Annotated in this window: 48 protein-coding genes (2 of these 48 cut by a window edge); 29 read left to right on the top strand and 19 right to left on the bottom strand. The window is 50.1% G+C overall.

Annotated features, from left to right (window positions below; translation table 11 throughout):
* Positions 1–192, bottom strand: partial view of a YciI family protein gene (locus ACTJJJ_RS17060; protein ID WP_188933088.1) — the 5' portion only. 150 nt of this gene lie to the left of the window's left edge; only the first 192 of its 342 coding nucleotides appear in the window; it begins with the start codon at positions 190–192; the stop codon falls past the left edge of the window.
* A gap of 178 nt (positions 193–370) precedes the next feature.
* Between ACTJJJ_RS17060 and ACTJJJ_RS17055 the strand changes: the two genes are divergently transcribed.
* Positions 371–1,552 (top strand): DUF748 domain-containing protein, encoded by a 1,182-nt coding sequence (locus ACTJJJ_RS17055; protein ID WP_440702448.1) that lies wholly within the window; start codon positions 371–373, stop codon positions 1,550–1,552.
* Here ACTJJJ_RS17055 and ACTJJJ_RS17050 read toward each other — a convergent pair whose 3' ends face one another.
* From ACTJJJ_RS17050 to ACTJJJ_RS17040, 3 genes are all read right to left on the bottom strand, one after another.
* Complete coding sequence (locus ACTJJJ_RS17050; protein WP_188933092.1) at positions 1,553–2,035, bottom strand: low affinity iron permease family protein; 483 nt, start codon at positions 2,033–2,035, stop codon at positions 1,553–1,555.
* A 47-nt stretch (positions 2,036–2,082) separates the two neighbouring features.
* Positions 2,083–3,255: an FG-GAP repeat domain-containing protein gene (locus ACTJJJ_RS17045; RefSeq protein WP_440702447.1), complete on the bottom strand. Its 1,173-nt coding sequence runs from the start codon at positions 3,253–3,255 to the stop codon at positions 2,083–2,085.
* 163 nt (positions 3,256–3,418) lie between these two features.
* A complete protein-coding gene (locus ACTJJJ_RS17040) occupies positions 3,419–6,274 on the bottom strand; it encodes a PVC-type heme-binding CxxCH protein (RefSeq protein WP_440702446.1) in 2,856 nt (951 codons plus the stop codon).
* 205 nt (positions 6,275–6,479) lie between these two features.
* Here ACTJJJ_RS17040 and ACTJJJ_RS17035 point away from each other — a divergent pair, with 205 nt between their 5' ends.
* Positions 6,480–6,854 carry an antitoxin Xre-like helix-turn-helix domain-containing protein gene (locus tag ACTJJJ_RS17035; protein WP_426293414.1) on the top strand — a complete coding sequence of 125 codons (375 nt, stop codon included), beginning with the start codon at positions 6,480–6,482 and terminating at the stop codon, positions 6,852–6,854.
* Positions 6,855–6,857: 3 nt separating this feature from the next.
* Complete coding sequence (locus tag ACTJJJ_RS17030) at positions 6,858–7,340, top strand: RES family NAD+ phosphorylase (RefSeq protein ID WP_440702445.1); 483 nt, start codon at positions 6,858–6,860, stop codon at positions 7,338–7,340.
* A gap of 2 nt (positions 7,341–7,342) precedes the next feature.
* Here the strand turns inward: ACTJJJ_RS17030 and ACTJJJ_RS17025 are convergent, their stop codons facing one another.
* From ACTJJJ_RS17025 to ACTJJJ_RS17010, 4 genes are all read right to left on the bottom strand, one after another.
* Positions 7,343–7,711, bottom strand: a complete 369-nt coding sequence (locus ACTJJJ_RS17025) for an iron chaperone (RefSeq protein ID WP_440702444.1) — start codon at positions 7,709–7,711, stop codon at positions 7,343–7,345.
* A 91-nt stretch (positions 7,712–7,802) separates the two neighbouring features.
* Positions 7,803–8,477 (bottom strand): response regulator transcription factor, encoded by a 675-nt coding sequence (locus ACTJJJ_RS17020; RefSeq protein WP_440702443.1) that lies wholly within the window; start codon positions 8,475–8,477, stop codon positions 7,803–7,805.
* A gap of 3 nt (positions 8,478–8,480) precedes the next feature.
* Positions 8,481–9,971 carry a sensor histidine kinase gene (locus ACTJJJ_RS17015; protein ID WP_440702442.1) on the bottom strand — a complete coding sequence of 497 codons (1,491 nt, stop codon included), beginning with the start codon at positions 9,969–9,971 and terminating at the stop codon, positions 8,481–8,483.
* A gap of 84 nt (positions 9,972–10,055) precedes the next feature.
* The gene (locus ACTJJJ_RS17010; RefSeq protein WP_440702441.1) at positions 10,056–11,576 is read right to left on the bottom strand and encodes a hypothetical protein; all 1,521 of its coding nucleotides are present in this window, start codon (positions 11,574–11,576) and stop codon (positions 10,056–10,058) included.
* A gap of 357 nt (positions 11,577–11,933) precedes the next feature.
* Between ACTJJJ_RS17010 and ACTJJJ_RS17005 the strand changes: the two genes are divergently transcribed.
* The 3 genes from ACTJJJ_RS17005 (at position 11,934) to ACTJJJ_RS16995 (ending at position 16,274) form a co-directional block, all read left to right on the top strand.
* Positions 11,934–12,710, top strand: a complete 777-nt coding sequence (locus ACTJJJ_RS17005; RefSeq protein ID WP_426293408.1) for a GLPGLI family protein — start codon at positions 11,934–11,936, stop codon at positions 12,708–12,710.
* Positions 12,697–15,471, top strand: a complete 2,775-nt coding sequence (locus tag ACTJJJ_RS17000; protein ID WP_440702440.1) for a TonB-dependent receptor — start codon at positions 12,697–12,699, stop codon at positions 15,469–15,471. The genes ACTJJJ_RS17005 and ACTJJJ_RS17000 overlap by 14 nt, the downstream gene beginning before the upstream one ends.
* 458 nt (positions 15,472–15,929) lie before the next feature.
* Positions 15,930–16,274, top strand: coding sequence for a winged helix-turn-helix domain-containing protein (locus ACTJJJ_RS16995; protein ID WP_188933113.1), 345 nt, complete (start codon positions 15,930–15,932; stop codon positions 16,272–16,274).
* Between the two features lie 119 nt (positions 16,275–16,393).
* On the opposite strand, the gene ACTJJJ_RS16990 is transcribed toward ACTJJJ_RS16995, so the two are convergent.
* A complete protein-coding gene (locus ACTJJJ_RS16990) occupies positions 16,394–17,932 on the bottom strand; it encodes an alkaline phosphatase family protein (protein WP_440702439.1) in 1,539 nt (512 codons plus the stop codon).
* 13 nt (positions 17,933–17,945) lie between these two features.
* Positions 17,946–18,752: a hypothetical protein gene (locus ACTJJJ_RS16985; RefSeq protein ID WP_440702438.1), complete on the bottom strand. Its 807-nt coding sequence runs from the start codon at positions 18,750–18,752 to the stop codon at positions 17,946–17,948.
* A 335-nt stretch (positions 18,753–19,087) separates the two neighbouring features.
* Between ACTJJJ_RS16985 and ACTJJJ_RS16980 the strand changes: the two genes are divergently transcribed.
* Positions 19,088–21,325: a hypothetical protein gene (locus ACTJJJ_RS16980; protein WP_440702653.1), complete on the top strand. Its 2,238-nt coding sequence runs from the start codon at positions 19,088–19,090 to the stop codon at positions 21,323–21,325.
* Between the two features lie 135 nt (positions 21,326–21,460).
* Here the strand turns inward: ACTJJJ_RS16980 and ACTJJJ_RS16975 are convergent, their stop codons facing one another.
* A complete protein-coding gene (locus ACTJJJ_RS16975; RefSeq protein ID WP_440702437.1) occupies positions 21,461–24,175 on the bottom strand; it encodes a PQQ-dependent sugar dehydrogenase in 2,715 nt (904 codons plus the stop codon).
* 220 nt (positions 24,176–24,395) lie between these two features.
* Between ACTJJJ_RS16975 and ACTJJJ_RS16970 the strand changes: the two genes are divergently transcribed.
* The 13 genes from ACTJJJ_RS16970 to ACTJJJ_RS16910 all read left to right on the top strand — a co-directional run bounded on the left by ACTJJJ_RS16970 (position 24,396) and on the right by ACTJJJ_RS16910 (position 38,061).
* Entirely contained in the window at positions 24,396–24,857 is a 462-nt protein-coding gene (locus ACTJJJ_RS16970; RefSeq protein ID WP_440702436.1) for a Panacea domain-containing protein, read from the top strand.
* Positions 24,858–24,946: 89 nt separating this feature from the next.
* Positions 24,947–27,409: a heavy metal translocating P-type ATPase gene (locus ACTJJJ_RS16965; RefSeq protein ID WP_440702435.1), complete on the top strand. Its 2,463-nt coding sequence runs from the start codon at positions 24,947–24,949 to the stop codon at positions 27,407–27,409.
* Positions 27,410–27,486: 77 nt separating this feature from the next.
* The gene (ccoS, locus tag ACTJJJ_RS16960) at positions 27,487–27,636 is read left to right on the top strand and encodes a cbb3-type cytochrome oxidase assembly protein CcoS (protein WP_106596734.1); all 150 of its coding nucleotides are present in this window, start codon (positions 27,487–27,489) and stop codon (positions 27,634–27,636) included.
* A 45-nt stretch (positions 27,637–27,681) separates the two neighbouring features.
* Entirely contained in the window at positions 27,682–29,826 is a 2,145-nt protein-coding gene (ccoN, locus tag ACTJJJ_RS16955; RefSeq protein ID WP_440702434.1) for a cytochrome-c oxidase, cbb3-type subunit I, read from the top strand.
* Positions 29,827–29,831: 5 nt separating this feature from the next.
* A complete protein-coding gene (locus ACTJJJ_RS16950; protein WP_440702433.1) occupies positions 29,832–30,854 on the top strand; it encodes a cbb3-type cytochrome c oxidase N-terminal domain-containing protein in 1,023 nt (340 codons plus the stop codon).
* A 7-nt stretch (positions 30,855–30,861) separates the two neighbouring features.
* The gene (ccoG, locus tag ACTJJJ_RS16945) at positions 30,862–32,211 is read left to right on the top strand and encodes a cytochrome c oxidase accessory protein CcoG (RefSeq protein ID WP_440702432.1); all 1,350 of its coding nucleotides are present in this window, start codon (positions 30,862–30,864) and stop codon (positions 32,209–32,211) included.
* A gap of 24 nt (positions 32,212–32,235) precedes the next feature.
* Entirely contained in the window at positions 32,236–32,688 is a 453-nt protein-coding gene (locus ACTJJJ_RS16940; RefSeq protein ID WP_440702431.1) for a FixH family protein, read from the top strand.
* A 3-nt stretch (positions 32,689–32,691) separates the two neighbouring features.
* Positions 32,692–33,390 carry a sulfite exporter TauE/SafE family protein gene (locus tag ACTJJJ_RS16935; protein WP_440702430.1) on the top strand — a complete coding sequence of 233 codons (699 nt, stop codon included), beginning with the start codon at positions 32,692–32,694 and terminating at the stop codon, positions 33,388–33,390.
* A 97-nt stretch (positions 33,391–33,487) separates the two neighbouring features.
* Positions 33,488–34,852, top strand: coding sequence for an oxygen-independent coproporphyrinogen III oxidase (hemN, locus tag ACTJJJ_RS16930; protein WP_440702429.1), 1,365 nt, complete (start codon positions 33,488–33,490; stop codon positions 34,850–34,852).
* Positions 34,853–34,930: 78 nt separating this feature from the next.
* Positions 34,931–36,160 carry a PAS domain-containing sensor histidine kinase gene (locus ACTJJJ_RS16925; protein WP_229222305.1) on the top strand — a complete coding sequence of 410 codons (1,230 nt, stop codon included), beginning with the start codon at positions 34,931–34,933 and terminating at the stop codon, positions 36,158–36,160.
* Between the two features lie 23 nt (positions 36,161–36,183).
* Positions 36,184–37,248: a response regulator gene (locus ACTJJJ_RS16920; RefSeq protein WP_440702428.1), complete on the top strand. Its 1,065-nt coding sequence runs from the start codon at positions 36,184–36,186 to the stop codon at positions 37,246–37,248.
* A gap of 122 nt (positions 37,249–37,370) precedes the next feature.
* Complete coding sequence (locus tag ACTJJJ_RS16915; RefSeq protein ID WP_440702427.1) at positions 37,371–37,559, top strand: hypothetical protein; 189 nt, start codon at positions 37,371–37,373, stop codon at positions 37,557–37,559.
* Positions 37,540–38,061, top strand: coding sequence for a DUF6169 family protein (locus ACTJJJ_RS16910; RefSeq protein ID WP_440702426.1), 522 nt, complete (start codon positions 37,540–37,542; stop codon positions 38,059–38,061). The genes ACTJJJ_RS16915 and ACTJJJ_RS16910 overlap by 20 nt, the downstream gene beginning before the upstream one ends.
* Here ACTJJJ_RS16910 and ACTJJJ_RS16905 read toward each other — a convergent pair.
* The 6 genes from ACTJJJ_RS16905 to ACTJJJ_RS16880 form a co-directional block, all read right to left on the bottom strand.
* Complete coding sequence (locus tag ACTJJJ_RS16905; RefSeq protein WP_440702425.1) at positions 38,056–39,855, bottom strand: hypothetical protein; 1,800 nt, start codon at positions 39,853–39,855, stop codon at positions 38,056–38,058. The genes ACTJJJ_RS16910 and ACTJJJ_RS16905 overlap by 6 nt on opposite strands.
* Before the next feature lie 82 nt (positions 39,856–39,937).
* Positions 39,938–40,333 (bottom strand): iron chaperone, encoded by a 396-nt coding sequence (locus ACTJJJ_RS16900; protein WP_188933142.1) that lies wholly within the window; start codon positions 40,331–40,333, stop codon positions 39,938–39,940.
* Between the two features lie 34 nt (positions 40,334–40,367).
* Complete coding sequence (locus tag ACTJJJ_RS16895) at positions 40,368–42,494, bottom strand: ATP-binding protein (RefSeq protein WP_440702424.1); 2,127 nt, start codon at positions 42,492–42,494, stop codon at positions 40,368–40,370.
* A 129-nt stretch (positions 42,495–42,623) separates the two neighbouring features.
* Positions 42,624–43,391 carry a LytR/AlgR family response regulator transcription factor gene (locus ACTJJJ_RS16890; RefSeq protein ID WP_188933147.1) on the bottom strand — a complete coding sequence of 256 codons (768 nt, stop codon included), beginning with the start codon at positions 43,389–43,391 and terminating at the stop codon, positions 42,624–42,626.
* Between the two features lie 34 nt (positions 43,392–43,425).
* Positions 43,426–44,454, bottom strand: coding sequence for a sensor histidine kinase (locus ACTJJJ_RS16885; protein ID WP_440702423.1), 1,029 nt, complete (start codon positions 44,452–44,454; stop codon positions 43,426–43,428).
* 50 nt (positions 44,455–44,504) lie between these two features.
* Positions 44,505–46,880, bottom strand: coding sequence for a TonB-dependent receptor (locus ACTJJJ_RS16880; protein ID WP_440702422.1), 2,376 nt, complete (start codon positions 46,878–46,880; stop codon positions 44,505–44,507).
* 211 nt (positions 46,881–47,091) lie between these two features.
* Here ACTJJJ_RS16880 and ACTJJJ_RS16875 point away from each other — a divergent pair, with 211 nt between their 5' ends.
* From ACTJJJ_RS16875 to ACTJJJ_RS16855, 5 genes are all read left to right on the top strand, one after another.
* Positions 47,092–47,631, top strand: a complete 540-nt coding sequence (locus tag ACTJJJ_RS16875) for an RNA polymerase sigma-70 factor (protein ID WP_426293386.1) — start codon at positions 47,092–47,094, stop codon at positions 47,629–47,631.
* Between the two features lie 86 nt (positions 47,632–47,717).
* Positions 47,718–48,395 carry a hypothetical protein gene (locus ACTJJJ_RS16870; protein WP_440702421.1) on the top strand — a complete coding sequence of 226 codons (678 nt, stop codon included), beginning with the start codon at positions 47,718–47,720 and terminating at the stop codon, positions 48,393–48,395.
* 8 nt (positions 48,396–48,403) lie between these two features.
* Entirely contained in the window at positions 48,404–49,627 is a 1,224-nt protein-coding gene (locus ACTJJJ_RS16865) for a DUF4374 domain-containing protein (RefSeq protein WP_440702420.1), read from the top strand.
* 298 nt (positions 49,628–49,925) lie between these two features.
* Positions 49,926–51,077 (top strand): PepSY-associated TM helix domain-containing protein, encoded by a 1,152-nt coding sequence (locus ACTJJJ_RS16860; RefSeq protein WP_440702419.1) that lies wholly within the window; start codon positions 49,926–49,928, stop codon positions 51,075–51,077.
* On the top strand, positions 51,074–53,518 hold the full coding sequence (locus tag ACTJJJ_RS16855; protein WP_440702418.1) for a TonB-dependent receptor domain-containing protein: 2,445 nt from the start codon (positions 51,074–51,076) through the stop codon (positions 53,516–53,518). The genes ACTJJJ_RS16860 and ACTJJJ_RS16855 overlap by 4 nt, the downstream gene beginning before the upstream one ends.
* A 315-nt stretch (positions 53,519–53,833) precedes the next feature.
* Here ACTJJJ_RS16855 and ACTJJJ_RS16850 read toward each other — a convergent pair whose 3' ends face one another.
* A complete protein-coding gene (locus tag ACTJJJ_RS16850) occupies positions 53,834–54,016 on the bottom strand; it encodes a hypothetical protein (RefSeq protein WP_188933162.1) in 183 nt (60 codons plus the stop codon).
* A gap of 211 nt (positions 54,017–54,227) precedes the next feature.
* Here ACTJJJ_RS16850 and ACTJJJ_RS16845 point away from each other — a divergent pair, with 211 nt between their 5' ends.
* The 3 genes from ACTJJJ_RS16845 to ACTJJJ_RS16835 all read left to right on the top strand — a co-directional run bounded on the left by ACTJJJ_RS16845 (position 54,228) and on the right by ACTJJJ_RS16835 (position 56,989).
* Positions 54,228–54,947, top strand: coding sequence for a LytR/AlgR family response regulator transcription factor (locus tag ACTJJJ_RS16845; protein ID WP_229222307.1), 720 nt, complete (start codon positions 54,228–54,230; stop codon positions 54,945–54,947).
* Between the two features lie 6 nt (positions 54,948–54,953).
* Entirely contained in the window at positions 54,954–56,174 is a 1,221-nt protein-coding gene (locus ACTJJJ_RS16840) for a sensor histidine kinase (RefSeq protein WP_426293381.1), read from the top strand.
* Between the two features lie 176 nt (positions 56,175–56,350).
* Positions 56,351–56,989, top strand: coding sequence for a response regulator (locus tag ACTJJJ_RS16835; protein ID WP_440702417.1), 639 nt, complete (start codon positions 56,351–56,353; stop codon positions 56,987–56,989).
* Here the strand turns inward: ACTJJJ_RS16835 and ACTJJJ_RS16830 are convergent.
* Positions 56,971–57,354, bottom strand: coding sequence for a winged helix-turn-helix transcriptional regulator (locus ACTJJJ_RS16830; RefSeq protein ID WP_229222318.1), 384 nt, complete (start codon positions 57,352–57,354; stop codon positions 56,971–56,973). The genes ACTJJJ_RS16835 and ACTJJJ_RS16830 overlap by 19 nt on opposite strands.
* Before the next feature lie 98 nt (positions 57,355–57,452).
* Here ACTJJJ_RS16830 and ACTJJJ_RS16825 point away from each other — a divergent pair, with 98 nt between their 5' ends.
* Positions 57,453–57,671: the 5' end (the start) of an NAD(P)-dependent oxidoreductase gene (locus tag ACTJJJ_RS16825; RefSeq protein WP_440702416.1), read on the top strand. It continues 675 nt past the right edge of the window; the window shows 219 of its 894 coding nt (coding positions 1–219); it begins with the start codon at positions 57,453–57,455; its stop codon lies off the right edge, out of view.

Raw genomic sequence — 57,671 nt, 5'->3', positions numbered from 1 at the left:
TGTAACGACCTGTGAGGGCCTTACCACGTTACCTTCGTTGGCAAGCCGGTTGCCGCGATCGACCAGTTTACCCTGTGCAGCGATTCCGCCGATCCAGTCCATCCATTTCTGCATACTGTTTTGCAATGCTTCTGGCGACATGCCCGGCATTACCGCGGGATCATTTCTGAAAACAAACAAGAAGTCATTCATTTTGATATAAGTTTTAAGTTTTAAAGCCTGTTGACGAACAGCCTACGCGGGACTGGACAGAAGTCTGGTTTTTTTTCTGAAAAATACGAAAGCTGCGAAAGCGCGCAGTTGCTTTGGTACGATTGTTTAAATGAGCCGCATGAAAAATCAAACTGGTTCATCGCAAAATATACCCCAAATGACCGACACACGCACCCATTCAAAAAAAAGGCGCACCGTCAAAATCCTGATCGGGATACTTGTCGCCATTGTGGTGATCCGGCTGATACTGCCCTATGTTATCCTTCATTTTGCAAACCGGAGCCTGGCGAATATGAACGGTTATTACGGGCATATCAACGACATTGATCTCGCTATTATCCGCGGCGCCTACAAAATCGACAGTATTTACATTAATAAAAAAGATACTGTTACCAGCAAGCAAACGCCTTTTTTTGCTTCAAAAGTAATCGATCTGTCGATAGAATGGAAGGCGTTGCTCAAAGGATCCATTGCCGGTGAGCTGGTGTTCCAAGGGCCTTTTTTGTTGTTTACCAAAGATATCGTCGAACCGAAGGAGGTCGTGAAAGACTCGGCTGATTTCCGGAAGGTACTCGACAAGTTTATGCCGCTGAATATCAACCGGTGCGAGTTGCGTGACGGCAAAATCCAGTACAAGGACTTCGGATCGACGCCCAAAGTGGATATCGCCATGACCAACCTGCATTTGCTCGCCCAGAACTTGCGGAATAGTTACGATTCGACGGCCGTCCTTCCCGCAAGCATTCACGCTACCGCAGACGTGTATGAGGGCAAGCTGCGGTTCGACGCAAAGCTCAATCCGCTCGCCGACGCTCCGACCTTCGATATGAGCGCCGAACTAAACAATACGAACCTCGTCAAACTGAATGATTTCTTCCAGGCCTATGCCAAAGTGGATGTCAACGACGGCCGCTTCGGGCTGTATACGGAAGTGGCGGCAAAGGATATGGAATTTAAAGGCTACGTGAAGCCGGTGATCAAAAACCTGGATGTTTTGGGAAAGGAAGACCGGAAAGATAATTTGCTCCAAAAACTATGGGAAGCGGTTGCCGGCGGGGCAGGTAAACTGTTTGAAAATAAAAATAACGACCAGGTTGCCACCAAAGTACCATTCCAGGGCCGGCTCGACGACCCCAGGACGAATATTTGGGCGGCAATTACCAACATTCTTCAAAATGCGTTCATCCACGCTATCCAGCCCTCCATCGACAATGAGATTAGCATCGCGTCGGTGAAGGAGGATAAGAAAGAGAAGAAGACCTTTTTTCAAAAGATCTTCTCCAAGGATGATGATAAGGACAGGAAGGATAAAAAAAAGGATCAGAAAAAAGACAAATAGCTATTCCTGAGAGCCGGTATCGCCTTGTGTCAGTCCGGAAATTCCGCTGGTTTTGTGCCTGTGCAACCTCTGGGCTGCATCAATGGAATGTGACTTGTGGATATCGCTATCCTCCTCAGACATTTCGGCCAGTTTACGATAGAATTTACGCAGCACATCGAGTTCCGCTTCGCTAAGGTCTTCGATATCGACCATCCTGTTACTCGCGAATCGGCTGGCGGCAATCAGCTCGTTGAGCTTCAATTGAATGGCCTTCGAATCTTTGTTCTGTGATTTCTGGATGAGAAAAACCATCAGGAAGGTAACGATCGTAGTGCCGGTGTTGATCACCAGCTGCCAGGTATCGGAATATTTAAAGACCGGCCCGGTTACACTCCAAACCAGTATGATACCCAATGCTACGCCAAAAGCCATTGAACTACCTGTCCAGGCAGTGATGCGGGTAGCCATTCTTTCGAATAAATTGATTTTCCCTCTTTCCATAAAAAACAGTGTTGAAAAAGCAATCTCCGACCTTTGAAACTGAAAAGCTACTTCTTTATCTGATTTTCAAATAAAAAAACGCCGTTCTTGTTCGCTATGACGATATCCGGTTTACGGTCGCCATTCATATCGTGTACGGTAATGTTGAGTCCCGCGCCCGAGTCGTTGTCGATCAGGTGTTCCTTGAAATAGGGTTCTTTCTTTGATATGATTTCAAAATACAATAGCATGGCTGGATCGCTGTCGCCCGGGTCGCGGCCGTGGTGTGCGAGAAAACGCTTGCCCGTGATATATTCCTTTTTGCCGTCGCCGTTCAGGTCTGCCATGGCCGACGAATGCGTTTGCGCAGTGGTGTTGCTAATGAGGTGTGTTTTGAAGTCAATCTTGCCTTCGGCCGTTTGGAGTTGCTCGTGCCACCAGATCCCTAATGCGTGCGCGGACGCGCTTAAAACGTCATTTTTACCATCCGCATTGATATCCAGCACCTGCATATGCGAGCAGGGCTCGCCCAGGTTGGCGGGGTAAAAATCCCAGTTGCCCGATTTGTTGTCTTTCCGGCCTTTGAACCAACCCTCCCTCACCACGACGTCGGCAATGCCGTCTTTGTCGATATCGCCGTAACCGATGCCGTGGGAGAAGTTCTCAGTACCCGGCACATTCTCTTTGCTTAATGCGAAGCGCTGCCAACGTGTTTCGCCCTTTTTGACGGGTGCTCTTAGCCAGATGATCTGCTTTTTAGCCGGGTCGCCGCAAAGAATATCCAACCGTCCGTCACCGTCGATATCTATAAATCCGGGCGATTCATTGGAAACGCCCACCGAATCGGCGATGTAATGCTTGGACCAAACGCCTGGTTTGTTGTGCGGATTCTCGAACCAGAAAGCAGCCTTGCCGGGAAAATCGATGATAATAACGTCATCCCAGCCATCTAAATCCACATCCATTCCCAGGTTCAGGAATGAGTTGCTATATTCTTTCCTTGGATCGAACACGCGCGATGGAGCAAGTTCGTGCCTGGCCCAGGATGGGGCCTCAAACCAATAATAGCCGGCAATGATATCAACTTTCCCGTCTTTGTTCAGATCTGCAACGGCGGCTCCTTCGGAAATAAAGTCGCCCGTCAGTTTTGTCCGCTTAAAACTCCCCTCGGGTTGTGCGGCGGCAGGCACACCTGCTGTAAACAGAAGTATCAAGCAAGCATAAATACCTGAATTTGTCATGACTATCTGCTATTTAGGAGTAAAACATCATGTTTTTACAAAGCCTTACAAAACATGACTTCCGTCATATTTTCAAGTAAACTAATTCGCTTTATTTGTAGAAATATTTCATTTATTTTACTCAACGTTATTAACAAAAGGGCTTCAATATGAAGCCCTTTTGTTAATGGCTCATGGCCGTTCCGGTGGCGTGGTTTTCGTGCTGACCTTCAACTTTACCTACCTTGTTATAGTCTTTCAACACCTTTTTCGATTCCTCTGTCCCGATCGCTTCAACGCGCTGGATCATGTAAGGCAGCATTTTGGGGAACTGGGACTTCCCGGCCAGTTGCAAAGCACGTTTCGCATCGAGCGGTGCCAATGGTTCGGCGGCATACCACTCCAAAAGCGGCAGGTTGTGGTCGTCTTTGTCTTCCGCCTTTTGCACGAGTGCATCGAGCACATCCCAACGCTGGGCAGGATCGAGACGAAGCATTCCGGAAGTGAGATAGAGCCGCACCAGCTTCGAGTTATCCTTTTGCGCCAGGTCAACAAACTTTTTCAACGTTTCGGGCGAAACTGATTTGTTCTCGGTCAGCAGCTGTACCGACCAGCTCCGAATGTATTCACTGTCACTTGAAAGCAAATCCGCAAGTTCTTTCTCCGAGAGTCCCCTGGTAACGTGAAGTGTCCATAATGCACGGAGCTTGCGGGTTTCGTCGGGGTTTTTCGCCAGAATTTCTTTCAATGCCTTGTGTACTTTCTTATTAGGGCCACGTTCCTGTAAAATTGTACGCGCCTGACGTACGTACCACTCGTTGGGATTCAACTGGTAATTGACCAGCTCCATATCTGAGGCTTTGGACAAGTCTACCTGCACCCATTTGTCGTTGTCGTGGGTTATTTTAAATATCCGGCCCATGGTTTTGTTGTGCACATCGGGATTGGGGCTGTGGCACTGGTTTTTGTCGTACCAGTCGATCGCCCAAACTGATCCGCTTGCGTCGTATTTAAAGTTCAGCCACTGCGACCACGAATCGTTCATTGCCATGAAGTCGTTTTTATGGGTGGCTTCGTAACCGGATCCCGAGCGGGTCAAATGGTCTACATTGAGGCGTGCGCCGTTGATATTGTTCATAAAAATATCGTTGCGGTATTCCTTTGGCCAGCTGTTGCCGAGGTAAATCATCGCTCCCGCATGCGCATGCCCGCCGCCTGCCGAGGCCGAGCGGAAGTTACCCGCGTGCGGCCCGCGCTCGCCTACCCAATGCACGTGGTCGGCAATGGTTTTGATGTCGTCGTAAGTATAGGGGTTGAAATGCTTACCTGCCTGCCGCTGATAGCGCGCGCCCTGAATGATATGGTACATGTGGGGGATCACGCACACAGTAATAAACGGGTGTCCGTAATCATTAAAATCGATGCCCCACGGGTTGCTCGATCCTTCGGCAAATACCTCAAATTTGTGCGAAGTCGGGTGGTACCGCCATACGCCCGCATTGATTTTGGTCCGCTCCGAATCCGGGGCACCGGGCTTGCCTACATTCGAATGGGTAAATACACCATGTGTGCCATAAAGCCAACCATCCGGGCCCCAACGAAGGTTATTGAGTACTTCATGCGTGTCTTCCAATCCCCATCCGTCGAGCAGAATCTGCGGCGGCCCGGTGGGTTTGTCGTTTTTGAAATCGGCAGGGATAAACAGCAGGTTGGGCGCCGAACCCAGCCAGACACCTCCTATTCCCACTTCGATACCGCTGATCAGGTTCAGGTTTTCAGCAAATACCTTGCGTTTGTCCAGCGTTCCGTCGCCATTCGTGTCTTCAAAAATCAGGATCTTGTCCCTTCCCTGGCCTTCCGGGGCGCGCACCGGGTAAGTATGGCCTTCTACGACCCAAAGCCTGCCGCGTGAATCCAAAGTGAAGCTGATCGGCCTGATAATGTCAGGTTCTGCGGCGGCAAGCGTGATTTTGAAGCCCGTCGGCGGGGTCATTGCCTTCGCCGCTTCTGTACCCGATAAACCTGCATTTAAAACAGGGTCCAGAGGGGGAAGGATAATGATATCTTTCTGTTTCAGCTCATTGGGAAAATCGGGCCGGGTTGCGTAAAAACGGAAATCATCAAAGTTGATATGGGCCCATTTGTCGTTGGCAATGTAGGGAATTTGCGAAATGCCGGTCTCATTATCGACGATCCGTATAAAAATCTCCTTGTTTAGGTAAGGTTGAAGGTCCACTACCGCTGGCTGCAATGTAGCCCTGCCCTGGCCGGTAATATGATAGATAACCTTGTTATCACCCGCCGTCACGATCTCGACACGGGTATCCTGCAATGCACCTCCCGACACGCGAAATGCGGCGAAAGGCTGTATTACCTGGAAAGGCACGGATGTCAGCGTACCTGTTTGTTTGTAATTGAGCGTGCCGCCACTGCTCAGGAAATATTTTCCTTCGTATCCGATATTCATTTCTTTTTCATGAACCGGAGAAGGATCTGAACTGAAAAGCGCATTCGCGAATGCGTCGCCCGTTGCTGTCCAGTTTTTGAGGTCACCCGTTTCAAAACCCAGGTTTAGCTGCTGGCCGTCCTTCACCGGCAACTGACCAGCCACGGTTTCATTTGAAATAACCCCTTCTACAACCTCAAAACTACCCACCATCCCCGCAGCGCGATGCCCTGGTACGGAGCAGAAATAAGTGTCGCTCTGCTCGGCCTTGAAAGTAACGCTCGTGCTGGTACCTTTTTCGATGATCACTTTGCTTTTGATTCCGAGCTTTTCCAGCGCGATATCGTGCGTCATCAGTTCGCCATTCGTGATCGTAATCCGCACCCGATCGCCTTTATTGGCCTTCAACGTGGGGTTTCGGGAACCGTCTTTGGCAAAGAAACCCAGCATAGTCGCTTCCAGCGCGTAATCCCGATCGAATTTTTCGGCGGTCTGTGCGGTATTCGTTTTCTGCGCAAAGGTATCCTGCGCGGGGACGGTCACCATGGCCAATGCCAGTGGGACGAGCATGTGTGTCAACCTTATCATACTCATTTGTTTAGGAATTTCGGTTTCAAAAGTTGAGGAGTAAAGGAAGGCTACACTATGTTTATACTTATTGGGGTCCGGCTCGCTGTTGAAGAAAAAATTCGTCTTTCTTTTTGAAAAAATTCATATATTTGAGTACTCAATCTCCCTCGTTATGAAAACCGTTGCTCAACCCGGTTCAAATTTGAAATCCAAATTCAATCACATTGAGATGGACAGCAATTTTGCTATTGTGCTTTCTGCCCGGAAAGGCCTGCACACCAAAGTTTTCTACGATTTCGCGGAGGCCATCAAGATGCCTGAGAGGAGGTTGGCGGCGATCATGAACGTCTCCGCGCGTACGATCAGCAACTATAAAGAGGCGCAAAAGACTTTGGAGCCGCTTTATGGTGAGCATCTTCTGAAACTGATCGCGTTATTTGAAAAAGGCGAAGAGGTATTCGGCACCATCGACGAATTCAATTACTGGCTGCAAAAGCCTTTCTGGAATTCTGCTGAAAAGCCTGCTGACTGGCTGACGACCGGCGGCGGTGTGGACTTTTTGAGTGAAGAGCTCGATAAAATGGCAGAGGGTTATCCGGCGTAAAAGATGTTGGTATTCCGGATCGTCCACAAGCTCTATGCCAATACTTTGTTCGCTTCCGGAATACGCGGGAGATGGAACAGCGCGGGCAACAAAGTGATCTACACTTCCGAAACGATCCCGCTCGCATTGCTTGAAAACCTCGTAAGACGGCAGGGCGTCGGGTTCAATACGGACTTTAAAATCATGTTCATTGAAATACCCGACGACGCTATTATCGAGTCGGTCTCTGAAAGCGATCTCGAAGCCGGCTGGCGCGATCCCAACGACTATTCGCAATGTCAGCCGCCGGGAGACCGGTGGTTTACTGCATGCAAAGCGCTCGCTCTCAAAGTACCCTCCGCGGTAATGCCCCTTGCATTCAATTTTGTGATCAATACCAACCATCCCGACTACCCACGCGTGGAGCTTGTAGAGGTCACCGACCTCGTACCTGACAGCCGGATCGACGATCTTTTGACGAAATATGCCTTCACAAAAGGCACTTAAACTTAGCTCCCCACCGCTTGACGTTCCACAATCAGCTGTTCGACGATCTTCCTGATCAGCTCCACCGGTATAGGCTTGTTTAAAGGAAAATGTACCGAGCCTTTTGTCCCTTTGTAACCTGAAAGTTCACCTGGGAACAGCTGAAAGATCTTTTCCGTAACCGGGTAAAGTGCAATATGCTTTTTCCATCCGGCGAAATAAACAAGGTATTTCCCGTCTAAATTAAAAGTCGGCATATCATAGGAAATCGTCTCCACGGCCTCCGGCGCGGTGTTCCTGATCACCATGCGGACTTCCTGCAATATCTTTTGCACATTTTCCGGAAAACCGGCAATGTATTCGTCTATTGAACTGGGTTTTACGGCAGCCATGTTCTGGAATTTAGTGTCATGAAATGGATTTTATTGCTCTCTGCTTTGCTTGCCTGGCTGGCAACCGTCGTTGTGAATGCGCTGAGTTATCTCAAAGCACCAGCTTATACCCTCTTCCCCTGATATTAATAATCTGAATCTTAGGATCCTCCCGTAGGTACCGCCGCAGTTTGGTGATGAAAACATCGAGGCTCCTGCCATTGAAGAAGGAATCGTCGCCCCAGAGTTCATTGAGGACTTCGCTGCGACCGAGGACTTCGTTGCGTTGCTGGTAGAGCCGGCGGAGGAGCTCGGCTTCGCGATGAGACAACGTTACCTCCCGATCGTCAACCGAGAGTTTTTGTTTGGCAGGGTCGAACATGTAGCGGCCAATTTTCAACGTTCCATTGGCTACTGCGCGGGAAGCGCCTACGCGCAGAAGCGCATTGATGCGCGCTATGAGTTCATCCAGACTGAATGGTTTTTTAAGATAATCGTTTCCTCCTAACTCAAAGCCACGTACCACATCGGCCGTTTGGGAACGTGCCGTCAGGAATATAATCGGCGTATGCGGGTCGTCGCGGCGGATGTGCTCGGCCATCGTAAAACCGTCCATGTCAGGCATCATGATATCGGCCACGACAATATCAGGCTGGTGTTGCCGGAATTGTTCGAGCCCTTCGATCCCATTCGCGGCATAAAGCACGTCGAACCCTCTGTAAACCAGGCTATCTTTCACAATCATGCCCAGCGCGGGTTCGTCCTCTATGAATAGTACCTTGGCCATTTCTCAGAATTTTAAAACAAAAGCACTTCCTTTTCCCGGTTCACTTGCCAGGCTGATACTACCTCCGTGCTTCTCCACCACTTGCCGGACATAGGCCAGCCCGAGGCCGAAACCTTTTATCTGATGCAGGTCGCCGGTCGGGACACGGAAGAACCGGTCGAAAACCGAGGCCTGGTAAGCTTTGGGGATGCCGATCCCGTTGTCGGTGACCGTAAGCTGCCAGCCATGCGGCTCCTGTTCGTAATTGAACGATATCGTTACGCGCTCATAGGAATACTTGATCGCATTGTCGATCAGGTTGTTAATCACATTTCCAAAATGCATCCGGTCCACCTGCACCGTCGTTCCGAATGGGATATGCATGTTAAATATCACTGTTTTTGCAGCCTTGATCCTGTGGTTGGCAGCCAGTTCGCATAACATTTCGGCCAGGCTCACCGGTTCTGTCTGGAATTCAAACTCCTGCGTCTCTTCTACCGCCAGGTTCAATACTTTCTCGACGAGCTCCGACAGTCTTTGGAGGTTGTTTTGAGAAATATGCAGGTATTCTTCCGTTTTGTGGGGATCGTTCAATGCTCCAAAATGCAACAATGCTTCCACGGCGGCCGTCACCGTCGCGATGGGCGTTTTAAGCTCGTGGGTCATGTTGTTGATGAAATCGTTTTTAATGTCGGAGAGCTTTTTCTGCCGGAGTATAGTGCGCAGCATAAACACGAAGCACCCCGATGTAAGCAGCAAAAGCAGCAGCGAACAGCCCACCAACCATCCCATTCGCATCAGCAAATAGGGAACGGGCATTTCAAAAGTAGCCTGCACAAAAATATGCCGGACAGGATTGACCGGTAGCGGTAATGTCCTGAAACGGCCGTCATTTTCCGAATTCAGACCAGTTCCGTTATAAATGATCAGATTATTGCCTCCTGCGTTCGGAAGGATGGACAGGGTATCGATGGTAAAAGCTACGTCGATATTCCTCCTTAACAATTCGGCATGATAGGCTGAATAGATTTTCCGTAAATCCACTCTTCCGCCTTCCGTCCATTCCTGCACCACAAACCTCGAAATGCGCCGCGCGAGCGTGTCGGCCGGCGCGAGGGTTGCGCTGTCGTTATTGAATTGATAGTAGAAACGCGAGCCCGCCCCGGCGCCCAGCCGCCTGACCAATACACGGGTATCTTTGGAGGTACTTCCGGAAGATTTCCTGGAAACATCTACTGGCGGCTTATCGGGAACACCCCCGGGAGGGGTACCGGGGACGTCCTTGGGGGGGGTACCGGGAATATCCCGGTCCGGACGGTGCTTGCCGAGCAGTGTGCGCGCATTATCGACCTGATGCCCTTCGATAACCTGGAACAAGGCATCCTGAACGACGTTACCGAATTGCTGCCGGTTGAGCTGATACGTCGTAAAAAGCCAATATCCCTGAAAGGCATTGATTGCGACAATGCAGGCGGTCATGAGCCAGAAAATCGAGCGGATACGGCGGTTCGTCATACCGCAAAGCTAAACTTTACCGGCGGATGATTTCCTGCTCCTTAACACTATTTAACACAAAATAGTATTGATTAATAAGGCATTCTATCGAAGTTGGGAAACGATTGGTGTTTCTTTCCGGTGGAAGATCCTGACCCCATCCAGTTCCCTCACAAACCGGTAACGCCGCCGCACATATTCCCGCACCACCGGCACTTTGTCGTGGGGCAGAAAAAGGTGGCCGCGCTCCGAGTATTCGGGGATCATCGCCTCGACGAAGATTTTGGGCTTGTTCTCCTCCATATCTTCCAGAAAATCACGTGTCCAGTTCGGAACAAGCGGCGATTTCATCGAAAAGTGAAAGGTGTGTACATCCCGGTAACCCATCGGACGCTGCGCACGCACGAGCAACCCGTCGCGCCAGCCCCAAACAACCACCGGGTCCGACGAGCGGGTGTGTTTAACTATATGTCCCGCTACTTTTCTATCAATATCCGTCCGCTTATCGTACGCAATCTCGCCATCGAGGTATTTAAGGCTGACGGCTGTTTGCAGGATGCCTCCGAGCAACAGTATGCCTACTGCGTATTTCCGTACCAGTGGCTGGCTCATCGACAGGAATAGTGCATTGAAGAGCAGTAACGGCACGAAAAGAAAGAGTTTGTAATGCTCAAAATTATTGCCCGACTGCAATACGGCGTAAATGCTCAAAAGCAGGAACAAGAAGGTAAAAACAAATGGTATCCAGTTGATTTTAAACTCGGAAATCCATCTTTTGAAGGACAAAACCGGTAATGCAATGGCCAATGTAACGAGTGTGGTAACATAAATACCGGAGCTCGTAGCATAGAAAATAAACCGAATGGCCCGGGCCGGGCTGAACCGCTCCGCAATGGGCATGGAGGAGAACTGCGTCGTGAAAGAGTAATAGAAGTAGTTCCAGAAATAGTTATTCCAAAATACATCCAACTTCCCCCTCAACCCATAAAAAACATTGACAAAAATGGTCGGAAAAAGGCAGCCTGCAAGCAATGCAACTACATTCCGCCAGTCTTTCCGCTGTGCCATGGCCAATAGCAGAAATGCTCCTGTGAGCAAACCCATGGGGGCATTCTGAAATTTGGCGTAAATGAGGCTACCCAGCAATGTGCCCGTAGCTGCCGCAACTGCCGGGCTCGCCCACCGGCGGTAGAGGTACAAAAAGAACAACGCAACCCCCGCGGTGACCATGAAAATGCTGTTGTGCTCGGAATTGTATGCGGCGAAAATATGGCAAATTGTTGCGAGAAAAAGAGCTAGGCTCCAAGAAAGTGCTAAACTGATGCTTTCCCCGGCAAATAGCTTACATACCTGATACAGAAGCAATACAGTACCTGTCCAAAGAAGCAGCCCGATAATTTCGGCGCTACTGTAATCGACCGGCATACCAACCAACGAACCGACCAGCAGCGGGAATACGGTCAATGGTCGGGCATCGGTGTAGTTAAGCAATGTCCAAAGCTTATCCGGGTAGTGATTGATGGCAATGACGGAACTTAGCCAGGTACTTGTGTCGATATCATATTCTCTGCCCCGTAAAAATGGCATCCTCACGGCCCATACCAGCAGCAGCATGGCGGCGATCATGAATGCAGCGTCTTTGCCGGAAACCTTACGGTAGGGATCAGTTATACAAACCCTATAAATCCATAAAGTCGATAGGAAAAAGACAATAAACAGAAATAATTTAAAGTAGAGGCTATAAATCATTAGTTAATAGAGGGTTACTAGATTGAGTTTGCAAAACCAATATACGACCGGCCCCGCCGCAATACAATACGGAATGTGATTTTTTTTAGTTTGCGGCCCCGAAATAGCGCTTAAAAAGCCTTTTATAGAACTCTAACAGGATTTGAGGTTAACACTACTTAACATTAAATAGCAGAACCTTACAAACCGTCGCCTGACCTTTGATCCATCAAAAATCAAAACCAAGGTGACATTATGAAAAAGCTTCTTTCAATCATCCTGCTGTTCGTCGCAGCGGCCCCGGACATTCTCGCACAAGCCTCCGGACAAATCAGCTACGAAGTTGTACGCAAGATCGACCAGTCACGATTACGCTTCATGGTCAATGGCGAGGAGGTGAAGCAAGGCGACCCCAACTTCCCGACGGACGTGCCGGACACCCGCACAATCGGGCAGAAGGTGCTCTTTGCAGGAAATTTTGTCCGGGAAAACCGCGATGAGGAGAACATGATGATAAGGGTCACACAAGAACCCGGCGGCATCCCGCAAACGACCAATGCGGGGCGTCCGTTTGAAGAATATGCGGTCATCGACATTGCCAGCCAGAAAATCCTGACGTTTGTAACTGTCGGCAAAGATAAAGAGGCCCGTACCTACAAAAGCGAGGCGCCGATTGAAGCAGCCGGAGGTTGGCAGCTAACACAGCAAACGAAGAAAATTGCAGGCTATTTGTGCCAAAAGGCGGTAGTCAACTATCATAAGGAACCTTACTCCGTATGGTTTACGACCGAATTGCCGTTCCGATACTCGCCAGTACCTGCTCTTACCCCCGAAAAAGGCGTCGTATTACTGGTAGAGGGAAGTCGCGAACAGTTCAGGGCCACCAAAGTGAGCCTGGGGAAAGTCGAAGACAAATCCGTTGTGCCCGACAGCCGGGCGGAAAGCGTGAGTGCGGAACAACTGACCGACATTCGTCAGAAAGCAATGGCAGATTTTCACCAAAAAATGGGACCCGGCGGTGGAGGCATTTAAATTTGTAATATGCCTGCTGCTGCTTTGGCTTCCTCCCCTGTATGCACAAAAAATTACCCCGGCAGGCGAAATAAGCGGTACCGTGCTCGACTCGGCGTCGCGAAAACCATTGAGGATGGCTTCTGTGTCCCTCTTGCATGCACGCGACTCTGCATACGTAAGCGCAACGACCACCGGCGGAGAAGGCAATTTCCACTTCCGAAAGGTAGCGCCCGGCTCCTACCGGCTGCTGATCACTTTTGTGGGGTACAAAAACCTGTCTTTGTCCATTAATGTAAACCGCGATGTGCCTGCGAACCTGGGGACACTGCTTATGGCCGAGCAGGGTACGCAGCTGAACGAGGTGGTGATCAAGCAGGAACGCGCGCCGGTGACGATCAAACAGGATACCATCGAATTCAATGCAGGCTCATTCAAAACGCAGCCGAATGCGCAGGTGGAGGAATTGCTGCGCAAGTTGCCGGGGGTCGAAGTAGGTCGGGACGGCTCCATTAAGGCCAACGGCCAGGCGGTAAACAAGGTTCTGGTAGATGGTAAACCGTTTTTTGGCAATGACCCTAAAATGGCAACCCGCAACCTCCCCGCGGATATCGTCGATAAAGTTCAAATGTATGACCAGTCCTCGGACCAGTCGCAGTTTTCGGGGGTGGACGACGGCGACCGCGAGCGGACGATTAACATTACCATCAAGAAGGATAAAGGAAAGGGGTATTTCGGGCAAAATTCGCTGGGCGCTGGGCCCTCCAATGGTGACCAATCGGCACGGTACGAAGCCAGGCTGAATGTGAACCGTTTCAACAACCACAATGGCGGGCCTAACAGGCAGCTTTCGGTGATCGGGCAGGCCAACAACCTGAACCAGCAGAATTTCAGCATGACCGACGGGGGTGGCGGACCGCAATTGGTGGGCCAGCCTGGCGGCGGCGGTGAAGGCCAGATGGCACCTTCCAACGTTACCGAAGTAGCGGCGTTGGGGGTCAACTACCGGACAGAAAGCAAGGCGGTGAAATGGGGCAAACGCGCCGAAATGGCGGCCAGCTATTTCGCCAATCGGGCCGTAACCACCACCGACCAGCAAAGCCGGCGCGAAAATATCCTGCCCGGCCAGTCGTTCCTCACCGACCAAAGCAATTATTCCAAAAACAGCCTGCTCACGCACCGCATCAACGGCCGCTTCGACCTGCCGATCGATTCGCTGACCAGCCTGCGGTTTACACCAAACATTAGTTTTCAAACGAAAGACCTGCTTAGCAAAAACAGCAGTTACTCGTATCGGTCACTGGCTGACTCCCTCAACAAGGGCCTGAACCAATACGACCTGAATGGTACCGGCGTGAATGGCTACAACAATCTGCTGTTAATGCGGAAATTCAAAAAGGAAGGCAGGTCTCTGTCAGCCAACCTCAACACATTGCTGACCACAGGAAATACAACAGCCTACAACCGGTCGGCCAATACGTTCTTCGATACTTTGACGACGATTCCCGGACGGGAAAGGATCGACCAGCGGAATGCGCAGGACCAGCTTGCATTGCAAAACACAGTGACTGTTTCTTTTACGGAACCCATTTTTTTTACCAAGAAACTGGAATTCAGGTATGCTTACGGCAACAATTTTGGCAAACTGCTTCGGAATATCGCCGACAAAAGCGAAGAAACGGGTCAATATGACAAACCTGATGCCTTGCTAAGCAGAAATTTCGCAAATACCTTTGAAACAAACCGCCTGGGTGCCACTTTTCAGACCCGAAGGTTGCGCTACACGTTCGCATTAGGGGCGGATGCCCAGCTGGCCTCCCTGCGGCCAATCGATAGATCGACAGACGCAGGCTACCGCTCTCAATACGCTTACTTGATGCCTAATGCACTTTTTTCCTACACATTTCGGGGGAATAAAAATCTGCGGCTCCAATACCGGACACGCGTCGTATCGCCCGGCATTACCCAGCTCATACCTGTTGCCGACAATTCCAATCCGCTCAATATCAACATCGGAAACCCGGCATTGCGGCCGGAGTACTATCATAATGTAACGCTTACATTCAGCGCGTCGCGCCGGGGTGGAAACGATAACCTGTTTGTATTCGGCAGTTTCAATCAGAGCAACAACCGTATCGGAGTCTCCACGCGTACCGACGAATCGGGGGTACAGGTTACTACGCCGATCAATACAAGGGGGTTTATGTCGGGAACCGGGTTTGTTTCACTTAGCAACAAAATCGAGCCCTTGCATTTATCCGTCAACCTGAGCACGCAGGGAAGCCTTGCCCGCAACACCAACATGATCAATACGTCAGACAACGTTACGACATCGACCTCTCTCGGCCAGGGTATCCGACTACAATCCGATTACAATGGACGGATCGACTACGGCCTGAGTGCCCGCGTTACCTACCAGCAAGCCCGGTATTCCCTTTTATCCCAACAAAATATGCAGTACTGGTCGCAGTACGCAACTGCCGATGTACATGTACAACTGCCCGGAAATGTGGCCGTTACAACCGACCTTACCTACACCGGCAATACCGGCCGGGCCGAGGGGTACAATCAGCGTTTCCTACTCTGGAATGCCTCTCTCTCCAAGCAGTTCCTGCGAACCCGGCAAGCCGAGGTCCGGTTGCAGGTATTCGACCTCCTCAACCAGAACCGTAGCCTGGTCCGGAATACGGGCGACGCCTATATCGAGGACGTCCGCAGCCGCGTTTTGAAGCGTTATTTCCTGATCAGCCTTGTGTATAATCTCAGGAAATTCGGCGTATGACGCTAGGGTTTTCCCATTACCAGCCGAGCGCTTTTCTGGCCTGTACCGCCGCTTGTACACAATGGCCGAGGAAATGGTTTGCAGGGGTTGAGTGAACGGTAGAAGTTGTTGCATTTGAAACAACAAAAAGCGTGTCATAGCAGCCCATGGCACGCTTCTACACTACTGTTCGTTTATCGGCTTATTATTCTTGTTTTAAATCTGCGGGATTGATACTGTTGGAGAACACCAAGCGATTTCCCTAACCATTGGGAATCTGAGAGTGCCACGTGCTTCGCAATAAGTAAAATTAATTCTATAATACTAACAACAAATATTTCGAGGCATATTTTTTAATAAAAGCGGACAGAAATTCTTATTGTCGGTATCGCAAATTAAAGTGCCTGTTTTCGGGTGCAGAGTGGTGATTTAATCCTAGTTTGCAGCGCGAAGAAATAAACCATTTTAAAAATTGCTGCATGGAAAGACACGTCGAGATACGGCTCCGGCATTGGGTGTTTGTGGATGAGGTCAAATTTTTCGGTCCCGGGCGATACGAATTGCTGGAACGCATCGCCGAAACAGGCTCGATATCCCAGGCTGCCAAAGATATGGGATTGTCGTACAAAAAGGCCTGGGCGATGATCGACGCGCTCAATACGACGGGTAAAGGACCGTACGTGGTAACGCAAAAAGGCGGTACCAAAGGCGGCGGCACCGTGCTCACCGACACCGCCCGGAACGTAATGGCCGCCTACAAACGCCTGAACGACAAGCTGCTCGCCGCCTTGGCCGAAGAACAAGAGCTTTTGTCACTCGTTTGACGCAGCGCTTTCTGGTGGGAAAGCCTTCGATACTGCTGCGTGAATGATCGCGAGGTAAGGGTCAAGATTGGTTTTACCAAATAGCCAATCCACATGCATAATCACGTACACCGATCCTTTCAGCGGGCTGGTGTTCGTTCTGTTTTAGCATAATTGAAATATTGGTAACCGCCCAGAACAGACAGTTCTGCCGATAATTTGTAGGTCCCCCAGGGATAAGTCGCTTCGGTTTTAACGAGCTGTTTTTGGGAAGTACCATTCGCTTTCTGAGACTTTTTCAAAAGCTCGGCCACTGCCCTGCCATCCATTGCGGCCGGTTTTGGCAGATTATAAATACTAAGAATAGTTGGAACAATATCGACGTTGGAAGTCGGCATATCGATAGATGTTCCATTCTTAAAATCTGGCCCCGCAGCGAGCAATGCAATATTGATTTCATACGGACTCGAACCGCCGTGCCCTGCTACTCCACCCGAAAAACCCGTCCCGGCATAACCCTTATCATTTTTGGCATCATTCCAATTCGGAGCTACCAGAATATCCCCCAAGCGGTTAGGGTGGTCATAATGGATCAGGTCAAAGGAAAGCGTTCCTTTTACCCTGCCGCGCGCATCTCCCCTCTTTGCCGCCTTTGTAAAAACCGCCCCTGCCCACTCCTGCTTATGCAATGCAACCACAATAGATTGAATGGTTTTTACATCATGGTTTTTGACATAAATCGCTCCCTCGGCAACGACGACATCATCCGATTCCTTGTCCTTCTTGAAACCTTCCTTAATCAGAAAATCCGCCAGTCCCGGCTTTTCCGTGTGCGTCACAAAGCCGTGATCTGTGGAAATGATTACATTATATTGCTCCTCGGCACCCTTCGCCTGCAATGCCGCCATGATCCTGCCAAACTGTGCGTCGACGTATTTGATCGCTGCCACAGCCTGCTCCGATCCGATCCCGTGCTCGTGCGCCGCACCGTCGGGGTCCGAAAACCAGACGGCGCTCACCAGCGGGCCATTTTTGATTAAACCGTATTTTAATAATGCATCGGTGATCCACTTGTGCCTGCCCATTTCTTCCGGCTCCACTTCGGAAACCACGCCTATTTCGCCGAGCACTTTCGCTTTAAGTGATTCGGGCAAAATAAGGTCTGGATTTACAACTGCTCCGTTCACCGTGTGGTTTTGCAAAAAAGCCTGCCCAGTCGTCCCCGAGCTGAAAACCATCATCTTCTGGTCGGCATCCGCCAATACTTCGCCGAGCGACCGGGCTGTCAGCAACGGACCGGAGGTAGCCGCCGGAACTTTGATCAGATCGTCGTAAGTAGTCCCGATAGGCTTCCTGGGATTGACTTCGGGAATGTAAATTGAATTACCCAGCAGACCGTGCGTTTGCGGATAGGAACCTGTCGCATAGGAAGCCGAATTTACCCGGGTAACCGTAGGAAAAACGCTGTGGTGATGCTTTCCACGGGCCGCTTTCTTACTAAATTCAAACAAATTGGGCATTTGCTCCGCTGTAATGTAATCCGGGCGCAAACCGTCAAAAAAGACGATCAGCGTTTTGACTGCGAAACGGCGATCGCCCTTGCTTGCACTCTGTGCATGAGCAGATTGCAGGCAAATCAGCAGAGAAAGGCAAAGCAGGCAGCTAAAAAGTAACTTCATTAATACAACAATTTTATCTGATTTCTGAAACGGTCACTATGTGCTTGCTCCGCTGAATTCCATAGAGCAACGTTTTCCCAGCCACCGAGCGGTCCATAGCGATGCCCTGTCCCTCGATCGGCGCCGGCAATGTGCCCGTATGGCTGAGTGTATAGCCCGATTTGGGCAGTTTCAAAACATACACCTCGCCGCGGTCGTGGCCGGTACAATAAAGCAGTCCGTCGGCGCCCCATGCGCCTCCCGAATTGCTTTTGGGCGTAAACAAATCGACCAGGTTCTTTGGAAAAACCCAGGCCTCTACCTGCCGCCATTCCATATCGTATTTCACCAGCGACGTCCACCGTACATCCCTGCCCTCGCTCGATTCCTTACCCGCATAATGCGCGAAACCGATGAACCAGTGGCCATCCTTTTGGTCCAGCCACGTAAGCGAGCCGTGCTGCGCGATCCCGAAACTGTGGGTATCGACGTGGTTCAACGTCTTAACGTCAAAAATCTCTACCGAACTCGTCATCGGGATTTCGGGATAATTGGAATTGGCGCAATACAGCTTCCCTTTAATTACGACCCCGCTATTCAAATGGACTATCCCTTCCTTCGTTCCGTCCCAGGTCGCGACGAGCTTGCCATCGTCCTTGGCATGCTTCGTGATCGTGCTGTTGTTGATCACATAAAAATGTTGCGCGTCCACAGCCACGGCCTGTTTGGCCTCCTTCACGTCAAACTCCTTCAGGGGCGTGAGCGTCTGCGACGATGCAGGTGAAAGTACCAGTAAAAGCAGTGAAAAAGTGCAGAAAGACAGGGATTTGAAAAGATGCATAGGGGTTACAAATGTTTTCCATCCTAAAAGTAGCGAAAGGGGGAGTTTTCTACTTTACGCGAATGTTACCAGCACAAAATCGTTCGAACGTAAACGTTCGGACGCTCTATTCACCGAATCATGGCCTGAAACGCCGCAATCCTAGTAATGCAAATACAACACATCGATTTGTATTTGTTATGCATCCTCAAACCCGCTTCAAAGCATCGCTTACCGGCCGACTAGTGCCATTGTTTACAATCCTGCTCTTCTCGGCAACCTATTTCCCATGCGCCGCGCAGGTGATCGGCCTGAAAAACGCAGCCTGGATCATCTCTCCGAGTGTCCCTTCGCCTATGAAAGAAACAGCTCCGGCTGTACTGACGGAGGAAATCGCGAAACGGACAGGAATAACGCTCAAAAATGCTTCGGCTTGGCCGAAAGGCAACACGCCTGTCATCGCATTGGCATTATCATCCGATAAAACGCTGCTCTCCCGCGCATTGCCTGCATCGGCGGGGACAAACGGCCCCGAGTTCAAAGCGGAGGGTTACCGGATCGTGACGGAAACTGCCGCCGGAAATACGACCGTCTGGGTCATCGGTGCCGACACACGCGGTGTCCTGTTCGGAACGGGTTGGTTATTAAGGCATTTAAAAATGAGCAAGGCATTTATGGGCAAGCCGCTTTTGGAACTGCCGGGACCGGTGAACGTGGCTTCTTCCCCTGCCTACCCGATCCGCGGGCATCAGTTGGGCTATCGCTCCACCGCAAACACCTACGACGCCTGGACGGTCGGCCAATTTGATCAGTACATCCGCGAACTGGCCGTTTTTGGAAGTAATGCCGTGGAAGGTATTCCTTTTCACGAAGACGACAATCCCAGCCCCCATTTCAAAATTCCGGCAAGGGAAATGCGGATTAAAATGAGCGAGATTTGCCAGAAATACGATATGGATTACTGGGTATGGACACCGGCGACTTTTGAGCTGACGGACAAGGGCAAACGACAAGCTGAACTGGATTTACACGAGCAGTTTTACAAAGAATGCCCCCGCATCGACCACATATTCTTTCCCGGCGGCGACCCGGGCGACAATCATCCCACTGAAGTGCTGCCTTTCCTGAAAGAATTGCAGGCAAAACTGGTTAAGTACCACCCGAACGCGAAAATGTGGATTTCCCTGCAAGGTTTTAACACCGAACAGATCGATTATTTTTACAAATTCCTCGAATCCGAAAAACCCGCCTGGTTGCAAGGCGTGGTGTCCGGGCCGGGGAGTCCGCCGATGGCCGAAACGCGCTACCGGCTTCCGAAACAATACCAGCACCGCCAGTACCCCGACATTACCCATTCCGTACGCTGCGAATTCCCGGTTGAGAAGTTCGATCAGGCATTTGCATTGACGCTTGGCAGGGAGTCGGTGAACCCACGGCCGTTTGCATTTGCCAAAATCCACGCGAAATATGCGCCTTTTACGGATGGGTTTGTTTCTTACTCCGATGGCAGCCACGACGATGTGAACAAGGTACTGTGGAGTATGCGCGCCTGGGATCCGCAAATGGATGTGCACGGCATTATGGAAGAATACACCGCTTTTTTCTTCAATCATACCGTCGCCTCGGCAGCTGCAAGTGCGATCGAGGGACTGGAACAGAATTGGAAAGGGCCATTAGCAGAAAACGGTGGAGTGGAGATGACCTACATCAACTGGCGGATTCTTGAAAAGACGGAAGAAACGCTCGTAAATAACTGGCGTTGGCAAATGCTTTTGTTGAGGGCATACTATGACCAATACACGCGCCTGCGCCTGATTCGCGAACAAGAACTTGAAAAGCAGGCCAATGCGGTCCTGTCGTCGGCGAGCCTGAATACCATTACAAAGTCCATGGATGCGGCGTTGGCGATCGTCAACAAGGCCGATGAGGAACCCATCAGTCGCGATATTTACAAGCATATCGTCGATTTAAGCGATGCGCTGTACGCTTCAATTGGCCTGCAAACAAGCACGGAAAAGCACAAGCCGCGCAATCCGGAACGCGGCGTCGTAATGGATTTTGTTAACTATCCCCTTAATAACCGCTGGTGGCTGGCCGATGAATTTGAAAAGATTAAAAAAATGACGGATCCCGAACAGCAGCTCGCCAGATTGAAAACCATTGCATTCTGGGAAAATCCAGGGCAGGGAAGCTATTATGATGGCATTTCAAGTGTAGCCAAAGGACCTCGCGTAAAAACGATCTCCGAAGATGCCACCGACGTGGCGTGGTGGGACAGCGGAAAAAGCCGCAAACGTCTTTCGTCGCAGCTATTCCAGCGGGAGCCTGCACTGGATTACGACAACCTCGACCCACGTGCGCGCTACACCATACGCGTAGTGGGCGAAGGCGACGCACTCCTGCGCGTAGACGGGCGAAGGCTCTCGCCGGTCATTTACAACAAGGAACCTGAAACGTTCAAAGAATGGATTGTGCCGCTAAGCCTTACACAGGATGGCAAAATTTCAGTCACATTCGATGGCCCCGAGGAATCGCAGCTCAACTGGCGTAAGCAGTCGAAGATTTCGGATATATGGCTATTGAAACAGCCATAATGCCGAAATGACGATGCTCCTGGGGAACGCCCTAATTGCAGAAGTCATCCATTGGTTTGCGATCCCGGCTCCGCAGGAAATCCCTGCGGAGCCGGGATCGCTTGGTTAAAACCCAAATGATTGAGCAGGGCGAGCTCAGGGTCCTGGATTGAAATCGTTTTCGAAATACATCCAGTCAATATGGAACATCGGTCCTTTGAGCTTCTCATTTCTGAAAACCAAATACAGATTGTGGACGCCTGTACCGCCATTTACCGGCAACAGCACTTCTATCCAACCAGTTTTGAGATCGTCCAGATGTCCACCCGGCACGTCGATTTTGCTCAGCAGCTGACCTTCCCGACCATCCTGCCGGAGCTCGATAGTCCCGCCGGCGCCGTGTTCCTGAATGCGCAAACGAATATTCTTAATGTGTGAAAGGTCTATCTGATCGAACCTCGTGTATTTTCCAGTGGTAATATTTGCGATGTAAGAAACATACCCCGTGTTTTGCGTAGCGATAACTACTCCTACATTACCCTCCTGATAATCCTCCATCTGGATTAGTGGATTGCGCAGGACAATATGGCTGGCCGTTTTCTGGGGCTCGATGCCGTTTGCACCGTTGTCGGTGTAGGAGGCCTGCAGAACATAAGCGCCGTCGTTGCCTTTGCCGATATGTTCCGTCAGTTTCATCCGGGCAGAAAGCGGCGTTTGCCCGGCTTTCCGGCTCAGTGAAAGAATGTACCCCGCCAATTCCTTCGCATCCTTTTCGGGCAGGTCTGCGTGTGGAGGCATTGGGTAAGAACCCCAGTTACCGCTTCCGCCGGTAACGATCTTCCGGGCAAGCATATCCCCTGCGCCTGCATTACCCGCGTATTTTTTTGAAATATCCTTCAACGCCGGGCCTATCGACTTGGTTTCCATGGTGTGGCAGGCCTTGCAGTCCAGCGATGCATACAATTTAGCAGTCGCCGCATATGTGATACTCTCTCCTTCCGAGCCCGACAAAGCCCCGGCCAGGTCCTTCCCAAATGCCAGGTAGTTGAACCCCGCATGAATCTTTTCCCGGGGAATTTGCCTGTCTTCTTTGTCCGTAACCTGAATATTGTAGTCAAAAGATGCATTATCCCAATAGAAACTGCGGTTTGCTTTGGTCGTGATCCTGACATCCGGTGGGGTGTTCCCGATCTTGAATTCGGTTGTAGCCGTCCCCTTTCCGCCATTCTGGTCTGTAACAGTCAATACCACATTATAAACGCCTGGTTTGGTAAAAGTATGCTTGATTTCCTCGCCCGGTATCTTTTTCGTCCCGATCTTCCATTCATAACTGAGCTTATCGCCGGCATCGTAGTCCTTCGAACCCTTAGCCGAAAGCACGGCGGTAAATGGCGCGGCAGCAATGGTCTTGCCCGTAGAAACGGCGGCTACCGGATTGCGGTTACCCTCGGCATACTCGATGCGGATAATGCCCGAATCGGTATTGCGGGCAAACCAGTTGGTACCGTAGGCGAGCAGGTAAACGGCTCCGTCGGGAGCGATCTGCATGTCCATCGGTGCAACGACTTTCAGCTGCGGCAGGAACGGCTCCATACTCACGTAATTGCCATTGGCATCCATCGTCACAGCCATGATCCACTTCCTGATCCATTCAAAAATAAACAGCTTGCCATTGTAATACGCGGGAAGCTTGTAGGGTGCATTGGGATACAAATCGCTGTAATATACCGGTCCGGCCATTGCACTCGCGCCGCCCTTGCCTACCAAAGGGTATTTCCGGGAAGGCCACTTCCCGTACCAGATGAAAGCAGGCTGCGCGGCAGGCAACTCGCGAATACCCGTATTGTTCGGTGAGTCGTTGACCGGCTTTTGTGGGTCTTTACCCGGCCCCTCTTTTTTTGTAGCGAAATCATAATCAGGGAATACCTCGTTATCCCCCAGAAAATAGGGATACCCGAAGAAACCCGGCTTACGGGCCTGATTGATCTCGTCATAACTCATTTTGCCTTCACTTCCGGGCACCTCGGTGTCCGGGCCCACATCCCCCCAGTACACATATTTCGTCTTCGGATCGACGGAGATGCGAAACGGGTTTCGCACACCCATGGCATAGATTTCCGGCTTTCCCTGTGAGCCGTCTTTCGGGAAAAGATTACCGTCGGGGATGGTGTACGTGCCGTCCGCTTCCGGCTTAATGCGCAGGATTTTACCCCGGTAATCATTGCTGTTGGCAGTGGCAGCCTGGTCATCCGAGAGCGCGCGGCCGGGACGTTCGTCAATCGGCGTGTGCCCCTCGATTTCCTCGGCATTGGTATTATCACCGATTGAGAGATGTAGTAATCCGCCCGAAAACGTGAGGTAACCCGCCGAATGGCAGCAATATTTACGCTGGGTAGGAACTTCCAAAAGTACTTTTTTCGAGTCCTGAATCAACTTTTGCCCTTTTAGTTCAAAACGGGCCAACTGACTGACGCTCTTCTCGCCGCCTACGCCATAATAGAAGTAAATCCAATTATTATTCTTGAAGTCCGGATCGGCCGCCACGCCGAGCAGCCCATCCTCAATCCCGCTGAATACATTGAACTGCGCGATGGTAGACAGCTCTTTGGTCGTATTGTTGAAATAGCGTACCGCACCTTTCCGCTCGGCGATCACCATATCGTAATTCGGAAGGATCGCCATTTCCATCGGCTCGTCGAGGCCGGAAACGAGCTTGGTGTAAGTAAATCGACTTGAATCGGGGCCGTCGGAAATGCTCGCCATATGCATTGGCACCGGATGCTCGACCTGTCTGAACAAGGGCTTGTCGTGACGTGTAACCGATGCCAGGCAAAGGCCACCGCCCATCAGTAAGCCGATTATAGATTTCAATTTTTTCACAGAAAAAGGGGAATAGGGATTAATGCTTTATTAAAAGGCCGTGAGGTGACTTTTTTAATATTACGCCTTTGAAGAGAATTCATGCAGCCGGTCTGATTATCGAGTGGTCGAATATCTGCCGTTAATTCGGAACGGGCAATTCGTGGCGGAAAAAGTGTTCCCATCCAGGCTCAATGGCTACCGTCAACCTGATTTCGGCAAAATCGGAAACATGATCGCATTCTTTCAGGTATTAAAGAAGATTTCACTGTTCAAGACCAAGTTAAACAAACTTCTCTTTTACGCCGACTTCAATGCATACCGACTGACAGGATATTCCATCACGGGACTGGAATACAGGGCAATACAGTTTGGCCCGGTTCCCTCGCAGTTTCAGAAAATTTATGTAGATCTTTCGGAACAAGGGCATATCAGCATTGAGGAACAATATTTCGGCAATGGCGCTTATGGTGACGAAATCAAGGCAAATATTCCGTTTGATGAAACGCTGTTTTCGCAGCATGAACTGGTAGTCTTGCAATTTGTGGCTAAGCAATATGGTAAACTCTCAACCGATGAGCTTGTGAAACTCAGCCACGAGGAAGCCGGCTGGCATGACAACGCGGAACAAAATGCATTCATCAACTACCGGTATGCATTCCACCTCAATCAAGGGATTGGCTACAATTCCTGACCAAAGTCAGTTTTTCCCACGTCTTTTCGTCATCCGTTACGCTGGTCGTATGCTCCAATTTTGGGTAAGGTTTCACCCAAACCATGACCATGAGCATATTGACGGCCCCGGAGGCCATTTCCGATACAAAACAGGTTTGCTATCACTGCGGCGAGGAGTGCCGCGATGAAGTGCTGCATACCGACGAACACGATTTCTGCTGCGACGGCTGCGTGACGGTTTACAGCCTGCTAAAAGAGCGCGACCTTTGCCAGTATTACGCGATCGACGGTGCGCAGGGCATTTCGCCGGACCCTACGTTTTACAAAGGCAAATACGACCACCTCGATCGGCCTGAAGTATATGAAAAAATGATCGAGTTTACGGACGGGCGCTTGACCACCGTTTACTGGTACCTGCCGAAAATGCATTGCAGCTCGTGTATCTGGCTGCTCGAACACCTTTATCGCCTCAATCCGGCGGTACGGAGCTCGGTGGTGAATTTTCCTGAAAAAAAAGCCAGGATTACGTTTGATACCGGGGCGTTGCGACTGAGCGAATTGGCTGCGCTGCTCACGCGCATCGGGTACGAGCCCTATTTGAGCATGGACGATTTGTCGGGTAAAAAAGCCGGCAAATGGAACCGGACGCGGCTTTACAAAATCGGCATCGCGGGTTTTGCTTTCGGCAATATCATGATGCTGAGCTTTCCCGAGTACTTTCATTTGGGACAAAACGCGTCGGATCAAAATCTTCGGACGCTTTTCGGTATCCTGAACCTCGCATTGAGCTTGCCGGTGTTGTTTTACTGTGCGGCAGATTTCTACAAATCGGCTTGGGCGGCGCTGAAAGGGCGTTACCTGAACATCGATGCGCCCATTGCGCTTGCATTGAGCTGCGTTTTTCTGATCAGCATTTACCAGCTCGCAACACAAACCGGCCCGGGTTACCTCGATTCCTTTGCCGGAGCCGTCTTTTTCATGCTTGTGGGCCGCTATTTTCAAGACAAAACCTACGCCGGCGTTTCGTTTGACCGCGATTACAAATCCTACTTCCCGATCGCCATTTCGGTGATCGAGCATGGTAAGGAAACACGCAAACCCATTACCGGCCTCCAAAAAGGCGACCATATGCTCGTCCGTAACGAGGAGCTCATTCCCGCCGACGCCGTACTGCAAAGCGCGGTTGCGCTGATCGATTACAGCTTCGTGTCGGGAGAGTCGCAGCCGGTTGAGAGGCAAAAAGGGGATACCATTTATGCGGGCGGTAAGCAGAAAGGAGCGGCTATCGAACTGGAAGTGCTTCGGGAAGTATCGCAAAGCTACCTCACCCAACTCTGGAATAATGAAGCATTCACCCATGAGAAGGACGACGCCGGCAAATCACTGGCGGCACGCATTAACCGCTATTTCTCACTGACAGTGTTCGGCATTGCCGCCGTTACTTTTGCGATATGGTTTTTTGTATATAAAAATCCTGAAACCGCCTTCCTCGCATTCACTACCACGCTGCTGGTGGCCTGCCCTTGCGCATTACTGCTTTCGTCTACCTTCACGAACGGCAACTTGCTAAGCGTTTTCAGCCGGAACCGTTTTTACCCTAAAAACGCGCACAGCATCGAACGGCTGGCACATATCGACGTAGTCGTTTTTGATAAAACAGGTACCATTACTTTGCCCGATGACGCGAAAATCGACTTTATAGGTGAACCATCGACGCGTGACGAAATCGTTATGATCAAAACGCTGGTGGAGCAGTCGTCGCACCCGCTCAGCCGGCAGATCACGAAGCATTTGTCCGATGCGCCTATTAGCCGGCGTGTGCTGACCGGCTTTTCTGAAACAAGTGGCAAAGGTATGTCCGCGCAATGGGGTGCAAGAGTGGTAAAGATGGGCTCTGCAAGCTGGACCGGTGCCGCGGGTAGTGACGACGACGATCGGCAGTCGAGCCGGGTGTATGTGGCTATCGACGACGCTGTGAAGGGCTATTTCACGATCCGCAGCAAATACCGGCCGGAACTCGCGGAAACTTTGACTGCATTACGTCGGGCTGGTATCGGCACCTGCCTCCTCTCCGGCGACCGCCCTACCGACCGCGACTTGCTTACTCCGCTTTTCGGAGAGAATGCATTGCTTCTTTTTAACCAAAAACCCGAGGAAAAACTGGATTTTGTGCGAGAACTGCAACGCAAAGGCCGCCATGTACTGATGGTCGGTGACGGACTGAATGACGCCGGTGCTTTACGTCAAAGCGATGTCGGACTGGCCGTTTCGGATGATATCAACAACTTTTCGCCGTCGTGCGACGCCATTGTGGAAGGAAACCGGCTCAACCTGCTACCCGGCTACATTTCCCTCGCGCGGAGCGGACAGCGTATTATCCGGCAGAGTTTCGCTATTTCATTGATCTACAATATCCTGGGACTGTCGTTCGCAGTTACGGGCCACCTGTCGCCGGTGATCGCGGCAATCCTCATGCCCGTCAGTTCTATTACCATCGTGGCATTCACGACCCTTGCCAGCAATGCCGCTGCCCAACGATCTCTTAAAAAACTGACCAATGTCATAAACTGACCATAGCACTCATCATCCTTTACCTGCCATGCCGCAGGTAGTTTTGACCTATCAAAAACACTAATCTGATCCTCATCATGAGCGCATTGTACCTGCTGATCATTGCCAGTCTGCTGGTGGCACTGGGATTCCTGGGCGCATTCATCTGGTCGGTCCGCAAGGGTCACTACGACGACGATTACACGCCCTCCGTACGGATCCTGCTGGACGATTCCGAAAAGCCATAACCGCCAGAAAATGAACTGATTTTCACCACTTATCCTCACTAAGTTATGTCAAACGTTCCCCATCCTACGCTCGCATCCGTTGAGTTGGATGAATTTCAATACGACAACCGCATTGTCCGGGACTTCGCCATCGCGACCATCCTCTTTGGGCTCATCGGCATGCTCGTTGGCTTGCTGGCGGCCATGCAGCTGGTTTTCCCGAACCTGAATTTCGACCTGCCGTTCCTGACATTCAGCCGCATCCGGCCCTTGCATACCAATGCGGTGATTTTCGCATTTGTGGGTAATGGCTTTTTTACGGGGCTTTATTACTCGGTTCCGCGCGTGTTGCGGACGCCCATTTGGAGCCCTGTCCTTAGCCGGTTTCATTTCTGGGCGTGGCAGGCTATCATCCTCGGCGCGGCGATATCCCTGCCCATGGGCTTTACCACTTCCAAAGAATATGCCGAGCTGGAATGGCCTTTCGACATCGCTATCGCGGTGGTGTGGGTTTCTGCATTGGTCAATATCATCATGACTACCATCAATCGCCGCGTGGAGCACATTTATGCCGCAGTTTGGTTCTACATCGCCTCTTTTGTGACCGTTGCTATGCTGCACGTGGTGAACAGCATCGAGCTGCCGATCTCCTTCATGAAAAGCTACTCTGTGTACGCAGGCGTGCAGGACGCACTCGTGCAATGGTGGTACGGGCATAATGCGGTCGCTTTTTTCCTGACAACACCTTACCTGGGTTTGATGTATTACTTTCTGCCCAAAGCAGCCAACCGGCCCATTTATTCTTACCGGCTTTCGATCGTACACTTCTGGGCGCTGATCTTCCTGTATATCTGGGCGGGCCCCCACCATTTGCTCTACACCGCATTGCCCGAATGGGCGCAGACGCTCGGTACCGTATTCTCCGTCATGCTGATTGCACCGTCGTGGGGCGGTATGATGAACGGCCTGATGACGCTGCGCGGTGCATGGGACAAGGTTCGCGAAGATGTGGTGTTGAAATTCATGGTGGTTGCGATTACCGCTTATGGTATGGCCACTTTCGAAGGGCCGATGCTTTCTTTGAAAAATGTAAATGCCATCGCCCACTACACCGACTGGATCGTAGCGCACGTACACGTAGGAGCGCTTGGCTGGAACGGTTTCCTTACATTTGGTATTCTCTACTGGCTGTTCCCACGCCTTTATAACCGCCCGTTGTACTCCACCAAAGCGGCCAACTTCCACTTCTGGATCGGTACGCTGGGTATTATTTTCTATACCATTCCCATGTACTGGGCGGGCTGGGTACAGAGCTCGATGTGGAAAGAGTTTACACAGGAAGGTCTTTTAAAATACCCCAACTTCCTTGAAACCGTAACGGCCCTCAAACCACTGTATTTCCTCCGCGGTGTAGGGGGCTCGTTGTACCTGGTAGGATTTGTGGTGATGATCTATAACCTCTGGATGACGGCCATTAAAGGCAAGTTCGTGGCTACCGAAACCGCCAAAGCCATGCCGTTGAATGCCATCTGGCATCCCGAGAAAAGCGAGTACTGGCACCGCAGGCTCATGGAGCGCAAGCCTTTGGCATTAACCATATTCTCTCTGATAGCCGTGGCAATCGGCGGGATGATCGAAATGATCCCGACGTTCCTGGTCGAATCCAATGTGCCCACCATTGCGAGCGTGAAGCCATACACGCCGCTGGAATTGCAGGGCCGCGATATTTACGTCCGCGAGGGCTGCTACGTGTGCCATACGCAGATGATCCGTCCGTTCAGGTCCGAAATCGAGCGGTTCGGGGAGTATTCTAAGTCGGGGGAATTTGTATATGACCACCCACACCAATGGGGCTCCAAACGCACCGGGCCGGATTTGCACCGGATAGGCGGAAAATACCCCGACTCCTGGCACTACAACCACATGGAAGATCCCATCTCGATGTCGCCCGGCTCCATTATGCCACGTTATGGCTGGCTGCTGGAAGGCGACCTGGATACGACCACAACCAAAGCCAAGATTGAAGCCATGCAGACGCTGGGCGTGCCTTACGAAAAGGGTTACGAATACCAGGCCAATGCCGATCTCGTGAAGCAGGAAAAGGCAATCCAGGAGCGCCTGAAACAAAGCGGCATCAAAACGGCGGCGAATAAAGAGATTATCGCGCTGATTGCCTACATGCAGCGACTTGGTACTGATATCAAAAATTGACTTCTATGAAATTCCGTAACTACCTCGAAACCATAGCGGGAGTGGGCATTTACCCGCTCATTTCCCTCCTGATATTCTTTGCTTTCTTCATCGGCCTGCTCTTTTATGTGTGGGGGTTGGATAAAAGAAAGCTCGACAAAATGCGCAGCATTCCGTTGAATGACGGCGTGGCGAAAAAGACGGTACTATCGCTTCTCTTGCTCGGATGCATTGCATTACCTGCCGCGGCACAGGAAACTACCGAAAAAGTCCGGGCTATTACCGAACTGGACCTTATCCTCTACGTACTACTCGGCGCACTGGTGTTCATCATTATCCAGCTCGCGATCCTGCTCGGTTCGGCGATGAATTTGCTCAACAAAACCGCGCACACTTCCCATAAAGAGCCTACCCACGTTTTCAGCGCGCATTGGTGGAAGAAGTTCAGGGGTATTAGTGTGGCTTTGAAGGATGAGAAAGATATCCTGATCGACGGGCACGACTACGACGGTATCCAGGAGCTCGACAACCGGATGCCCCCCTGGCTGCAATTCCTTTTCTACACCACCGTTTTCATCGCTGTGGTTTACTCGGCCTATTATTTCAGCGGCCTGGGCGATCTGCAAATAGCGGAGCTCGATAAGGAAATAGCCACTGCTGAAGCAGAGAAAAAGGCTTATATGGAGAAAGTAGGTGCGAGCATGGACGAAAACTCCGTGACACTCCTCACAGACAAGGCCGCAGTGGAGGCCGGGATGAAAATCTTTCAGGAAAAATGTACCGCCTGCCACGGAACCGAAGGCGGCGGCTCGGTAGGCCCCAACCTCACCGACACATACTGGCTGCATGGCGGGGGCATTCACAATGTGTTTAAAGTCATTAAATACGGTGTGCCGGAGAAAGGTATGATCTCCTGGGAGAAACAACTCTCCCCTACCGACATCCAGAAAGTCGCGAGCTTCGTGCTTTCACTCAAAGGCACCAAACCGGCGAATGCCAAAGAACCGCAAGGGGAGCTTGTTAGTGAAGAGGCGGTAGCAGAGAAATAGTTGAATCATGAAAACGAGTAACGAAACACGGCCCCTCTACCCTCAGCGCCCAACCGGCAAATGGCATAACCGTCGTGTGGTGTTCAGCATAGCCATCATTGCTTTGCTGTTTGTTACGCCGTTCATCCGGCTCGATGGGCAGCCGCTGGTCTTGCTCAATGTGATTGAAAGGAAGATCATTCTTTTCGGCATTTTCATCGGACCGCAGGATTACTGGCTTTTCGGGCTTACCACACTTTCGTTCTTTGTGTTTATCGTGTTGTTCACGACGGTTTTCGGCCGGTTATGGTGTGGCTGGGCATGCCCGCAGACAGTTTTCATGGAAATGGTGTTCCGTAAAATCGAATATGCAATCGAAGGCGACGCCGGCAAACAAAAATTGCTCGACAAAGCGCCCTGGACATCGGACAAAATCCTGAAAAAGGGTTTGAAATACATCATTTTCCTGATAGTATCCTTTGTCATCGCCAACTTGCTTCTGGCCTACGTACTGGGTACCGACGAGCTTTACAAAATTATTTCCGAGCCTGTTGAAGACCATATCGGCCTGTTTTCCGGCATTGTTATATTCACGGCCATATTCTACTGGAACTTTGCATGGCTGCGCGAACAAGCCTGCACAGTGGTATGCCCGTACGGTCGCCTGCAAAGCGTGCTGCTCGACGGCAACTCAATCAACGTCGCCTACGACCATGTACGCGGAGAGCCACGGGGTAAGCTGCACAAAGGGACCGACCGTACCGAAGGCGACTGCGTCAGCTGCTTTCAATGCGTGGCCGTGTGCCCGACCGGCATTGATATCCGCAATGGCACCCAAATGGAATGCGTGAACTGCACCGCTTGCATGGATGCCTGCGACTCGATCATGGACAAAGTCGGGTTTGAGAGGGGCCTCATCCGCTATACTTCCGAGAATGCGATCGTGCGGAAAACCTCCAAGGTCCTGACGTCCCGCACCTGGGGTTATGCGGCGGTATTGGTACTGCTGTGGTCGGCGTTGGGTTTCGTTGTGGCTACCCGCACCGACACCCAAACGACCCTTTTCCGTGCTCCCGGCAGCCGCTATATCGAGAACAGCGACGGCACGATCAGCAACCTGTACACTTTCAAGATATTCAATAAGACTAACCGCATCATTAAACCCTCCTTACACCTCGACACCCCGCACGGAAAGCTTCTCTTCGCCGGATCACCCGATTTGACGCTCGAAGCCGCGGGGATGTCCGAGGGGACGGTGTTCGTAATCATTCCAAAATCGGAGTTGAAGGGCCGCAAAATGGTACTAAAACTTTCTGTTTCGCAGGGAAACCGGCAGCTGGAAAATTTTGAAACCACCTTCATCGCACCTGAAGAATAATGTATTAACCTATTTTCAAATACTATGAAAATCAATTGGAAAGCATTTATTGCCGCTGTTTACGTCAGTTTTATATCGATGATACTACTGCTCGTGGGAATGAGCGCCGGGCAGAAGATCGATCTGGTGACCGACCATTATTACGAGGAAGAACTGAAATTTCAGGGCAAGATCGACAAGACCCAACGCGCTACCGCATTGGAAGTGCCGCTGTCGTGGAAGATTACTGAAAGCGGTCTGCAAATCCAATACCCCGCAACTTTCGCAGATTCGGCCATTTCAGGCCATATCCGCATGTACTGCCCGTCCGATAACCGTAATGACCGCCAGTTTGCGATCGAAGTAAAAGATAGCCGGCAGACCGTCGCATTGTCGCAAATCCCGGCGGGGCGCTACAAAATTCAGGTCGACTGGACGGGCGGAAACGAAACGTACTGGAACGAAGGCGTGGTCGTGATCGGCAACCAAAACCTTTGACCGATGATCACCGTCCTGCCCTACCTCGCCATTTCAATGGGGCTCATCAGCAGCTTCCATTGCGTGGGCATGTGCGGGCCTATCGCGCTCGCATTACCCGTGCATAAGGGCACGCGCACGCAGCAGATCGCGGGCGTACTTGCCTATAATGCGGGGCGTACACTTACATACGCGACGTTCGGAATAGTTATAGGGACGCTGGGCGCCTCGCTGGCATGGCTTGGTGTGTTGCGCTATGCTTCCATGGGGATAGGCGTGGCAATGCTGCTTTATGTGCTCTGGCCGTCGGGATTGGAGGGCACGCTGCATATGCCTTTGTTCTGGCAAAAAATAGTAGGCCTGCTACGGCAAAAAATGGGTTTACGCCTTAAAAGAACAGATTTGTTCGGCATGCTGACGCTCGGGACGCTCAATGGGGCAGTCCCATGCGGAATGGTATATATGGCCCTGATGAGTTCCGTCGCCACGGGCAGCGCTTGGAGTGGAGGGGCGTTTATGGCGCTTTTCGGGCTTGGTACTATACCGGCCATGCTCGCATTGGGTATTGCCAGGCAACAATTCACCCCGGCATTGCGCACGCGCATTCGCAAACTTACGCCGGTTCTCGTTGCCATAGCGGGCATCTGGCTCGTTGCGCGTGGCATAGCCACTTCCTATCCAAATCCCACCAAATCATCCTCCGGCATTACCATCTGCCGTTAGCAGGCTTGAAAGTCTGTTTTTCACATGACATAAATCATGTTTTTCCCCTCGGCAGGTGGGTAGTTTTGATTAATCATCCAGATTAAAACTTCAACCAATGGACAAGGACCTGCTATTCAAATATAATATTCCGGGGCCACGCTATACCAGCTACCCGACCGTTCCGTACTGGCAGAAAACACCTCCCTCCATCGATAAATGGAAAGAGCTCGTGCAGGATGCATTCACGGTTTCGAACCAGACGGAAGGAATCAGTTTGTACGTCCATCTTCCGTTTTGCGAGAGCCTTTGTACCTATTGCGGCTGCAACACCCGTATCACAATCAACCATGCGGTAGAAAACAAATATATCCAGGCCGTCTTGAAGGAATGGAAAATGTATTGTGCGTTGCTTGGGGAAGAAAAACCGCTGATTCGGGAACTGCATTTGGGCGGTGGTACACCCACTTTTTTCAGTCCGGGGAATCTGGTAAAGCTGGTGAAAGTCTTACTTGAAAATGCCCAGGTGCATACCGACGCCCGTTTTGGCTTCGAGGCACATCCGGGCAATACCACCGACGAGCATTTGGAGGCATTGTATTCCGTTGGTTTCCGCAGGATCAGTATTGGCGTGCAGGATTTCAACCCGGTAGTGCTCGCGATGATCAACCGGCACCAGACTTTTGAACAGGTAAAACACCTGACATTAAAAGCCCGCGAAATAGGCTACACGTCCGTCAACTACGACATCGTATATGGCCTGCCGCAACAGAAGAATTGCTCGATGATGCAGACGATGTTGCGCGTAATTCAGCTCAAACCCGATCGCATTGCATTTTACAGCTACGCCCATGTTCCGTGGATTAAGCCCGGCCAGCGCAGCTATACCGAAAAAGACCTGCCCGATGCCGACCATAAAATCGCCATTTACGAAACCGGCCGCAATGCATTGGAACTGGCCGGCTATGAGGACATTGGCATGGACCATTTCGCCCTCCGGTCCGACGAACTGTACAAAGCCGCTACCCAGAAACGTCTTCACCGGAATTTCATGGGTTACACCGACACCCGCACGCAACTGCTGATCGGCCTCGGCGCATCGTCCATTTCCGACTCGTGGTGGGGTTACGCCCAGAATGAGAAAAAGGTGGAAGATTATTACAAAAAACTCGCTGCCGACGAGCTCCCCGTGTTTCGTGGCCACGAGCTGAGCCGCGAAGACCTCATCATGAGAAAGCATATACTCCGGCTGATGACCTCCTTCGAAACCTCCTGGGCCAGCAGTTCGGAAGTTTGTGCGGAGCTGTATCAGGCACTTGAGAGACTCTCCGAAATGGAGGTCGACGAGTTGGTAGAGCTAGAACCTTTCCGACTGAGGATTACGGAAAAAGGCAAGGCATTTGTGCGCAACGTCTGCATGGCATTCGATGCGCGCCTCTGGGCCGACCTGCCACAGACTACGCTTTTCAGCCAAACAGTTTAATGATAAATTCTTGCGGTCTTCACCTGTGTCCTGTACTTTGGTATGTTTGATACGGATATTTTAATTCATACGCAGGTGATGACACGGCATATTGAAATGCTGGATGCCCTGTTCAAGCACGCGACCGAGGGGATCGTGGTGGTGGACAAACAGGCAAACATTGTAATGCTCAACCCCAAGGCAAAGGAACTTTTTGGCTACACCGATCGCGAGCTGATCGGCAGGAAAGTGGAAACACTGATTCCCCAGCGGTTCAACAAAAACCATGTGGGCTACCGCGACGAGTACCTCGAAGCCCCGCGTGCCCGTGGGATGGGCCATATGATGGACCTGTTTGCCCGGCGCAAGGATGGCAGCGAGTTTCCCGTGGAAGTGAGCCTGAGCCCTTTCAAAACGAGCGACGGCGAGTTTGTCGTGAGTTTTGTCATTGACATTACCGAGCGAAAAAAGCAGGAAAGCCGCATTATCGAGGCCAATCTTGAAATACAAAAATTAAATGCGGAGCTTGAAGAGCGTGTGCAACAGCGAACCGAAGAACTGGCCGCGGCAATCAAGCGCATCGAACAGTCGCAGGAGGAGGTCGTGCGGGCATTAACGAAAGAGCGCGAACTGAACAATATGAAAAGCCAGTTCGTAACCATCGCCTCCCACGAGTTCCGGACGCCGCTCGCTACCATTCTGTCGTCGGCTTCGCTCATAGGCCGGTATTCGCACACGGAGGACGAAGAAAAGCGCCAAAAACACGTCCAGCGCATTAAATCGACGGTTAGCAATCTTACCGAGATCCTGAATGACTTCCTTTCCATCGGGAAGCTGGAAGAAGGCCGCATTCACTGCATACCGGTCCTTACCAATCTTAACGAGTTTTGTAAAAACCTGATTGAAGAGATCCGGGGACTTTGCAAGGAAGGTCAGGAGATGTTTGTAAGCTACGACGGCGAAGCCAATGCCTGGCTCGACAAGCAACTGCTGCGCAACGTGCTTTTCAACTTGCTTTCGAATGCGATCAAGTACTCGGAACCGGGAAAGACGATTTCTCTGAGAGTCAAAAATTGGAGCGGGCTGATCCGCATCGAAGTACAAGACCAGGGTATCGGTATTCCCGAGCAAGACCAGGGGCATATTTTCGACCGGTTTTTCCGTGCCAACAATGCAGGTAACGCGCAAGGTACCGGACTGGGCCTGAATATTGTACAAAACTATATAGAACTCATGGGCGGTACCGTGCGCTTCCACAGCGAAGTCGGGCTGGGCAGCACATTTTTCGTGGAATTGCCCAACCGGGAACCGGCATCCGTTAAACTCTAACCCTGACAACAAACGTACCAGACTTGGAAGCGAGAAAAATACTTTTGATAGAAGATAACCCCGAAATGCGGGAAAATACGGCTGAGATCCTTGAACTCGCCAGCTACGAGGTCATCACCGCCCGAAACGGCAAGGAAGGTGTGCAGCAAGCCGCCCACCACCACCCCGACCTGATCATTTGCGATATTATGATGCCCGAACTCGACGGCTACGGTGTGCTGCATATGCTCGGCAAGGACGAGCGCACGGCCTCTATTCCATTCATTTTCCTCACAGCCAAAGCCGAAAAGGAAGATTACCGTAAGGGAATGACTATGGGTGCGGACGACTACCTTACCAAGCCTTACGACGATGTGGAGCTACTCAATGCCGTTGAAATGCGCCTTAAAAAGAGCGACCGGCTGAAAAAGCAGTTCGAACGCTCTGCCGATGGCTTCGACCAGTTCATTAGGGAAGCACAGGCATTCGACCCGATCGTGAAGCTGGCGGAGGACAAGAAGGTAAAGGTTTTAAGAAAAAAAGAGACGATCTACACCGAAGGCAGCTTTCCGTCCCATGTATTTTTTCTGCAAAAAGGGAAGGTTAAGGCCTATAAATCGAATGAGAATGGCAAGGAATACATTACCGATCTTCTGAAAGAGGGCGAATTCTTCGGTTACCTCGATCTGCTCCAAGGCGCACCCTATGAAGAAACAGCCATCGCGTTGGAAGTATCGGAAGTGGCGATGATCCCCAAGGATGATTTTTTCAACCTGCTGCAAGGCAACCGGGAAGTTGCATCGAAATTTATCCGGATGCTTTCCAATGAAATTAAAGACCGGGAAGAGCGACTCCTTCAATTGGCTTACAATTCGGTGCGGAAACGTGTGGCGCAGGCCTTGGTAATGCTTGTGCAACGCTACCAGGAAGACCGTTCGAAACCGTTTTCAATGGCTGTTACGCGCGAAGACATTGCCTCGATGGTGGGGACCGCCACCGAAACCGTGATCCGGACGCTTTCGGATTTCAAGGACGAACGCCTCGTAGATATGAAAGGCAGCCATATCACCGTGCTGGAATATGAAAAACTGGCGCGGATGCGGAATTAGTACTCGTTATATTACCGGTAATATATTCATCAGTTCCGCCTGATCATTGGTCAAGTTTAAACGGCCTAGAGTTCATAGGGGTTTTCTAGTTTTGATAAAACTTCACAAAAATCTTTCAAACTATGGAACAAACAACGACACCTGCGACCACTCCAGAAAATGATGAAGCAGTTGCGCCTGAAAATCGTCCGGGACTTGTACTTAATAATATTGCTGCAAGAATGATGAAATCAAGGAGGGATATAGACGCTTACCGCCGGGGAGAAATGTCACAAGCCGAATTTGACACACTTGGAATCAAATTCTACTGAAGTTTATCCCAACGAGCGTTTTGGCAGCTACTTCTTATTCACGACGGTGCAAGACATCGTCGTGAAAGTAAATCTATTCCAGGATCCAAGATTTTTCCCCGATAATCCTGAAATAGAGGAAGCCTTTAACTTCTTTATCGAAACGAATAAGCATTCTATGGGCCTTGATGCCCGGCTCAGAAATACTGTAATAGCTATTCTGGCCAATTTCCTAAAAGAGAATAACCCGATTATCATTTACTATTGTGATCCACTCGACGGTAGGGGGCACTTGCGATATGCGAAGTTCAACAGGTGGTTCTATATGGTTGATGATCCATCCGTCGAAAAACATGACCGGGAATTCATTGTCAACGACTTGAAGATCGACGAGAGCGGCAATGTTTTTAGAACAAAACTAACGGTCTACGCCTCCATTCTTCTGCGAAAAAACCATCCTGATTACGACTCTGCTATTAGTCTCTTCCATTCCGGAGAATTGGACAAGACCGGCAAGCTATGAAAGCCCGGCCTCAATCGCCTCCAATTGCGCCATCATCTCCTGGCGGTAGGCCACGGTCTGATTGGTAATTTCAGGGATCAGCTTTTTGTAATAATTGACCCCTTCAAGCAGGTTTGCCCGGAATTTGGAGAAGTATTTTGCCTTCTTGTCGTTCAGTGCGGCAGTATGCCGTTCTACATCCTTTTTGAGATAATCGACATAGAGATTCAATTCGTTGATGAACATATTGGGCCGGAGTTGCCTCGCCAGCAGGTCTATTTTTCCATAAATGTGCCCCACCATTTCGTCCAGCGAATAAATCCCCGAGAACCAAGCCAGATTCGGGCCCGGACAAATTGCTACTGCACGATTTTCCCTTGGTTTGATCAGATTATTCTTAACGAGCGCTGCTGTACTCAGTCCGTCGCAAAGGCAAAGCTTTTCGGTAACTGCGCTGATTTGCATTTGAAGGTCGGCAGGCTGCGGATCGAGCGCTTGCAGTTGCCTGATTTTCAATTGCTGATATTGGCGGGAAGCCGTGCAGATCGGTTCTTTGGTGAATTCAGTGTTTGAAACGAGATAACGTTTGTGACACGGGCTGCCGGGACGTCCTTTCGCAATGCGTTCGAGCCGCTGTTTCTCGGCAGTGCTGTCTTTAAAGTTGTTAAAAAGCACACCCAAGGGAGACGAATCGCTTACACAGTATGCATCGCTGTCGGCATTGGCCAATGCATCCAAAGTGGTCTTGTCGACATTCGTAACTTCCGGTACGAGCAGGAATGGGCTTCCCCAGCCCGTAGCTTCGATTCCGTAATATTCCAGCAAGAATGCGTTTTCAGCCGCGGTACCAATGCCACCTTGCACGGATATGCGTGTACGCGGCGTTCGTGTGAGCGTAATGCGCTTGCTTTCCAATGCAGGCTCGTAGAGCGCTAGCAACTCGGTAAGCATTTCGGCGCGGCGGCTTTTGAATTCTTCCAAAACCGGCCCCAGAAGGTTCCCCTCCGTGGCAAATGCATGCCCACCGCAGTTCAGTCCCGACTCAATGCGGAATTCGGAAACCCAGATGCCTTTCTTGGCTAAGAACTTCGCCTGGATTAATGCCGAGCGATAATCACTTACTTTAAGAATCAGTTTTTTGCGAAAGTTGCCTTCCTGGTCCGGAAAGAAATCGGGAAAAACTTCGAGATAACTGTACAAACGTGGATTCATGCCCGCAGAGAGGATAATTGAAGATGATAATTTGCTCAATGCGAAGCCGCGGAGCGCGGCCAATGCGTCCGTATAAATTTCATCAAGCACATTCCCGTCGCTATCCACATTCATTTTATCGACTTTCGACATGATATTCACGTCGATGCTCCCTGCTACTATTTGCTCACGTAAAGCAGCAGCTTGCGCATCCCGTTCGGCACCTTCGGCCGACGCAAGCATTGTATCATACCGAAGTTTCATGTCGGAAGTCGGAGGTAAAAGGCTAAAATAGCGATCGATATCATTATCGCCACCGAACGGCTGGCTTCTCAATCTTTCAAATTCTTCCGTCACCATGCGGTGCATCAGGTCGAGGTAAGCCGTGATCCTGCGGCTGCGGTAGTCCTGTTCCGACTTGACAATAGGCGTGTCGTCCTCTCCGCGCTGGCGGGCATAATGTACGCGCATTCGCTCGATCAGTTCGTCGTCGACGATGGACGCGACGGAGGAAATACCATACTGGGCGACTTTAATGGGGGTATCGATGGAGTATCCCAGTCCGAGGACGGGTATATGAAAAGTATGCGGCATTGTTTTCTGGATGAGGTCTTGATAGTTCATCCAAAAGTACTCGGCCACCGCCGCAGGAAAACTGACGCCGCTTAGCTATGATACTGAGAAACGTCATACAGCCCCCACAGCTTCATTTTTTCTTCGCCTTCTGGGGCTTCGAAGCCGCCGCCAGTTCATTCTCCTTCATCCGATAGGCCACAATGCGTTTGATTAAGTCGAGTGGCAGCGGGTCCTTATCCGGCAATTGAAGCGCCGACTTGCTCATTTTGTAACCGGAAAGCTCCGTTTTGAACTCCGCCAGCAAAGCCTCACTGTAAGGATAAGACAGCGAAATGTGGTTTGTCGCAGCCGAATAATAGATCAGAAATCCAAAATGCTTGTAAGCCGGAATCTGGTAACTGATTACTTCCTCGGCATCCGGTGCCGTCTCCCTGATCGCATTCCGGATTGCTGCCAGCCGCTCCTTCTTCTCGCTGCCAAATGTATCCTGATATTCGTCGACGGATTTAAAGTCTGTTTTTGCCATGCTGATCGAGTTCTTTGATGAGTAATTTTGAGAGCTAGTTGCCTGTCGTCCCCGCACTGAAAACTGACGTCAATACCGACAAAAACTCCTTCTCCGAAAATGGCTTGCCCAGCACGCCGTTAATGCCCAGATCCGCGTAAAAATCCTTGTCGCGGTCGGACAGATCGCCGGTAAAACCTACTACCGGCGTGGATGCTTTCAGCGGATCAGCATTGCTGCGGATTTGCCGGGTTAGCTCGGAGCCATCCATGCCGGGCATATTGATATCAGTGATCACGAGGTCGTATGAATGCTTCTCGAAAAGTTCGAGGGCGTCGTCCCCTGATCCTACCAAATTGTAGGAGAGCCCGTACTTTTCAAGCAACCTGCTCATCAGTACGAGGTTCAGTCTGGTATCGTCGGCGACGAGCACTTTTTTGCCCTGCAATACTACTTGCTTCGTCACAGGAGATTGGCTCTGGGCGGATTTCCGCTTTTCGGCTACCTCCATCGGGATCGCTACTTTGAACTCCGATCCTTGCCCCAACACACTTTCAACTGAGATTTTGCCCCCGTGCAATTGTACAATCCGCTTGCATATCGCCAGCCCGAGCCCTGTGCCCTGCTTCCCTACCGAGGCGCCGTCAATCTGGCTGAAATCTTCGAATATTTCCTTTAAATGTTCCTGTGCGATACCGATTCCAGAATCCTTAACCCTGATTTTCAGGCGTTTCTTCTGTCCCTCGACACTTTCCAGACTGGCTTCTACCAACACCTTTCCATGTGTCGGCGTAAACTTTACCGCATTGCTCAGCAGGTTAATCAACACTTGCTTGACTCGGAACTCGTCGCCTAAGAGGCATATTTCCCGCCCTACGTTGATTTTAGATACAATTTCGATATCCTTTTCACCCGCGAGTACACTCATCAACGCCAGCACCTCATTGACGAGCTCTACCGGACTGAAAGCCTGATATTGCAGTGTCAGTTTACCGCGTTCCAATTTAGAAAAATCCAGCAGATCGTTCACCAGCGTTTGCAAAATCCGTGACGAACTTTGAATGGCTTCTACGCTTTCCTTCATCTGGCCGTCAAGGCGATCGGAGTCCATGAGCTGGGAAAATCCGATGATTGCATTGAGCGGCGTCCTGATTTCATGCGTAACCTGCGCCAGGAATTCCCCTTTATTCCGCGCAGCTTCGGTGGCCAGCGCTGCATATTTGACGATCGTCTCGTCGTTGTGGTACAGTTTTACCAGGTTGCGGATGATAATGATTGTCATCAGCAAGACCACAAGCGCGCCAGCCCAAAATAGGTGATTTACTTCTTCAAACTCATTCGATGTTTCGGTCAGCAGCAGGCGCCTGAAATTCCTCGCTTTTTCTTCCTCGGTCGCTTTCAGCGATTTAAGGGTCAATTGCAGATTGGCAAACAGCTCTCCATTCAGGAAGAGTAATTTTTGCTCCGCCTCGTTAAGTTGTCTTTTTACCCGGTTATACTCGTCGTAACGGCTCAAATCCAGTTCGCGGGCAAGCAGATAAGGCATTACCAGCGAATCGCGCTGGATAATCACCTTCGTTTTCTCTTTGGCAGCACCGTCGTCGTGCTTGTTCGTAATAGCGTCGGCCAGCCTTTTGAAAAGACCGCGTTTCTTCTTTTGTATATCCTCAGACACCACCGAATCGACCTTGGATGTCCTTTTCACACGAATGGGCGAAGGCTTCGGTTGGGATTGTTCGTGCTGGATTTGCTCACTGCGTTGTACCGAGAGGGCAAAAAGGCTGTCGACCAGGATCTTCATCCGGATAAATTCCGCATTGCTTTCCCGCTTGCTTTGAATGAGGCCAGACAATGCCGAAGGCCGGTCGGCATGCTCGGTTTCGAACTTGTTGAGAATGTTGGAAACATCCTGAAGCTGGCCCGAAAATGCCGTAAGGTAAGCTGAATCCTGTGTAATAATAAAGAGCCGGCTGTTGTTTTCTGCCACATAAAGGAGCGAAATACAACTATCTATCTTCTGGTAGCCATTCATATCCTTTCGGAGTTCCTGGATATTCTCGCGGATCGTCTGCGATTTTGTGCGCGTCAGCAAAAGCGTAAAAACGAACGATCCGAGTATAACAACCAGTAGAATGGTCCAGACAAAGAACGCCCTGGATAAGGTGCGGAAAGGAATTTTCATCTGGGAAAACCTATGTTTCGAGGGTTGGTTTGAGACAAAGGTAAACAAGCAGATACAAAACACTGCCATACCGGTCATCTATTATTTAATCTACCAAACCACCAGATCAGTTACATACCAATGCATTGGCTAAGTTTCCAGCCACGCTTTAAACGCCGGTGCCTTTTCCCTGCTAACAACCACTTCCTGAGAAGTCTGCGGCCGCAGCTCTACTTTAAGTTTGCCATTAAAATAGGTGTGGATCTTCTGAATAGCGTCGATACGGGCAATGAACTGCCGGTTGAGCCTGAAAAAATTCAGAGGATCTATCAACGATTCCAGCTCTTCCAGCTTATAATCGACCAGGTATTGCCGGCCGTCGCTGGCGACCAGGCATGCCATTTCGTTAGCTGTATAAAAGTAGGCGACGTGCTCCTGGTTGACAGGGATCAGTTGTTCTCCGTTTTTAACCAGAAACCGTGTTTTAAAAGGCCGCTTGGTCATTTCAAGGCTATCCAGCAGCGTTTCCACCTTTCTCGCATAAGCTTTGGGAGAAAAATCTTCCCGGATATTCTCGTATTTCCGGATCGCTTCCGCCAATTCGGGCGCTTTAATCGGTTTCAGGAGGTAATCGATGCTCTTGACGCGGAATGCCTTGATCGCGTACTCGTCGTAAGAGGTCGTGAAAATGATCGGGCTGTGCGCGGGAAATTCTTCGAATATCTGAAAACTCAGACCATCGGCGAGCTGGATGTCTGAAAAAATAAGGTCCACCGGTTCCGCGTTCGCAAACCATTTCCGGCCGGCCTCGACGCTGTCCAGCACCGCAGTCACTTCCATCCGCGGATCGAGTTTTTTAATCAACTTTTCCAGCCGTTCCGCTGCCGGATATTCGTCTTCAATGATCAGTATTTTCATAGCTATCGGGCGGAACCCGCCCTGGTGTCGTCATCTATCCCGCTAACTGGTCCAGTAGCGGTATCTTTACGGTAAATCGCTCCCCATCGCTGATTATTTCCACCTCCCGGTCGGTCAACAGGCTATACCGGTTGATAATGTTCTGCAACCCTACCCGGGTCGATTTTTCCAGAATGGTCTTCTCCGAAATATTGTTCTCCACCACCAGATATCCGGAGTCCTCCTCGCGGATCACAATCCGCAACGGGTGTTCGCGCGAGGCCACATTATGTTTAATTGCATTCTCAATCAGCATTTGCAGGCTCAGCGGAGTGACATGCTGCGCCAATGTGGCTGTCGAAAGCTGCTTTTCTACCTGCAAGTTTTCCCTGAACCGAATCTTGTTCAAATACACATAAGCATCCACGAAAGCGATTTCGTCGCTCAGTAATACCGTGTTTTTGTTCCGGCTCACGAGCACATACCGGTACACGTCCGACAATCTTTCGAGGTAATCCTGCGCGGCGGTGTTCTCATCGTCAATGAGTGCCGCCAGCGTATTCATGCTATTGAACAAAAAATGCGGATCCAGCTGGTTTTTAAGCACTTCCAGCTGGGATTGTACATTTTCACGCATCAGCGCTTCCGTTTTCCGTACATTCATTTTCCAGGCATCAAAAAAATAAACCGCCTCATAAACCAGGTACACGATCACGGTCGGCACGATGCTGATCCGGAAACCCATCGCCAGCGCGCTCACGTGATAAACCGGCTTGTAATAAACTTCATCGAGTAGCAGCGACACCACGAAAACATAGGCCACCGCCAGCACCGCCTCCGCAACCACCCTTCTGCCGGTTTGGTTATATTCCGGAAAAATGCGGCGCATCCAAATGATAATGTACCGGTTCCCCTCCCAGAATGTAAGCGTGAGCAACGTAGAAAAAAGCACACTGAGGAAGAAATGCTGGCTCAGTTTCAGGAATTCGTCAAAGGCGATCATCACGGCAATAACCATTCCCATGAGCGGGATACCGATGATCCGCCAATTCCTGTCGTTGAGCGTATAAGCCTTTTCTTTCATCGCAAGTGAATATCGGCGGGCAAACTACTCGTTTACACGCCAATTTTCAATTAAAATGTATACCGGAAATAAGGTACCGGAAAAAACGATTGCTGATACTGGTTCACCAGCTCGTTGGTACGCGGGTTGTAGGTCTGCTGGAAAATGTTTTTGCGGGCCGTCACGTTCTGCAAATCCATCGAAAACTCCATGGTGCTCCGGCGCATCTCGCGACGGTAGGAAAAACGGATGTCGGTGCGAAAATAGGCGCTTTGCCGGAGCGAATAAGCGCGGTTTTCGTCGTAAACGGCTACACCTCGCGCCCGTGACGCAGCCAGGTTCAATGGCGTAATGTATTTACCACCCACCAACGAAGTTTTGATATTGGCGCTCAGGACATTGTTGTTACCCAGGCGGAATTCCTTACCTCCCAGCACATTGAGCACATATTTCGTATTAAAAGCAGTGTTACGCTCCACTTTATCGCTGCCTTTGTATTTCGAATCGAAGAATGAAGTCGAGAGCAGGAAGTAATAGCCTTTATTGAAATACTTTTCCAAAGTAAGCTCGACGCCCATATTATGGCCGCTGCCCTCATTCACCAGGCTATCGCGGTCCGAAGGCCCAAACGAGGCGCCCATATTCAAAGCCGAATAGGTAGAGGCCCGCTGCTCAACCGGCACATTGTAAAGCTTTTGGTAATAAGGCTCGATTTTCAATAACAGGTTTTCGGTCAGCCGATTCTGATAGCTGAACACAAAGTGATGGCTTTTGGTAAAACCAAGATCCTTGTTAGTCCGCACCGGCCCCGACTCGTCCGGCGTTTGTACAAAATAGGTATAGATATTCTGTGCCTGACTATTCAACCCGTACCCCACGCTCACGGATTGCCCTTTACCAAACACGTATTGCAAACCGGCCCGCGGCTCCACGGCGACATTGTTGTTCAGGTTATAATGCTGGAAATGGATTCCTGTTGTGAAGATCAGTCCCTGTGAAAGCCGGTATTTCCATTGCCCGTAAGCTTGCGTGAGCACTGTATTCTCGCCACTTACATTCGCGCGAACGGTGTCGATCTTCCCGCCCTGGTAAATCGAGCGACTGTACAGATCGAAATCGAGCACATCTAGGGTAATGCCTCCGTAAAGGCTGCTTTTTGCATTCATTTTATGTCTCACATTCAAAACCGCGGAGTATTTGGAGGTATTGTATTTCGCTTCGCCGCTCAGGAAAGCTTCACGCGCCGGATTGCTGATAGAATCGCCGCTGAACCGCTCTCGTGTTGTACTCATACCCAGGGTAAGTTTGGCGAAAGTTTTGGCAGTTAGGTTGTGTTCGTAGGTCAGTCCAAAAATGTTTGTACCGTATTTCACACGGGTGTTGGTGTTTTCGGTGCCGTACATATTCGAAAGTGTTGTATCAACCTCATTTCCCAGGAAATTCACGTCACTGCTTCCTGTTATGCCAAAAAACGTCAACTTGCCTTTGTTACCGGTTGGCACGGCCACTTTAAAATTCAGATCCTGGTAATCGGGAATGGCAGTGCCGGTTCCGAATTGCAAACCGAGCGCATTGAAAAGTCCGAGCGTCGAATAACGGTAATTCAAAAGGAAGGATGCCTTGGAATTCCTGGAAAATGGCCCTTCCGCACCGAGTTCAAAACCGTTGAAGCCGACCTGGCCCATTAGTTCATGTTTCTGATTATTGCCTTCGCGAAGTTGCAGGTCGAACACCGCCGCCAGGGCATTTCCGTATTGGGCAGGAAAGGCGCCGGTAAGAAAGTCGGATTTACCGAGGACGTTGTTGTTCAGCATGCTCACCGGCCCACCGGTAGCCGCGAATGAGCCGAAGTGGTTAGGATTAGGGATATTAAGGCCTTCCAACTGCCACAGCGTACCCGACGGCGAGTTTCCGCGGACCACGATGTCATTCCGCGAATCGTCCCCGGACACTACCCCTGCGAAATTGGCCGCCATCCTCGACGGATCGCCCAATGCGCCGGCATACCTTTTCGTATCGTCCACATTAAACGACCGGCCGCTTACGAGCGACAGTTCATTATTGGTTTTAGACTTATCGCTTTTGCGGTCGGCTGTAATTACCACCTCATTTAGGCTTTCTACCGCCTCAGTCATGGTTACATTCAAAACCACTTCCTTGCCCGCCGTCACAATGATGTTCGACAGACGCTGCGGCTCGTAGCCCACCGTTGTGATCTGGAAAGACTGGCGACCCACAGGCACACCCGGAATGCTGAACTCGCCCCGAAGATCGGTTACAGCGCCAACCGGACTTGTCCCGGCCTCGCGGACGAGTAGTATCGACGCCCCGATTACCGGCGATTTGGAAACTTCGTCGCGGATTGTCCCGCGAATCGTTTGCGTACCTTCCTGTGCGTATAGGCTGGTAGCGAAAAGAAATGTCATGGCTAATAGTAATGCTTTCATTGGCTAAATTTTGAATTGATAACCAAATTTCTCCATAACACGCTGTGTTTGAAATCAGGTGGGCGGTCAACCGTACGGATCCGGGGGCGAAGCGGCGGGAGCATTCGGGGAATCGTCCGGGGATGTAAGGCGCAAGCACACCAAACTTATTTGGACTTATTATAAACAAAGGCCTATATTTGCCTATCGAACCTGCTCGCGCCCCGATTGCATGACTGCCCATACTACCGATAACACTCCTTTCCGGATAGACGAAACGTCTTTCAAGCAGATATATCTGGCTCATTGGGAGAAGGTTTACGCGGTTTGCTATCATACTGTCCGCGACCCGGAACCTGCGAAAGGGATGGTGCAGGAAATCTTCAAATCGCTCTGGGAACGGAAAGACGAGCTGGAAATTACGACCTCCGTGGAGCGTTACCTGCTTCGTTCAGCCAAATTCAAGGTATTTGAATACCTTCGGAATACCAAATCCCGCAAGGAGCATAACCAGATCGCATTTGCAGACTATTGCGACCGCACGCATTGCACCGAGAACGACATTCTCTATAATAACCTCAAAAACAAAGTCGATGACCTCGTGGACACCCTGCCCTGCCAGTGCCGGCGCGTCTACAAAATGAGTCGCGAGGAAGGACTAAGCAACAAGGAAATCGCCTCGTCGCTGCTGATCTCCGAAAGGGCTGTCGAATACCACATTACCCGGGCGCTGACGACACTTCGCGCCAACCTTGCCGAATATATGCATTAGAATCGCGGGTGCTGCTTACGGCTAAACTCAATTTATGCTACTTTTACTTTCAGGAAGCGTCACCAACCGAACTGTGGAGTATTTGAATGAAGATCAGTAAAGAACTTATTGAAAAATACCATCATGGCCGCTGCACCGACGAAGAAAACGCTGCGGTGGAGGAATGGTTGCTAAGCGACGGTGCCGACGAAACCATGGAATGGACCTTGCCCGAAGAAAAAGCGGTGCTGCAATCCGAAATGTGGAATGAAATCTCAAGTGTGCTACCCTCTTCGCAAGAAACGCCCGCTCCAAGGGTAAAGCACGGCCTGACGCGCCTGCTATGGAAACCCGCGGTGGCTGCGTGCCTGCTCGCCATATTGGGGTCGGTCCTTTATAGTCGGAAGCACGAATCCGTCACGCGGGAAGTAATTGCGCTCAACAATAGCTCGGGCACGGAAAACAGGGATCTTCACGAGAAAGATTTTACACTTTCCATCGCCCCCAAAAGCAATGTAGCCCTCAATAGCAAAACCGGCATCATGGATTTCTGCGGGGCTGTGCTGATCAGCCCTAATGAGGACATCGAACTCATCTTTCAGGGGACCTGTGCCAACCCTGCCCAGAACCGGGAAAAGGTTTCTCTAAAAAAAGGGCAAAATTACATTGCCCTCAACTATGGAGGCAACGCAAAGACGGGCGAAGTGATCGTCGTCGAGGAAGGGGCCATGGTAAGCCTCCCGCCGCTTGTTTTAAAGCAGCTCATGCATCAGTTCAATATTTAACCTAACTCATGGCACATTGTTACCGGGGTTTTGTTCACCTCGTTCTCTTCGTTTTGCTTTGCGTGGTTCTGCTGCCCGGCTGCCGGGAACAATCCAGGGAAAAAGAACTTATCGCCGGAAAGAAGTACAGCGTGTATGCTATGATGAAAAACGGCAAAGAATATATCCTTCAAATCGATTCGCTTGCTTCGGGTGAAATTAACCCCGAAAAATCTGGTGCGAGCGTTGTTCCTGCGCCACTTTACTATGACCTTATCGTGCGCGACGGCAAATACTACAGCGTCGATCGCCGGACCGGGTCTTTCGTGCGATACAAGATTAGAAAAGGGGAATTTGTGAGGGACACAGCCATTGCTGTAACGGGCTTTTCGTCAGTTGAAAACTACAACTGGCTATCGCAAGACTCCTTAATGATCCTCGGCTACGACGACGAAGCCCGGAAAGTGCGTTATGTAAAAATTGATGTCCGTGACCTGAGTATTACACAGGGCACGGTACCCATACCTGCGCCTTTCGGCAACTATAACTGGCTCTCCATCGGTTTTTCGCAGTTTCTTGAAAACAAATTATACGTTGGCTACTGCTACCACTCCTCCTCGCTCGACAACTATACCACTGGCGACACCATTTACACCGCCATCCTCGATTATCCTCAGCTCAAAACGCTCAAAACGCTCAAAGACACTCGTTCTGTTTACCCGGGTGGGGTGAATACGCGGCAAACCCACTCATCTGTGACTGAAAACGGGGATTTCTACTTCATTGCCTGCCCGGGGATAGCATCCGGAAATTATCCGGAAAAACCGACCGGCATCTTCCGCATTAAAAAGTCAAGGGATGAAATCGACCCGGGATACTTCTTCAATATCTCAACGTCTGCGATTAAAAATCACGGCTATGGATTTTGGTACGTGGGAAATGGCAAGGCCATCGTCAGAACCGAACGCAAAGGGCTTTACACCGGCATGAAAGACCACTACAAAGTCCCTCATTTCGACTTCTTTCTGCTCGATCTTGAAAATCAAACCACCAGCCGCCTCGCTCTTCCACTCGACAAGGGGACTTCGCGCCAATGCGTGCTCGTTGAGAATGCGACAGTGTATATTACTGTTAATTCAGGAAACGAGGGGTGTTATGTATGGCTGCTCAATGCAGAAACCGGATCTTTAAAAAAGGGGCTGAAACTCAGTGACGATACTGAATATATCTTGCGGTTGGAGCGGCTGAAGTGAGTAGCGTTCCCTAACCATTCGTCACCTCTTGCAGAGTAAGGCCAAGCAGGTCTACGATCATTTGGATATCGACACCTTGCTCTTCATTTGTCGGGCTGTAATTATCTTCCGCACGGGATTTCATCCGTTTCCATAGTGTGTCCTGACAGAGGTTAATGTGTTTCCAATTTACACGAAAGCGCCGCGGCCGCATTTCGCGATGACCTTCCCAAAAGCCATTTTTCACCAAACGGCCTTCGGGAAATGAGCAGTTGGGCTACTTATTTCAAAAGATTGGCGAAATAAGAATCAGTATCCAATGAATATCCTTAAAAAAATCAATGCATGGCTGCACCTTTGGCTCGGGCTGGCTTCCGGCATTGTAGTTGTGATAGTGGGCTTCACGGGTTGCATCCTCGTTTTTGAAAGCGAGTTGGAAGCCCTGACACTAAAACATCTGCACGCCCCGAATCCCAAAAACAGAGCCATGCTACCACCATCCGCATTGTGGAAATCGGTCAAACAGGCGCTGCCCGATAAAGAGATTCACAGCGTTTGGTACCATGGCAAAGACCAGACGGCCCATTTCAGCCTCAACTCCGATTCGCTCGTTTACGTAAACCCCTACACAGCTGAGATCGTGGCAATGGTAGATCATGAGGATTTCTTTCATTTTATCCTCGATGGCCATACCAGCCTGTGGATCGAGGGAAAAATCGGAACGGGAATTGTCAGCTACGCTACTCTGATATTTTTCATACTGTTAATCACCGGAATAGTACTCTGGTGGCCCAGGAAGTGGACGAAATCAGAAAAAGACAAGGCGTTGACGATCAGATGGCGGGCGAAGTTCAAGCGTGTCAATTACGATCTGCACAACGTGCTGGGCTTTTATTCGCTCACCATCGCATTGATATTGGCGATTACCGGGTTGATCATGGGTTTTCAATGGTTCAATAAAAGCTTCTATTGGCTTGTTTCTGGTGGACAAGCACCTCAGCGCTACGAACGCGCGTTTTCAGATACCACGCAAAACCTGCCATTGACGAGTATGGCAAACGTAGATGCGGCATGGCGAAAGGGTGTTACGGAAATCGGGGTGCTGAACAAAGATGCGATCATCGTTTCGTTTCCTGAAAAGCCTTCCGAGCCCATCGACCTGTGTACGGATATGCATAATGGCTCCTGGCGCTACGTGTACCTCGACCAACATACCCTGGAAGTACTGCCTGCAAGCCAGCCGCAAATCTCGGAGCTGGATGTGGCCCAATGGCTCCGCCGCACGAATTATGCCATGCACGTAGGCGCGGTCGGCGGAATGCCCACCAAAATCCTGTTCTTCATAGTCAGCCTGATCTGCACAAGCTTACCTATCACCGGATTTTACATCTGGTGGGGTAAAAAGGCTAAAACCAAAAAGCGCCCCCTCCGTTCTCCGGCATTCATCCGCAATACGCTTTCTTCCTTATGAAATTTCAATATAGCTACCGCTTCTTCTCGTCGGTTCTGATGAGTCTATTGATCGCTCAAACCAGCTTTTCTCAAACATTGCCCGGTTATCTGATCAAAGGGACGCTCATAGATTCTGCTTCTTCCAAAGCCATTGAGTTTGGCACAATCAGCATTCTCGACGACCAGCAGCAGGTAGTGGCGCTTACCTATTCCGATGAAAATGGCTTTTTCAAATCCACGGATATTAAAACTGGTTCGTATTTTCTCAACTTATCGTTTGTAGGTTACCGCCAGAAACGGATCGCTTTCACAATCTCCTCCGCAGCACCGTTTGATTTCGGAAGCATAAAACTGATTTCCGACGTAAAGCAACTGGATGCCATAACGGTTACGGGCATGAAACAACTCGTTGAGCAACAGCCGGGGATGCTTATTTACAATGCTGAAAAGGACATCAGCAATACCGGCGGAACAGCGGCAGACGTACTCAGAAAAGCCCCCATCCTCAATGTGGATGCAGCTGGGAATGTCACCATGCGGGGAAATTCCAACCTGCGCATTCTCATCAATGGAAAGTACTCCGGCCAAATGGCCCGTAATGCAGCCGACGCCTTGAATATGATGCCTGCGGGATCAATCAAGTCCGTGGAGGTGATCACGAGCCCTTCTGCCCGATACGACGCGGAAGGTGCGGCGGGGGTTATTAATATCATCACCAAAAAAGGGAACCAGAGCACGAGCGGCACTATCGAAGTAGTGGGTGGGAACCTGGAACAGGCAATTAATCCTCGCATCGCGATAAACCGAGATAGGTGGAACGTCAGTTCAACGCTTCATTTGCACCGGTTCCGCAACAAGGAATTGTCAAGCATTCACCGTACCACATTCCAGAATGGCGCGGAGACAGGTAAAGTCCGTCAGGAGATCGTGCGCGACAATGCCAAACCACACAGCTCGGGGGATGTCCAAATCGAATACCTGGCCGATAGCGCCAATGCTTTCAATTTCTCGGCAAACGGCTGGCTTGGCAACTGGCCGCAAAACGGCGATCAGCATAATAGCAGGCTTACCCCGGATGGACAGGTCATCGACCAGTTCTATCAATCCGTCAAAACCAAAGCGCCCAATAAAGGGATGGACCTGAATTTGGGTTATACCAAAAAATTCAGAAAACCGGGCGAAGAGCTGTACCTGATGGCGCAGTATAATCGCTCGATCGATGATTTCAATTACAATGCTAAGCAGTTCGACGATGAGCAATCACTCGTGTACCGGGAAATCAACGACAACACCACGCATAACCGCGAATGGACGTTCCAGGGAGACTATATCCTACCGCTCACAACGTCGGGTAAACATGCGCTGGAAAGCGGCGTGAAAGCCATTTTACGTAACGTAGGAAGCGACTACCAGGTGCAAGCCAGCGAAAACGGCATACCCGAAAACCTCGGTACTATTCCGTCCCGCACCGACCGCTTCGATTACCGCCAGGACGTGCTGGCAGCTTATACCCAAATCAAATTTAAATGGAGCAACGGCTGGGCCCTGCACGCGGGTGCACGTATGGAAGGCACTTTCCTCGACGGCCACCAGCGCGATGCGGGCGTACATTTCACGAGCAATTTCTCGAATTTCGTGCCGAGTGCGACTATTTTCAAGAAGCTCGATGCGAACAATAATCTTACATTAAGCTATACCAAACGCATTTCCCGCCCCTCGATCTGGGACCTCAACCCCAATCGCGATAGCCAGGACCCTAAAAATGTCGTTGTTGGCAACCCCTCGCTCAAACCGGAGGAAGTGAACCAAATGGAGCTCACCTACGCATTGCAGACAAACTCCGACCTGTTTCTGAATGTCTCGGCATTTGGCAGAAAAACCAATAATTCAATCGAAAGCATTGTAACCATGGACGCCGCGGGTGCGGCCACTACCACCAAGCAGAACCTTGCCTCCAATGCGCAATATGGTCTTAATTTCTCGACGTCGCTCTCGCTCCTGCCCGACTGGAAGATCAACAGCAACGCCAACATTCGTCGGGCGCACTTCAAAAGCGGCGTACTCGGGATCGATAACAAGGGCGCTGCCTGGGGAATCAATGTCAATACAAGCGTGAAACTACCCGGAAATTACAGTGTACAGGCATACGGCGACTATGATGCCCGCAGTATCGAGCTGCAAGGCTTCGAAGGCGCTTGGTTTTATTATAGCTTTTCAGCAAAGAAAGAGTTTCCCGCACGCAAGTTATCGGTCACGCTCACGACTGTGAGCCCCTTTGGCTCGTATCGATCTCAAAAGGAGGTCGTAAGTTCACCGGAATTCTATTCGATCATGCGCAACCAATACCTGATGCGCTCGGTAAAACTATCGATCAACTGGGAGTTCGGCGGGCTATTCAAGCAAGGCTCAGGACGTAAGATCAATAACGACGACCTTAAAAACGTCAAACAAGGCGGATGATACCTAAGGGTTAATCGGCCGTCATCTGCCTCGTATCAATGACAGGCTTGTCGATATTCAGCTACAAAAACGGATGCGATACTTTCCCAAATCCGAATTAATTCACCGTATGATTTCGCGCAATGGAAAACAAAAAAGCCCCTGACAAAATGCCAGGAGCTTTTCAATTTTTAAGCACCCATTTTACTTATAAAAGTTATCATTTTCCAGTACCAGCCCGGATTGTTGTTTTCTTAGATAAAAGTTGTCATTTTCCAGCTTAAATCCAAATCAAAACAACATATTCAATACCCGGGAGTACCTGGATGTGAGAGATTACCTGTTTAATTTCGCTAAAATCAAACCGTGGAATGCCGGATTACCGGCAAAGTTTGCAAATGAAGTATAATAGTGGTTAGTATGAAACAGAGACGGGTATTCTTTAAACCCTCCTTTAAATGCAATTCCTGTATGTTTTTTATCATGGCCAATAGCTTCTTTAATTCTTCCGGAAAGCATCTTTTCCTTAGCGGGTTTAAAGTAATCCTAAATCGGTGGCGAACTAAAATAATTTCGCCGAATTATGCATTAATTTCGACCAATACCTATATTATTGCAGACGAATGAAATTTAGTATAGTAGTTAAGGTCAGAGTATGTTGTCTCCCGGCAGGTTGCGGTGTATAATTGTAGACGATGAGGCTGATGCACGCCGATTGATTGAAAAATATGTGCAGAAAGTTCCCTTTCTCGAATTGGTCGGCTCTACCGAGAGCGCTACCGATGCCCTGTTCCTAATCAGGGATGTGAAGCCGGAAATAGTATTCCTTGACATTGAAATGCCCGAAATGACCGGATTTGAGCTCTTAAAGCTCCTTCCTGCCACCCGTCCTGCCGTGATCATGATTACGGCCGACCCCTCCTACGCGCTGGAAGGCTACGAGCACGAACTGACCGATTACCTTCTCAAACCAGTCTCTTTTGAAAGGTTTTTAAAGGCCGTCAACAAGGTGGACAGCGTGCGTTTCCAGAAACATTTGCCGGGCGGTTCCGAGACGACCCATGAATCTGTTTCATCCCGCAAAGAATCGCTGGAACACCTACCGGATACCGCGTTCTCCGGCACCCGAAATGACTTTCTTTTATTGAAAGAGAATAAAAAACTCATTAAAGTAGCACCCAGTGAAATACATTTCATTGAGGGCATGCGTGATTATCTCAAATTATATTGGGCGGACCGCGTTGCGGTGATTCATATGACAATGGCCAAGATCGAAGAAGCATTGCCTCCTGCGCAGTTTCTGAGGGTTAACCGATCCTATATCGTCAATAAAAAAGTGATACGAGAAATTGAAGGCAATGAGATTACCACGAACAGTGGGCGAAAAATTCCGATAGGCGTAACCTATCGCGCTAATGTGCTAGCGGCGTTACAGAAGAACAGAATCTGACAGGTTATGCGTTTCAATCCTATTTCTTCTGAAAAAAGGGCAAAAATAACGAGAATAATTTATCATTTACTGGCATGGATAGCGCTCTGGTGCATCGTGCGGTATTATAGTATTCCTGCACTCACCAGGGACAATCTGCAAGTAGTATGGCATGCTTCTGTTGTAGTTTTCCTGCAATCCATTTCAGTATTCTACCTGCTTGGCTATGTAGTGTTCCCACGCTTTTTGTACACCAGAAAAATAATCTCTCTGATTATAAGCATACTTATCATATGTCTGCTGGTGCACCTTACCAATTATTATGAGATCATGTACCTGGCTTCTATAACGAACGGATCTGCAGATAATCCTATTTATGTGAGCAAATTATGGGGCTTTTATCAAACCCGCAGCCATTGGGCTAGCTGTTTCGTAAATTTCGACATTGCATACGCCGACTATACGTGGAGTTTATATTATATCACACCCCTCCTTGCGATCAAGGTTATGCGCGATATTATTAATTCCAGAACAAAAAATATGCAGCTGGAAATGGAACGGCTACAACTTGAAAAAACTAATCTCAATCTGCAAACGCAAAGTTTACAATTACAAAAAAATAATCTCAATCTCGAACTGAGTTTTCTCAAATCACAGATCAACCCGCATTTCCTATTCAATACGCTCAATGCTATTTATACCAAAACGGTAGATGTGGATGAACAAGCTGCCGACCTGGTTCTTAAATTATCCGATCTGATGCGGTATAGTCTTTACGAATCGAGCAAGGAAAGTGTGGTACTATCCAGTGAAGTCGGTTACATCGAAAATTACCTGGACCTCGAACGTACCCGTTTCTCCGACAAGGTGACGATTAATTATCAATTAAAAGGCAACCCCGGCGAGTACCTCATCGCCCCGCTCCTGCTGGTATCATTCGTCGAAAATGCGTTCAAACATGGCACCGCCAAAAGCAAGTATGCATCCTACGTAGACCTTTCTATAATACTCGATGGCAACACTTTATATTTCAAAATAAAAAATAATATCCCCCAAAATGTCCGACTACAAAAGCGGCTGCAGAACGACAAGGTGGGAGGCTTCGGTTTGAGCAATACATCGAAACGACTCCAATTACTTTATCCCGACAGACACAAATTGTCGGTGCAGCAGACCGATTCCGAATTCAGTGTGGACCTCGAACTGGTGCTGGACCCGGCTAATGTGATCCAGTACTTCACATCCTGATCACCCTTCATCCCGCTTCCGTATATACGCGAACGTCAGACACAATAAGTCGGGAAAGGTGGTACGACTTTTGCCAGAATACTTTATTAGAAATCAAATTACTTTTATTTTCAGAATTTCCTTTTGATATTGAAACGGCCGTGTGAAAATGCTTATCTGAATTTGAAAATGTCCGGATGAAAAACATTTTGATCGTAGAAGATTATCAGATTATCAGGCTTGCAACAAAACTACTCGTACTGGATTTATTCAAAGCAGCTGCTATTCATGAAGCAGGGTCTTTCAATGCAGCTTTGGCCGAGCTTGAAAGGCAACCGCAGGATCTTATTATCCTTGATATTCAGATTCCTGACGGACAGGGATTTGAGATGATAGCAATGATGCGTGCGATTCAGAAAAATGTCCCCATATTGGTCTTCTCGGCTGTCGAAGAGCGTATTTACGGCATCCATTATCTGCGGTCGGGCGCAAATGGTTTTGTGTCAAAAAATTCGTGTACCGAAGAAGTACAAACTGCCATTATATCTGTGGCGGATACCGGCAGGTACGTAAGTCCTAGAATCAAAGTGGAACTGCTGAACCAGCTCGACAAGCATCATTACCAGGCAGATAATCCGCTCCTGGAACTGTCAGCCAGGGAAATCACGATCATGGATATGCTGATCGAAGGCTTCTGGGTCAAGGAGATAGCCTCGCAACTACATCTTACCGAAAGTTCTGTAAGCACCTACAAGGCACGGATATTTGAAAAACTTCATGTATCCACGCTCATCGAAATGTTCCAGAAGGTAAGGCATTACAAGGACATGGATTGAAGATCTACCTCCCGCAAGAGCTCCTTGTGCATAAGCCCCCATTCATTTATTCGATCGATAACCGGCATAATGCTCCGTCCAATGTCTGTCAGCGTGTATTCCGTGTAGAGCGGAAAACCCGCCGACTGCCGCTTTTCGACGATCCCGCTCACTTCGAGTTCACGCAACTGCATGTCGAGCACGCGCGGGGTGGCCCCCCTGATCTCGCGATGCATTTCGCTGGGCCGGCGAAAACCCCGCTGGATCGCATCGAGCAGGCATGGTTTCCACTTTGCACCGAACACTTTCATGGCAATGGTGATGCCGCATTGGAGGTCTTCGGGTGTTTTCCGCTGGTACATATCGCTGATGAATAGGTTGGTCATGATCGTTTTATTCACTCCCAATTTAGTCAATACCGAATAAATTTTCGGTTACCGAATCTTTTTTCGGTAATTGATGGCGGCCCTGCAAAACCCGAATTTTGTGTCCGTCAAATTATAACGAACAGAAAATGAACACAAAACAAATCACCATTATAGGTTTAGGACAAATGGGTACAAAGCTTGCCGAATTGCTGGTTGCGAAAGGTTATACCGTGTCGGTCTGGAACCGCACCCGCGCGAAGGGCGACAGTATTGCGGGCGTAAAAGTGTTTGAGGACGTCGAAGAAGCAGTCCGCCAGAGCCCGCTGATCGTCATA

The organism is Dyadobacter sp. 22481, assembly GCF_052044875.1.
Classification (GTDB): domain Bacteria; phylum Bacteroidota; class Bacteroidia; order Cytophagales; family Spirosomataceae; genus Dyadobacter; species Dyadobacter endophyticus.
The sequence above is the reverse complement of the archived record's forward strand: the minus strand, read 5'-3'. Positions and strand labels throughout refer to the sequence as shown.

What these genes read in the sequence shown, in the direction of transcription:
- ACTJJJ_RS17055 (WP_440702448.1), top strand. Translation starts at nt 371, where the DNA reads ATGACCGACACACGCACCCATTCAAAAAAAAGGCGCACCGTCAAAATC.
- ACTJJJ_RS17050 (WP_188933092.1), bottom strand. Translation starts at nt 2,035, where the DNA reads ATGGAAAGAGGGAAAATCAATTTATTCGAAAGAATGGCTACCCGCATC.
- ACTJJJ_RS17045 (WP_440702447.1), bottom strand. Translation starts at nt 3,255, where the DNA reads ATGACAAATTCAGGTATTTATGCTTGCTTGATACTTCTGTTTACAGCA.
- ACTJJJ_RS17040 (WP_440702446.1), bottom strand. Translation starts at nt 6,274, where the DNA reads ATGAGTATGATAAGGTTGACACACATGCTCGTCCCACTGGCATTGGCC.
- ACTJJJ_RS17035 (WP_426293414.1), top strand. Translation starts at nt 6,480, where the DNA reads ATGGACAGCAATTTTGCTATTGTGCTTTCTGCCCGGAAAGGCCTGCAC.
- ACTJJJ_RS17030 (WP_440702445.1), top strand. Translation starts at nt 6,858, where the DNA reads ATGTTGGTATTCCGGATCGTCCACAAGCTCTATGCCAATACTTTGTTC.
- ACTJJJ_RS17025 (WP_440702444.1), bottom strand. Translation starts at nt 7,711, where the DNA reads ATGGCTGCCGTAAAACCCAGTTCAATAGACGAATACATTGCCGGTTTT.
- ACTJJJ_RS17020 (WP_440702443.1), bottom strand. Translation starts at nt 8,477, where the DNA reads ATGGCCAAGGTACTATTCATAGAGGACGAACCCGCGCTGGGCATGATT.
- ACTJJJ_RS17015 (WP_440702442.1), bottom strand. Translation starts at nt 9,971, where the DNA reads ATGACGAACCGCCGTATCCGCTCGATTTTCTGGCTCATGACCGCCTGC.
- ACTJJJ_RS17010 (WP_440702441.1), bottom strand. Translation starts at nt 11,576, where the DNA reads ATGATCGCCGCCATGCTGCTGCTGGTATGGGCCGTGAGGATGCCATTT.
- ACTJJJ_RS17005 (WP_426293408.1), top strand. Translation starts at nt 11,934, where the DNA reads ATGAAAAAGCTTCTTTCAATCATCCTGCTGTTCGTCGCAGCGGCCCCG.
- ACTJJJ_RS16995 (WP_188933113.1), top strand. Translation starts at nt 15,930, where the DNA reads ATGGAAAGACACGTCGAGATACGGCTCCGGCATTGGGTGTTTGTGGAT.
- ACTJJJ_RS16990 (WP_440702439.1), bottom strand. Translation starts at nt 17,932, where the DNA reads ATGAAGTTACTTTTTAGCTGCCTGCTTTGCCTTTCTCTGCTGATTTGC.
- ACTJJJ_RS16985 (WP_440702438.1), bottom strand. Translation starts at nt 18,752, where the DNA reads ATGCATCTTTTCAAATCCCTGTCTTTCTGCACTTTTTCACTGCTTTTA.
- ACTJJJ_RS16980 (WP_440702653.1), top strand. Translation starts at nt 19,088, where the DNA reads ATGAAAGAAACAGCTCCGGCTGTACTGACGGAGGAAATCGCGAAACGG.
- ACTJJJ_RS16970 (WP_440702436.1), top strand. Translation starts at nt 24,396, where the DNA reads ATGATCGCATTCTTTCAGGTATTAAAGAAGATTTCACTGTTCAAGACC.
- ACTJJJ_RS16965 (WP_440702435.1), top strand. Translation starts at nt 24,947, where the DNA reads ATGAGCATATTGACGGCCCCGGAGGCCATTTCCGATACAAAACAGGTT.
- ccoS (WP_106596734.1), top strand. Translation starts at nt 27,487, where the DNA reads ATGAGCGCATTGTACCTGCTGATCATTGCCAGTCTGCTGGTGGCACTG.
- ccoN (WP_440702434.1), top strand. Translation starts at nt 27,682, where the DNA reads ATGTCAAACGTTCCCCATCCTACGCTCGCATCCGTTGAGTTGGATGAA.
- ACTJJJ_RS16950 (WP_440702433.1), top strand. Translation starts at nt 29,832, where the DNA reads ATGAAATTCCGTAACTACCTCGAAACCATAGCGGGAGTGGGCATTTAC.
- ccoG (WP_440702432.1), top strand. Translation starts at nt 30,862, where the DNA reads ATGAAAACGAGTAACGAAACACGGCCCCTCTACCCTCAGCGCCCAACC.
- ACTJJJ_RS16940 (WP_440702431.1), top strand. Translation starts at nt 32,236, where the DNA reads ATGAAAATCAATTGGAAAGCATTTATTGCCGCTGTTTACGTCAGTTTT.
- ACTJJJ_RS16935 (WP_440702430.1), top strand. Translation starts at nt 32,692, where the DNA reads ATGATCACCGTCCTGCCCTACCTCGCCATTTCAATGGGGCTCATCAGC.
- hemN (WP_440702429.1), top strand. Translation starts at nt 33,488, where the DNA reads ATGGACAAGGACCTGCTATTCAAATATAATATTCCGGGGCCACGCTAT.
- ACTJJJ_RS16925 (WP_229222305.1), top strand. Translation starts at nt 34,931, where the DNA reads ATGACACGGCATATTGAAATGCTGGATGCCCTGTTCAAGCACGCGACC.
- ACTJJJ_RS16915 (WP_440702427.1), top strand. Translation starts at nt 37,371, where the DNA reads ATGGAACAAACAACGACACCTGCGACCACTCCAGAAAATGATGAAGCA.
- ACTJJJ_RS16905 (WP_440702425.1), bottom strand. Translation starts at nt 39,855, where the DNA reads ATGAACTATCAAGACCTCATCCAGAAAACAATGCCGCATACTTTTCAT.
- ACTJJJ_RS16900 (WP_188933142.1), bottom strand. Translation starts at nt 40,333, where the DNA reads ATGGCAAAAACAGACTTTAAATCCGTCGACGAATATCAGGATACATTT.
- ACTJJJ_RS16895 (WP_440702424.1), bottom strand. Translation starts at nt 42,494, where the DNA reads ATGAAAATTCCTTTCCGCACCTTATCCAGGGCGTTCTTTGTCTGGACC.
- ACTJJJ_RS16890 (WP_188933147.1), bottom strand. Translation starts at nt 43,391, where the DNA reads ATGAAAATACTGATCATTGAAGACGAATATCCGGCAGCGGAACGGCTG.
- ACTJJJ_RS16885 (WP_440702423.1), bottom strand. Translation starts at nt 44,454, where the DNA reads ATGAAAGAAAAGGCTTATACGCTCAACGACAGGAATTGGCGGATCATC.
- ACTJJJ_RS16880 (WP_440702422.1), bottom strand. Translation starts at nt 46,880, where the DNA reads ATGAAAGCATTACTATTAGCCATGACATTTCTTTTCGCTACCAGCCTA.
- ACTJJJ_RS16875 (WP_426293386.1), top strand. Translation starts at nt 47,092, where the DNA reads ATGACTGCCCATACTACCGATAACACTCCTTTCCGGATAGACGAAACG.
- ACTJJJ_RS16870 (WP_440702421.1), top strand. Translation starts at nt 47,718, where the DNA reads ATGAAGATCAGTAAAGAACTTATTGAAAAATACCATCATGGCCGCTGC.
- ACTJJJ_RS16865 (WP_440702420.1), top strand. Translation starts at nt 48,404, where the DNA reads ATGGCACATTGTTACCGGGGTTTTGTTCACCTCGTTCTCTTCGTTTTG.
- ACTJJJ_RS16860 (WP_440702419.1), top strand. Translation starts at nt 49,926, where the DNA reads ATGAATATCCTTAAAAAAATCAATGCATGGCTGCACCTTTGGCTCGGG.
- ACTJJJ_RS16855 (WP_440702418.1), top strand. Translation starts at nt 51,074, where the DNA reads ATGAAATTTCAATATAGCTACCGCTTCTTCTCGTCGGTTCTGATGAGT.
- ACTJJJ_RS16850 (WP_188933162.1), bottom strand. Translation starts at nt 54,016, where the DNA reads ATGCTTTCCGGAAGAATTAAAGAAGCTATTGGCCATGATAAAAAACAT.
- ACTJJJ_RS16840 (WP_426293381.1), top strand. Translation starts at nt 54,954, where the DNA reads ATGCGTTTCAATCCTATTTCTTCTGAAAAAAGGGCAAAAATAACGAGA.
- ACTJJJ_RS16835 (WP_440702417.1), top strand. Translation starts at nt 56,351, where the DNA reads ATGAAAAACATTTTGATCGTAGAAGATTATCAGATTATCAGGCTTGCA.
- ACTJJJ_RS16830 (WP_229222318.1), bottom strand. Translation starts at nt 57,354, where the DNA reads ATGACCAACCTATTCATCAGCGATATGTACCAGCGGAAAACACCCGAA.